Genomic DNA, 57,671 nt, shown 5'->3' with positions numbered 1-57,671 from the left:
TCTCAGCAAGCTTTTGTAGTTGGACACACCTCACCCGTCAATGGGTGCGGTGTGTCCAACCGCTGAAGCCCGACCGAACGCCTAGTCGGCGTCCAGCTCAGCCAACTCCCGTGCATCCAGCACCAGTTCGCCCGCCGCCGCCGAATCCCGTACGGTCTCCGGGCGACTGGCGCCCGGGATCGGAAGCACCGTCTCCGACCGCGCGAGCAGCCACGCGAGCGCCACCCGCTGCGGGCTCACCCCGCGCGCCCGCGCCACTCGGTGGAACCCCCCGAACTCCGGGTCCTCCGCCAGGTCCGACGCCCCGTCGAGCGAGCTCCGCGAGATCCCGCCCAGCGGGCTCCACGGCAGGAACGCGAGCCCCAGCTCCGCGCAGAGCCGCAGCTCGGCCTCGGCGGTCCGCACGGCGGGGGAGTACCGGTTCTGCACGGAGACGAGCCGCTCGCCGAGCATCTCCCGCGCGAGCAGGATCTGTTCCCCGTCCACGTTCGAGATCCCGGCCAGCCGGATCGTGCCCGCGTCCAGCAACTCCCGTAGCGCGCCCAGCGATTCCGCGTACGGCACGGCCGGGTCCGGCCTGTGGAGCTGGTAGAGCCCGATCGCCCCGACGCCGAGCCGCCGCGCCGACGCCTCGGCCGCCCGCCGCAGGTGCTCCGGCCGCCCGTCCACGGTCCAGCCGCCGTCGGCGGTCCGCCCCCGCCCGCCCTTCGTCGCCACCAGGACGCCCTCGGTCCGGCCACGACCCCCGTACGTGGCCAGCGCCCGCGCCACCAGCAGCTCGCCGGCGCCCGGCTCGCCGCCGGGCGGGTGGTAGGAGTCGGCCGTGTCGAGCAGCGTCACGCCCGCGTCGAGCGCCGCGTGGACGGTGGCCAGGGCGCGGGCCTCGTCCGGGTGCCCCTCGATGGAGAGCGGCATGGCGCCGAGTCCGATCGCCCCGACCCGTACGTCTCCGAGCATGCGGTACCGCATCAGCGCGCCCCCAGCGTCTCGGAGAGCGCCCGGCCGAGCCACTCCGCGGAATTCCGGAAGGAGAATCCGAGAGCGGTCGCGCGGGAGTTGTCCATTCCGTACGAGCGGGCGAAGGAGAACGGCGACACCTCGCCGACCTCGATCTCCCGGAACACGGTCCGTCCGCCCACCTGTCGCTCGATCTCCGCACAGATCTCGGCGGTGGTGAGCGGACCGTGGGAATGCGCGTTGACGGCGCCGGTGAAATCCTGCTCCACCACCCACGCCAGGAATTCGGCGATCTCCTCGACATACACATAGGTGGCCGGCTGGTTCACCGGCGGTACGGCGATCGGCTCGCCCGCCCGGATCCGGTCCGCGTAGTGGCCGACCCGCCCCGTGAAGTCGTCCGCGCCGCCGAGCACATGGGCGACCCGGACCGCCGTGTACGGGAACGCGGGCTCGGCCGCGAAGACCGCCTCCGCCTGCCGCTTCCCCTCTCCGTAGTGCGCGTCGAGGAACTCCGGGTCCTCCCAGGGGAGGTCGGGATCGACGGTGACGGTCCGCGGGTCGACGGCCTCCTCCCGTACGGGCGCGGTGGAGTCCTCGTACTCGTACACCTCGACCGTCGACGTCATCACATAGCGCCGTGTGCGCGATCCGAAAACCCGCCGGGCGAGGGCGGCCTGGCGCGGGGTGTAGCAGACCTGGTCGACGACGACATCGAAGGTCCGCGCGCCGAGCGCGCGTTCCAGGGCGCCTTCGTCATTCCGGTCGGCGACGATATGAGAAGCCCCCTCCACCGCACCGGAAGACCCCCGATTGAGCATGCTGACGGAATGCCCGGAATTCAGCAGACGGGCTGTCAGCCGCTTTCCGAAATAGCGGTTCCCGCCGATGATCAGAATGTCCATACGACAAGTGTTACGTTGGGCGCTCGTCAGCTGAAGGGGGAAACATGGGAGTCACGGCCGCCGCACCGAAGGAACCACGGCATCTGCGTCCCGCCGCCAACGAAACCTCGGTAGCGGCCTTCGACCCCATCGACCGGCAGATCCTGGAGCTCGTCCAGGAGGACGGCCGGATCAAGCTCAGCGAGCTGGGCCGCCGCGTCCGGCTGAGCCCGGCGGCCGTCACCGAACGGGTGCGGAGGCTGGAGGCGTGCGGGGCGATCACCGGGTACGGCGCCCACGTCTCCCCGGCCCGGCTCGGCTACGGCATCCAGGCCTTCATCAGGGTGAACCCGCACGGCGGCTACACCCTCAAACACCCCAGGACGCTGGAGCTGACCGCCCGTCCGGAGATCGTCGAGGTCCACCACGTGGTCGGCGAGGACTGCTGGATCCTCAAGGTCGCCGTCACCGACACCATCCACCTCGAAGAGATCCTGGAACAGACCTCGGCCCTCGGCCGCACGACGACGTCGATCGTCCTGTCGTCCCCGGTCGAGCGGAAGCCCCTGCTGCCGCCGGCCGGTCAGGGAGCGAGCGCGGCCACGTAGTCGTCGAGCAGCTCGACCTGGCGGTCGGGCGGGAAGGCCGGCGGGTCGAGCAGCGCCTGGACGACCAGGCCGAGGGCGAAGGACAGGGCGCCGGCGGCTACGCGGGCCGGGTCGCCGGGGGGCAGCTCGCCGAGCTCCTGGGCCGCGGCGACGGCGCCTTGGAGCCGGTCGCGGCCGCGCGCGTACTTGCCGGCGTAGTCGGCGCGCAGAGCCTCGTCGGCGAGCGCGGTGTCCCAGGAGGAGACCCAGATCCGGTTGGAGTCGGTGGCCTCGGGGGTCAGCGGCAGGATGTCGAGCAGGGCGTTCCGTACCGCCGCGAGGCCCGTCCCCGAGGTGCGCCGGGCGCGGCTGTCGGTGCGCTGTTCGAGCAGGTCGAGGGCGTGCGCGACCAGGTCGCTCTTGGCGGGGAAGTAGTGGGTCAGCAGGCCGGTCGTCGCGCCCAGCTCGGTGGCGACGGCCCGCAGGGTCAGCCCGCCGAACCCACGGGTGGCGAGTACGCGCCAGACCGCCTCCGAGACTTCGAGTCGGCGGGCCTCGTGGTCCCCCTTGGCGCGTGGCATGCTGCTACTGTACATAGCCGTAACACTTGTTATGCGAATGGGGTCGCCGCCATGTTCTCCCTCCCCCTCCGGGACAACGCCCTCCTGCGCCCGCTGGAGACATGGCACGCCGAAGAGTTCGCCGCCCACATGGACCGGGCGCGCGAGCACATCCGGCCGTGGGTCGGGGCGTCCTTCGTCACCGACAGCCTCGACGGGGCCCGGGCGACCCTGCTCCGCTACGCCGAGCGGCAGGCCGCCGACGGCGCTCGCCTCTACGGCATCTGGCTCGACGGCACGCTCGTCGGCGGCGTCATGTTCACGTCCTTCGACGTGGCCTCCGGCGCCTGCGAGGTCGGCTGCTGGCTGGAGCCGGCGGCCGAGGGCCAGGGCCTCATCACCCCCGCGTGCGCCGCCCTGCTCGACTGGGCCTTCCTCACCCGTGGCCTGCACCGCGCCGCGTGGCACTGCCGGGCCGACAACGCGCGCAGCGCGGCGGTGGCGGAACGCCTCGGCATGGTCCTCGAGGGCGTGGAGCGGGAGTCGTGGCCGTACGAAGGCGTCCGCCACGACACGCAGGTCTTGGCGGTCCTGGCCAGCGACTGGCGCAAGAGCCGCCGCGCCTGACGGGGGCGCGGGAACCGTCGCCCTTGCCTTGACGCCGACGTCAAGCCGTACGTTCGGGCCCATGCGAATCGGCGAGCTGGCCGAGCGGGCCGGAACGACCACGCGGACTCTGCGCTACTACGAGTCCCGTGGCCTCCTGGCCGCCCGGCGCACGGAGAACGGCTACCGCACGTACGACGAGGGCGACCTGCGCCTCCTCCGCCAGATCAGGACCCTGCAGGACTTCGGGTTCGAACTGGAGGAGACGAGGCCGTTCGTGGAGTGCCTGCGCGCCGGCCACCCGGCGGGGGACGCGTGTCCCGCCTCGCTCGACGTCTACCGCCGCAAACTGGCGGAGCTGGACGCCCTCGTGGACCAGCTCCAGGCGGTACGCGCGCAGGTCGCGGCGCAGTTGCTGCGGGCCGAGGCGGAACTGCCGGGCGGCCCGGAACCCACATGCGAACTCGGAGGCTGACGGAATGACCCACGTGACGGACGTGAGCGACACGGACTTCGACACCGAGGTCCTCGGCGCGGAGCTGCCGGTCCTGGTGAAGTTCACCGCGGACTGGTGCGGCCCGTGCCGCCAGCTGGGGCCGGTGCTCCAGACGATCGCGGCGGAGGAGCGGGACCGGCTGAAGATCGTCCAGATCGACGTGGACCGCAACCCGGAGACGACGGTCCGCTACGGCGTCCTCGCCACACCGACGTTGATGGTGTTCCGCGCCGGCGAACCCGTGAAGTCGTTGGTGGGTGCCCGCCCGAAGCGCCGCCTCCTCCAGGAGCTGGACGACGTACTGCCCTCGGTCAGGTCCTAGGTCTGGCAGGATCGCCCGAGGCGAGGACGGACAGAGAGGCCGGGGTGGGAGTCATGACCGACGAGAAGCCGTCGCTGCGTGCGTACATCGAGCGTTACGCGGCGGGCGAGATCCCGCGCGACGAGGCCCTGGCGGCCATCGCCGCGTGGGACTTCGACGTGGTGTGGTACTACACGGCCGAGCAGCCGATCCAGGACAACAGCATGGCCGTGATCAATCAGGCGCGGTCGCTCGGCAAGCTGTCGAACGACGACTTGGGGGAGATTCTCGCGAAGGTAGCCCGGCGGAGGGGCGGCCCCACCGACAGGAGGCCTTCGCTGCGTGCGTACATCGAGCGTTACGCGGCGGGCGAGATCCCCCGCGACGAGGCCCTGGCGACCATCGGCGCCTGGGACTTCGAAGAGGAGTGGTTCGACCCGACGCACATGGCGCCGACGCATCAGGACAACCACCTGGGCGTGGTCAATCAGGCGCGGGGGCTCGGCCGGCTGACGCCCGAGGACATCGAGGAGATCCGCGTCCTCCTTCAGCGACGTGGCTTCTGACGGCGGAAGGGCGGGCATCGGGCGGGGGAGGGAGCAGCGCGTGCGGGTGACAGGGGAGTACGAGCCGGTCTACCGGGAGCTTCAACACCGGATGGGTACCGGGGGCGACCTGGCGATGGGGGGCGAGTTCGACACGATGAACCGCCTTGCGAGTCGTGGAATGTGGACGCCCGACCGAGCACGGATGCACGACGCACTCCTGGAGCGATTCAAGGAGCAGTGCAGGGACAAGCCCCGCGACGGTCATGCCGTGCTCTTCACAGGCGGAGCGCCCGGTTCCGGCAAGGGCAGGGCGCAGCGCAACGTGGCGCAGTGGGAGAGGCAGGACTCCGAACTCGGTGACGAGCTGCGCCGTATGCACGGCGTGGACCTGAACGACTACGTCGTGCTCGATCCGGACGAGTTCAAGGTGATGCTCTTCGAGCACGGCGGCGCACCGGTGTTGCCCGCCACGCTCGATCGCCTGTCCGACGGTCGGGCCCTGGCCCCATCGGAGAAGGCCTCCCTGGTGCACCAGGAGTCGGGCTACGTCCAGAACCTGATCGAGGGGTGGGCCCGGGGCGAGGGCTACAACCTGCTCTACGACCAGTCCCTGCGGGCCTTCGACTGGACCGCGAACCTCCTCAACGACCTTCAACAGGAGGGCTACGACAAGCGCGTCGTGCTCTCGGTAGAGGTCCCCGAGGAGCAGTGTCTGGACCAGAACGCCGGCCGCTGGGAGAACGGCCGACGTGACTTCGACGCCGGGAAGGACTGGTACGGCGGCCGTATGGCGCCGGAGGGGTTCATCAGGAGCCTCTACGAGGCCAGCAGCACCGGCCGGGGCTACTCCATCGGGCGCGAGAACGCCGAGAAGCTCGCCGAACGCGGTCTTGCCACGGGGCTGATCGCCACCGACCGAGGCGATTTCGGTCCGACGCCGACGCCGACGCCGACGCCGACGCCAACGCCGTCCCCATCGGTCGCCGTCCCCGCCCCCACCCGGGCCTTCCAGCAAGGCGACACGACCGTACGTGTCCGCCCAGGGGCCGAGTTCATGCCCGGTGTGGCCATGACCCCCACCCGGCCCCCGGCCCCCCGAGGCCCCGCCGCGCCGGCGACGCCCCCACCGTCCGCGCCCGCGCCGACGCGGGGCACGGGCGTCGACCGGTGACCGGATAGACGGCGCCGGCGTCCCACAACACCGAGCTGTACGAAGCGACTTGGTCCTCGATCCGTCGCAGGACCTCGTCCGCCGGCAGTGGGTCGAGCCTGCGGCCGTCGCGCAGCCGCAGCGCCACCTGCCCGCCCAAGGCCTCCCGCGCGCCGATGACCGCCTGGCAGGGGACGAGGCGGGACTCCCGGATGCGGGCGCCCAGGGTGCCGCGGTCCGGGCCCGCCACCTCGGCGCGGAGGCCGCGTTCGATACAGCGGGCGGCCAGGTCCTCGGCGGCGGGGCGTTCGGACTCCGCGACCGGGAGGACCACGAGCTGGACGGGGGCCAGCCAGCCGGGGAACGCGCCGCCGTGCGCTTCGAGCAGGTGGGCGACGGCCCGCTCGACGCTGCCGACGACGCTCCGGTGGACCATGACCGGCCGGTGCTTCGCACCGTCGGCGCCGATGTAGCTCAGGTCGAAGCGTTCCGGCTGGTGGAAGTCGATCTGTACGGTCGACAGGGTCGACTCCCGCCCCGCGCCGTCCGTGACCTGCACGTCGATCTTCGGGCCGTAGAACGCGGCCTCGCCCTCGGCGGACTCGTACGGTAGCCCCGAGGCGTCGAGGACCTCCGACAGGAGGGCGACCGACCGCTGCCACAGCTCGGGCGCGTCCACGTACTTGCCGCCGGGCCCGGGCAGCGAGAGCCGGTACCGCGCGGGCTCGATGCCCATCGCCTCGTACGCCCGCCGGATCAGCTCAAGCGCGCCGGCGGCCTCCTCCCGGACCTGGTCCAGGGTGCAGAAGATGTGCGCGTCGTTGAGCTGGATGGCCCGGACGCGGGTCAACCCGCCCAGGACGCCCGAGAGTTCGGAGCGGTACATGGGGCCGAGTTCGGCCATGCGCAGCGGGAGTTCGCGGTAGCTGTGGGCGCGGGAGCGGTAGATGACGGCGTGGTGCGGGCAGAGGCTGGGCCGCAGGACGACCTGCTCGCCGCCGAGCTCCATGGGCGGGAACATGTCGTCGCTGTAGTGCGCCCAGTGCCCGGAGATCTCGTACAGCTCGCGCTTGCCGAGGACGGGCGAGTACACGTGCCGGTACCCGGCGCGCCGCTCGACCTCGCGGACGTACTCCTCCAACGCGTGCCGTACGGCGGCCCCGTCGGGCAGCCAGTACGGCAGACCGGCTCCGATCAGCGGGTCGGTCCCGAACAGCTCCAGCTCGCGGCCCAGCCTGCGGTGGTCGTGCTCCATCTCGCTTCTCCTCCGGTGAGGTGGGGCGAGCTGCCACCGAGGGAGGAACGACGAAGCCCCGGGGCGCTCGGCCCCGGGGCTTCGTGACGTGAGAACAGCGGTCAGCGCGCCGGGACACTCTCCGGCGTCGTCGTCATGACCGCTCCACGCTTCATGCCGTCGACGGTAGCCGAACCGTTTCCCCGCCGCACGGCTTTTTCGCTCGCCATGGCACACAAAAATACCCCGACTAGAATTGACAGTCGGGGTTATGCATCGCGTATATTTTGAAGTTCCGTGTTCACGCACAGGAAAAGCACGGAGAAGTTCACTAAAAGCACTGTATCGCGCCGGGAGTCGAATTGTCAACCGAGGAATTTCGGAAAGAGCAGCAATTCATCACACAGCTCTACGCACGACTCGACGCTCTGAGGGACCGCGCCGAGGCCGCCGTCGGCAGCGCGCTGAAGGCGCCCTGGGTCGGCAACCAGGGGCGTCTGGAGCGGGACGTGCTGGTGGCCGAGCAGACCGGGGTGCTCGCCGCGCTCGACGCGGGGGAGACCGGGCTCTGCTTCGGGCGGCTCGTGTTCCGGGACGGGCGCGACCATCACATCGGGCGCATTGGTATCCGCGAGGACGACCCGAACCGCACGCCCCTCGTCGTCGACTGGCGCGCCGAGGTCGCGCGGCCCTTCTACCTCGCCACCGGGTACGAGCCGATGGGCCTCAGCCGCCGCCGGCACATCACCACCCACGGCCGCGAGGTGACCGCCCTCCACGACGAGGTCCTCGACCTCGCCGACGCGACCCGCACCGGACACGAGAACCGGGACGCCGACGAGGTCCTCCTCGCCGCGCTCGACGCCGCTCGCACCGGACGCATGCACGACATCGTGCAGACCATCCAGGCCGAGCAGGACCGCATCATCCGCTCCCCGCACCGCGGCGTCCTCGTCGTCGAGGGCGGCCCCGGCACCGGCAAGACCGCCGTGGCCCTGCACCGCGCCGCGTACCTCCTCTACGCCCACCGCGAGCAGCTCGCCAAGCGCGCCGTCCTCATCGTCGGCCCCAACCCCGCCTTCCTCGGCTACATCGGCAACGTGCTGCCCTCCCTCGGCGAGACCGGCGTTCTGCTCGCCACCCCCGCCGAGCTGTTCCCCGGCGTCCGCGCCACCGGTACGGACACCCCGCGCGCCGCCGCCGTCAAGGGCGCCGCCACGATGGCCGACGCGCTCGCCGCCGCGGTGCGGGACCGGCAGCAGGTCCCCGAGCGCGGTGCGCCGCTGATCGTCCGGCACGACGACGGCGACCTCGTCATCGACTGGGACATGGCCCTGGAGGCCCGCCACAAGGCCCGCGAGACCGCCCTGCCGCACAACCTGGCCCGGCCGTACTTCGTCTTCAACATCCTCGACGCGCTCGCCGCCCAGCTCGCCGACCGCATCGGCGCCGACCCCTACGGCGGCCCCAACTTCCTCGGCCCCGACGACATCGCCCTCCTCGCCAAGGGCATCGCCGCCAACCCCGAGGTCCACGCCGCCATCGAGACCCTCTGGCCCGCCCTCACCCCCGAGGGCTTCCTCGCCGACTACCTCGCCGAGCCGACCCACCTCGCCGGCGACGAGGACGCGGACGCGATCCGGCGGGAGGACGGCCCCTGGACCCCCTCCGACGTTCCGCTCCTCGACGAGGCCGCCGAGCTGCTCGGCGTGGACGACTCCGCCGCCCGCGCCGCCGAGGAGGCCGAGCGGGACAAGCGGATCCAGTACGCGCAGGGCGTCCTCGACGTCAGTTACGCCTCGCGGACCTACGAGTTCGAGGACAAGGAGGAGCTGGACAAGGACGCCGCCGAGGTCCTGTCGGCGCACGACATCATCGACGCCGAGCGGTTCGCCGAGCGGCACGAGGAGGCCGACCACCGCAGCGCCGTCGAGCGCGCCGCCGCCGACCGCACCTGGGCCTTCGGCCACATCATCGTCGACGAGGCGCAGGAGCTCTCCGCGATGACCTGGCGGCTGCTCATGCGCCGCAGCCCGACCCGCTCCATGACCCTCGTCGGTGACCCGGCGCAGACCGGTGACGCGGCGGGCGTCGGCTCCTGGGAGGAGATCCTCGCGCCGTACGTGCAGGACCGCTGGGAACTCGTGCGGCTCGGCGTCAACTACCGCACCCCCGCCGAGATCATGGCGGTCGCCGCCGACGTACGGCGCGAGGCCGACCCGGGCTTCGAGCCGCCCAGCTCCGTCCGCTCCACGGGCGTCGAGCCCTGGCGGCGCGTCGTCGAGGACCCGGTGAAGGAGGCCGCCGACGCGGTCGCCGCCGAGGCGCGCGACGACGCCCGCCTCGCCGTGATCGCCCCGGCGGACCTCCACCCGGCGCTCACCGCCGCGCTCCCGGAGGCCTCCCACGGCTCTGACCCGGACCTGACCCGGCCGGTGGTCGTCCTCGACCCGCGGCAGGCAAAGGGCCTGGAGTTCGACACGGTCCTGGTCGTCGACCCGGACGGCATCCGGGCCGGCGCCACGCACGGCATCAACGACCTGTACGTGGCGCTGACCCGGGCGACTCAGCGCCTGGGGATCATCAGCCAGGCCTGAGCGTCACCCTGCCCGGGCTTCACGCGGGCCTCAGCCACACCGTCGCCAGCGGCGGCAGTGTCATCCGTACGCTCGCCGCTCGGCCGTGGGAGGGCACCGACTCGGTCTTCACCGGGTCGGTGTTCGCCACGCCACCGCCGCCGTACCGCGCGTCGTCCGTGTTCAGGACCTCCGCCCAGGCCGCGAACGCGTCCGGGACGCCGAGCCGGAAGTCGTGCCGTACGACCGGCGAGAAGTTGCAGACCGCGAGCAGCGGGGAGCCCTCGGCGTCGTAGCGGAGGAAGGCGAAGACGTTGTCCTCGGCCGCGTCGCCGACCACCCACTGGAAGCCCTCGGGGGCGGTGTCCCGCTCCCAGAGCGCCGGGGTCGCCCCGTACACCGTGTTCAGGTCGCGCACCAGATCCCGTACGCCCCGGTGGTCACCGGCCGAGTGGTACGTCTCGTCCATCAGCCACCACTCGGGACCGTGCTCGGCCGACCACTCCGCGCCCTGGGCGAACTCCTGTCCCATGAAGAGGAGTTGCTTGCCCGGGTGGGACCACATGAAGCCGAGGTAGGCGCGGTGGTTGGCGCGCCGCTGCCACCAGTCGCCGGGCATCTTCGAGACCAGCGCCTGCTTGCCGTGCACGACCTCGTCGTGGGAGATCGGCAGGATGTAGTTCTCGCTGTACGCGTACACCATCGAGAACGTCATCTCGTTGTGGTGGTACTTGCGGTGCACCGGCTCCTTCGAGACGTAGCCGAGGGAGTCGTGCATCCAGCCCATGTTCCACTTCATGCCGAAGCCGAGCCCGCCGAAGCCGCCGGGGCCGACCTGGTCGGTCGCCCGGGTCACGCCGTCCCAGGCGGTCGACTCCTCGGCGAAGGTGACGACGCCGGGGCAGCGGCGGTAGACCGTCGCGTTCATCTCCTGGAGGAAGGCGACCGCGTCCAGGTTCTCCCGGCCGCCGAACTCGTTCGGCAGCCACTCGCCGTGCTCGCGCGAGTAGTCGAGGTAGAGCATCGAGGCGACGGCGTCCACGCGCAGGCCGTCGATGTGGAACTCCTCGCACCAGTACACCGCGTTGGCGACGAGGAAGTTCCGCACCTCCTTGCGGCCGTAGTCGAACTCCAGCGTGCCCCAGTCCGGGTGGGCCGAGCGGCGCGGGTCCTCGTGCTCGTACAGCGGCCGGCCGTCGAACTCGGCGAGCGCCCAGTCGTCGCGCGGGAAGTGCGCGGGCACCCAGTCCATCAGGACCCCGATCCCGGCGCCGTGCAGGGCGTCGACGAGGTACTTGAAGTCGTCGGGGGTGCCGAGGCGGGAGGTCGGCGCGTAGTAGCCGGTGACCTGGTAGCCCCAGGAGCCGCTGAAGGGGTGCTCGGCGACGGCCATGAACTCCACGTGTGTGAAGCCGAGATCGCGGACGTAGGCGGGGAGCTGCTCGGCGAGCTGCCGGTACGTCAGGCCGGGTCGCCAGGACGGGAGATGCAGCTCGTAGACGGAGAGCGGGGCCTCGTGGTGGGGGCGGTCTCCACGGCTCGCCATCCACGCGGCGTCGTCCCACTCGTGGTACGAGTCCGTGACGACGGACGCGGTGTTCGGGGGGCACTCGGCGCGGCGGGCCATCGGGTCGGCGCGCAGCGTGTGGGAGCCGTCGGGGCGGGCGATGTCGAACTTGTAGACCGCGCCCTCGCCGATCCCGGGCACGAACAGCTCCCAGACGCCGGTGGCGCCCAGCGAGCGCATCGGCAGGGCCGTGCCGTCCCAGTGCGTGAAGTCGCCGGTGACGCGAACGCCCCGGGCGTTGGGGGCCCAGACCGTGAACCGGGTGCCGGAGACGCCCTGGTGGACCATCGGGCGCGCGCCGAGCGCCTTCCACAGCTCCTCGTGCCGGCCCTCGCCGATGAGGTGGAGGTCGAGGTCGCCGAGGGCGGGCAGGAAGCGGTACGGGTCCTCCACGGGCTGCTCGTCGCCGTCGTAGCGGACCCGGAGCTCGTACGGCGGGATCTTGCGCAGCAGGGGCAGCAGCCCGGAGAAGAAGCCGTCGCCGTCGTCGTGCAGGGTGACGCGCTTGCCCTTGGCGAGGACGGCGACCTCACGGGCGTACGGGCGCAGGACCCGGATCGCGACCCCGCCGCGGACGGCGTGCGCGCCGAGGTGGGCGTGCGGATCGTGGTGCTCCCCGGCGAGCAGTCGCGCGCGGTCCCCGGGGTCGAGCGGCGGCGCCTTCCGTACCGCCTCCTGGGCGGCCCGGGGGGCGGGCGTCTTGGCCGGGGGCGCTGCCGTCTTGCGAGCGGATCGGGCGGTCACGGGGATGCCTCCTGCAAGGGGATCGGTAGGTGTGGGGCTGAGGAAAATCGCGCCGGTTCCCACGCAACCGCAACGGCGCGAGTCCCGCACAGGACACTCCGCCGAACGGGCTCCGCGCACGCGTGCGCGCCGGGCGGACGGCCCCGGGTGGGCGGGGGTACGGGGCGGAGGCGCCCGCGAGGGCGCCGTTCCGTCGCGTAGGGGGCGGTGCTCACTCCCCGCCCGCCAGGCGTTCGATCGCGGCCATCGGGACCGGGAGCCAGTCCGGGCGGTGGCGGGCTTCGTAGAGGACCTCGTAGACCGCCTTGTCCGTCTCGTAGGCGCGCAGCAGTGCCGGGTCCTCGCGGGGGTCCGTGCCCGAGGTCTCCGCGTAGCCCGTGCAGTACGCCGCGCGGCAGCGCGCCGCCCACTCGGGCGACCAGGGGCGGTGCGTGCGGGCCGCGTAGTCGAAGGAGCGGAGCATGCCCGCGACGTCGCGGACCGCCGGCTGCGGGCGGCAGCGCTCGGCGAGCGGTTTCGCCGGCTCGCCCTCGAAGTCGATCACCGACCAGCCGCCGTCCGCCGCCCGGAGCGTCTGCCCCAGGTGGAGGTCTCCGTGGATCCGCTGGAGGTGCCCGGAGCCCTCGCCCGCCGCCGCGAAGACCGACCGGAGCCCCGGTACGTGCGGCAGCAGCGCCGGCACCGCCTGAGCGGCCGCGTGGAGGCGCTGGTCCATCTCGGCGGCCAGGTGTTCCGTCTGGGGGCGGAGCAGCGCCTCGGTGGGGAGTGCCGTCGCCAGGGCCAGGTGCACTTCTGCCGTCGCACGGCCGAGCGCGTGCGCCTCGGTCGTGAACTCGCGGCCCTCCGCCAGGGCGTCGAGCGCGAGCCGCCAGCCGTCCCGCGAGTCCCGCAGGTACGGCTGGAGGACGCCGAGCGTGCTCGCGCCCGACTCGAACCAGGCCACCGGCGCCGGTACCCGCGCGCATCCCGCGCGGGCGAGCGCGAGCGGCAGCTCCAGGTCCGGGTTCACCCCGGGGCTGACCCGGCGGAAGATCTTCAGGATGTACGTATCGCCGTACACGAGCGAGGAGTTGGACTGCTCCGCGTCCAGGACCCTGGGCGCGAGCGACGCGGGCAGTTCGGCCGTGCCCTGGAACGTGAGCGGGCCGATCCGGCCGGGCGTACGCAGCCGTTCGTAGAGCAACCCGGCGAGCCGCGGGTCCCGCAGCCCTTCGTAGACCGCCCGGCCCGCCAGCGGGCCCTGCCGGATCCGCCCGATCAGGGCGGGGGCCAGGCGCGGTGGCAGTTGGGTGCGTACCCCCAGGAGGAGTTGGTAGCAGTCCGCCGGTGTGCCGGTCGGGCGGCCGGGTTGCTCCACCCGGACGAGGAGATGCAGCAGTCCGGGTCCCGTGCCGTCCAGCGGCAGCAGCTCCGTGGCCGCCTCCAGGGTGAATCCGGTGACCCGGCGGCCCTTGCCCGCGAACCAGCGCTGCCGGGGCAGCCATTCATGGAGCAGGGGAGCGAGTGACGGAAGGAGGGCGGCCGGGGCCCGGGTGGTGGATGCGGTCTCCGGCATGGCATCGCGTCCTTTCCCCGGGGGGCGCAGATTCGAGTTCGCGTGAATCGAGTTCAAATGCGCAGAGTGTCCCGGATGGCGGCTTCGGCTGTCCGGATGTGCGGGACGTGTCGGATGGGGAAGATCCGTATGGGCCCGACAAGAAGGCCCGTATGGACCTGAATCGACTGTGTGTGGGACACAGTGCCCAGGGTGGCGCGGGGGAAACCCGTTCCACCCCGGGCAGTTGGCTGACGATGTGTCAGGGAGTTGCCAGCCGGCTCTTCTTCAGGCGGAACCAGTAGAAGCCGTGACCGGCCAGGGTCAGCAGGTACGGCCACTGCCCGATTGCCGGGAACCGCACCTGACCGATCAGCTCCACCGGGCTCATCCCGTCGAACTGCCGCAGATCCAGCTCCGTCGGCTGCGCGAACCGCGAGAAGTTGTTCACGCAGAGCACCAGGTCGTCGCCGGACTCCCGGAGGAAGGCGAGCACCGCCGGGTTGGAGGACGGCAGTTCCGTGTACGAGCCGAGCCCGAAGGCCACGTTCTGCTTACGGATCTCGATCATCCGCTTCGTCCAGTGCAGTAGCGAGGACGGCGAGGCCATCCCCGACTCCACGTTGGTCACCTGGAAGCCGTGGACCGGATCCATGATGGCCGGCAGCGTCAGCCGCCCCGGATCGCAGGACGAGAAGCCCGCGTTCCGGTCCGGCGTCCACTGCATCGGGGTCCGCACCCCGTCCCGGTCGCCGAGCCAGATGTTGTCGCCCATCCCGATCTCGTCGCCGTAGTACAGCACCGGCGAACCCGGCAGCGAGAAGAGCAGCGCGGTGAACAGCTCCATCTGCTTGCGGTCGTTGTCGAGCAGCGGGGCGAGCCGCCGCCGGATGCCGATGTTCGCCCGCATCCGGGGATCCTTGGCGTACTCCGCGTACATGTAGTCGCGCTCTTCGTCCGTGACCATCTCGAGCGTCAGCTCGTCGTGGTTGCGCAGGAAGATGCCCCACTGGCAGCCGTCCGGGATCGCCGGGGTCTTCGCCAGGATCTCCGAGACCGGTGTGCGCGACTCCCGCCGTACCGCCATGAAGATGCGCGGCATCACCGGGAAGTGGAACGCCATGTGGCACTCGTCGCCGCCCGAGGGGAAGTCCCCGAAGTAGTCGACCACGTCCTCCGGCCACTGGTTCGCCTCGGCGAGCAGCACCGTGTCCGGGTAGTGGTCGTCGATCTCCTTGCGGACCCGCTTCAGGAAGGTGTGGGTGGCCGGGAGGTTCTCGCAGTTGGTCCCCTCCTGCTGGTACAGGTACGGCACCGCGTCGAGCCGGAAGCCGTCGATCCCGAGGTCCAGCCAGAACTTCAGCGCCGAGAGGATCTCCTCCTGCACCGCCGGGTTCTCGTAGTTGAGGTCCGGCTGGTGCGAGAAGAACCGGTGCCAGTAGTACTGCTTGCGCACCGGATCGAAGGTCCAGTTCGAGGTCTCCGTGTCGACGAAGATGATCCGGGCGTCCTGGAACTGCTTGTCGTCGTCGGCCCAGACGTAGTAGTCGCCGTACGGCCCGTCGGGATGGGCGCGCGACTCCTGGAACCACGGATGCGCGTCGCTCGTGTGGTTCATGACGAAGTCGATGATCACGCGCATGCCGCGCTGGTGCGCCGCGTCGACGAACTCCACGAAGTCGGCGAGATCGCCGAACTCCGGCAGCACGGACGTGTAGTCGGCGACGTCGTAGCCACCGTCCCGCAGCGGGGACTTGAAGAACGGCGGCAGCCAGAGGCAGTCGACGCCCAGCCACTGCAGGTAGTCCAGGCGGGAGGTGATGCCCTTGAGGTCGCCTACGCCGTCCCCGTTGCTGTCCTGGAAGGACCGCACGAGTACTTCGTAGAAGACGGCCCTCTTGAACCAGTCCGGGTCACGGTCCTTGGCGGGCGTGTCCTCGAAGGTGTCGGGGACGGGTTCGTTGACAGTCATGGTGTGGGTGACCCTCCGGTCGACGGGGACGGTCGCAGAGCGAAGACGTGCGCGGGCGTGACGCCCGGCTCGAGGCGCACATAGTTGGCCCTGCCCCAGTGATAGGTCTCACCGGTGAGCTCGTCGCGCACCGGTACGGTCTCGTGCCAGTCGAGGCCGAGTTCCGGCATGTCCAACGAGACCGTGGCCTCCTGGGTGTGGTGCGGATCGAGGTTGGCGACCACCAGAACGGTGTTCGACCCCGAGCGCTTGCTGTACGCGATCACCGCCTCGTTGTCGGTCGTGTGGAAGTGCACGTTCCGCAGCCGGCGCAGGGCCGGGTGGCGACGCCTCACCCGGTTGAGCGTGGTGATCAGGGGCGCGATCGAGGCGCCCGCACGCTCCGCCGACTCCCAGTCGCGGGGCCGGAGTTGGTACTTCTCCGAATCCAGGTACTCCTCGCTGCCGGCGCGCAGCGCGGTGCCCTCGCACAGCTCGTAGCCGGCGTACACGCCCCAGGTCGGCGAGAGGGTGGCGGCGAGCACCGCCCGCACCTCGAAGGCCGGCCGGCCGCCCTCCTGGAGGTAGGCGTGCAGGATGTCCGGGGTGTTCACGAAGAAGTTCGGCCGCATGGACGCGGCCGCTTCGCCGGACAGCTCGGTCGCGTACTCGGTCAGCTCGGCCTTGGTGTTGCGCCAGGTGAAGTACGTGTACGACTGCTGGAAGCCGATCGCGCCGAGCGTGCGCATCATCGCGGGCCGGGTGAACGCCTCCGCCAGGAAGATCACGTCCGGGTCGGTGCCGTTGATCTCGCCGATCACCCGCTCCCAGAACACCACCGGCTTGGTGTGCGGGTTGTCCACCCGGAAGATCCGTACGCCGTGGTCCATCCAGTGCCGCAGTACCCGGACGGTCTCGGCGACGATCCCCTTCATGTCCTGGTCGAAGGCGATGGGGTAGATGTCCTGGTACTTCTTCGGCGGGTTCTCCGCGTACGCGATCGAGCCGTCCGCGCGGTGGTGGAACCACTCCGGGTGCTTCTCCACCCACGGGTGGTCGGGCGAGCACTGGAGCGCGAAGTCGAGCGCGATCTCCAGGCGCAGTTCGCGGGCGCGCGCCACGAAGGCGTCGAAGTCCTCGATCGTGCCCAGATCCGGGTGGACGGCGTCGTGCCCGCCCTCCGGGGAGCCGATCGCCCACGGCACGCCGACGTCGCTCGGGCTCGCCGCGAGGGCGTTGTTGGGGCCCTTGCGGTGCGTGGTGCCGATGGGGTGGATCGGCGGGAGGTAGACGACGTCGAAGCCCATCGCGGCGATCGCCGGCAGCCGCTCGGCCGCGGTACGGAACGTCCCGGCGACCGTCCTGCCCCGTACCTTCTTCACGCCCTCCGAGCGCGGGAAGAACTCGTACCAGGAGCCGTACAGCGCCCGCTCGCGCTCCACGCGGAGCGGCAACGCGGGCGAGGAGCTGACCAGTTCGCGCAGCGGGTGCCGCCTCAGCGCCTCGGTGACCTGCGGGGCGAGCGCGGCCGCGAGCCGGGCGGCGGCGGGCCGGGCGCCGTCGCGGAGCGCGTCGGCGGCCGCGAGGACGGCTTCCCGGCCGCCGCCCTTCTTCGGGACGCCCTTCGCGGCGCGCTCGTGCAGCTCCGCGCCCTCGGCGAGGACGAGCTCGGAGTCGATCCCGGCAGGGATCTTGATCTTCGCGGCGTGTCGCCAGGTCGCCAGCGGGTCGCTCCACGCCTCGACCGCGTACGTCCAGAGCCCCTCGGCGTCCGGCGTGACCTCGGCGCCCCACCGGTCGGTGCCGGGGGCCAGTTCACGCATCGGGAGCCAGGGGCCGGGACGGCCGGAGGGGCCGCGCAGCACGACATTGGCGGCGACGGCGTCGTGGCCCTCGCGGAAGACGGTGGCGGTGACCTCGAAGGTCTCCCCGGCCACCGCCTTCGCGGGCCGGCGGCCGCAGTCGACCAGGGGGCGGACGTCGAGTACGGGAATGCGTCCCATGAGCGGATTCACAGCATCACCTGAGGGGGTACGGGGGTGCGGGTGGTGGTGCGCTCTTTGTAGCTCCGTCGACGGCTGGCGGGTTGCGGGCATGGCCGCTCCTGTCCGCGTTCACTCGGATGGCGGGTCTACGGGGTGTACGTACGGGGGTTTGTACGGGGTGACACGGGGTGTACGTACGGGCTTTGTTCAGGGGTTCGTGCGGGGCTTCGTGCGAGGGTTCGTGCACGGGTGACACGGGGTTGTACCGGGGGAGCCTTCCACCCACTTCGGGTGGGCAATCCGGCGCTTTGTTAACTACTCGGGCGTAGTCGCGCGGGCAAGCGCCCCGACACGGGAAACCGGCCCCGTCCCTGAGGGACGAGGCCGGTCGTGGAGCGTGTTCCTGATCTTCAGCCCTGGGCCGAGGGCGACTGCTCCTCCGCGTCGCCGGACCACACCTGCCACGGCTGACGCGTCACCCACTCCTCCACCGGGGCCGCCCGCACCCCGAGCACCTCCGCCGAGACCCCGTCGTCGGCGGCGAGCAGCAGCGGGTCGGCGCCCGTCGCCATGTAGTGGTAGATCCCCGCGACGCCCGCCGCGGTCTCCGGGCCGAGCAGTCGGCCGAGCCCGCGCTCGAACACCTCCGGCGCCAGCTGCATGTACCGCACCGTGCGGCCGAGACCGCGGCTGAACGCGGCCGCCAGCTCGTCGCCCGTCAGCGACCGGTCCCCGCCGATGTCGAACGTACGGCCCTCCAGGCCCTCGCCGGTCAGCGCCGCGTGCACCGCCTCCGCCAGGTCCCGGTGGGAGAGCCAGGCCGTCGGCGTGGACGCGGGCAGCGGGTAGGCGAGGACGCCCTCGTCCACCAGGGCCGGTCCGTTCCACGGCGAGAACAGGTTGTCCAGATAGACCGGCGGCCGTACGACGACCAGCGGGACGCCGCTGCCGCGCAGCTCCTCCTCGGCGATCCGCCGCGTCTCGAACGCGGCCACCGACGTCGGGCCCTGCGGGACCCGGGTGTTGGCGTTCAGGACCAGGCGCACGGTGCCGGCCGCGAGGGCCGCCTGGGCCACGTTCCGGGCGTAGACGCGGATCCGCTCGGGCTCGTACACCAGCGGCAGCGTCACCACCCCGTGCGTCGTCCCCTCGAACAGCCGCCGGACGTCCGCGGGTCTGGCCAGGTCGCCCGGCACGAACAGGGCGCCCGGCAGCGGCGGCCGGTCGCCCGAGGGGCGCCGGGTGAGCGTCCGCACCCGGTGGTGCCGCTCGACGAGCAGGCGCGCGATCGCGCCGCCCTGGAAACCGGTCGCTCCCACGACCGCTACCCGCATCGGTATCTGACTGGACATGTGTCGTAGAGGCCCTTCGGTAGGGTGTGGTGGCTGCCGTGACGTCTTCTCTCAGGCTGGCGGCGGCGGCTCACACCGTTCAATTAACAAACCGGGGCGGAAGTTGAAGGATCGTCCATGGACACCGTGGCAACCGACCGTGACGACCGGCGTGAGGAAGACGAGGCCGAGGACCTCCTGAGCGAACTGCTCAAACCGCTGCGGCTGACCGGCGTCTTCGACAGCCGCTGGCACGTCCGCGCACCCTGGGCCATCGAGGGGGACGCCGAGCAGAGCTGTGCCGTGCTCCACTACATCGTCGAGGGCGGCTGCTGGATCACCGGCGACGGCCACCCGCCGCTGGAGCTGAACGCGGGCGACCTGATCCTCTTCCCCACCGGCAGCGCCCACCGGCTCTCCGACCGGCCCGACCGGCAGGGCGTGCCGCTCAGGGCCGTCCTGCCCGAACGCAAGCCGGGCACCTCGGGCGAGATCCGCATCGACGGCACAGGACCGGTGAGCCGGCTGCTGTGCGCCGGACTCCACTACGACGCCAGCGCGGCCAGCGGGCTCTACACCTCGCTGCCCTGGGCGCTCGTCCTCGACGGCGCCCAGGTCGACCGCGAGCCGTTGCTCCGGGACACCCTGCGGCTGCTCGCCGCCCCGGACCGCCCGGTCGGCCCCGGGGACCGGCTCATCACGCTGCGTGCCTTCGAGATGGCCCTCGTCCTCGCGCTCCGCCCGCTCCTGCGCGACCTCGCCGACAACCCGACCTCGCTGCCGCTGCTCCGGCACCCCGGGATCAGCCAGGCGGTGGTGATGATCGCCACCCGGTTCGCCCAGCCGTGGACCATCGACTCGCTCGCCCGCGAGGTCGGCATGTCCCGCTCGGCGTTCACGGCCGCCTTCCGCGAACTCGTCGGCGAGTCGCCGGCCCGCCACCTCACCTCCCGCCGCATGCAGGAGGCCGCCCGCCTGCTCTCCGAGACCTCCCTCCCGCAGTCCGCCGTCCCCTCCCGGGTCGGCTACCAGAGCGCGGTCGGATTCCACTTGGCGTTCAGGAAATGGTTCGGGATGACACCGGGGGAGTACCGGGCGGGCATGTGCCACGCCGCCTGATCCGTACAAATGCCGCGTGAACGTAACGAGGCTGGCCGGTTCTTAAGGACCGCTGGACGGACGTTCATTGCCTCGTGCGTGCCGGGCCGTGAAGGCTCGGGACCGGCAGTCAGCCGTGACGTACGAGGAGAGGCGATACCACCGTGACGAGGTCCGGGCAGGAGTATCTGGAGGCGCTGCGCGACGGGCGCGAGATCTGGCTCGACGGGGAGCGGATCAAGGACGTCACCGCGCACCCCGCCTTCCGGGCCACCGCGGCCTCCTTCGCCGGGCTCTTCGACCTCGCGCACGACTCGGCGCACGGTGAGACGCTCCTCTCCGGTGGGGTGCACCGCGCGTACGCCGTGCCCCGCTCCTACGAGGACCTGGTCGCCCGCCGATTGGCGTACAAGGTGTGGGCGGAGGCGAGTTACGGCTTCCTCGGACGGACCCCCGACTACATGGCCTCCGGTGCCGCCGGGTTCGCCGCCGCGCCCGAGGTGTTCACGACCGAGGGCTTCGACGGCTCCGAGAACGCGCTCGCCTACCATCGGCGGCTCGCCGAGGGCGGGTTGTACGGCGCCTTCACCATCACCGACCCCGCCAGTGAGGGCGTGCGGGTCGTCGGCGAGCGGGAGGGCGGGATCGTGGTGCGGGGGGCCAAGACCATCGGCACCGGGGCCGTCTTCGCCGACGAGATCCTGGTGGGGACCATCGAGCCGCTTCCGGCCGAGGCCGTCGAACGGGCCGTGACCTTCTCGGTGGCCGTCGACACGCCCGGTCTCAAGCTCGTCTCCCGTACCTCGTACGAAGGCAACGCCCGGTCCGTCTTCGACGCGCCGCTCTCCTCGCGGTACGACGAGAACGACGCGCTGCTCATCTGCGAGGACGTGTTCGTGCCGTGGGAGCGCGTGCTGACCTACCGGGACGTGGCCGCCACCGGCGCCATCTGGTGGCGGACGCCCGCCTATCTGCACTTCACGCACCAGTCCTCGACCCGTTTCTGGACCAAGCTGGAGTTCCTCACCGGTCTGGCCATCCTTCTCGCCCGGTCGAATGGGACCGAAGGCATTCCGCAGGTCACGCAGGCCATCGGGCGGCTGCTCGGCATGGTCGCCCAGGCCAAGGCGTTCGTCCTCGGCGCGGAGGCGTCCTGGGAGCCGGTCGCCGGCGGGCGCGGCGGGGTGCGGCCGGGGCAGGAGATCTCCTTCGCGCAGCGGATCATGGCCGGCGAGATCTATCCGCGGGCCGTGGCCGACATCAAGCTGCTCGCCGGTGGTGCCCTGCTGCAGACCCCGGCCAGTGGGCGCGAGTTGCTCCATCCCGAGCTCGGGCCGCTGATCCAGCGGTACGTCCGCACCCCCGGCGACCCTGCCGAGGACCGGATCAAGCTCCTCAAGCTGGCCTGGGACGCGCTCGGTTCGGAGTTCGCGGGCCGCCACGAGCAGTACGAGCGCTTCTACCAGGGCGCCCCGCACGTCTACCTCACCATGCAGACCTGGGCGGGCGCCGCCGACGCCTGCGAGAGCCTGGCACGCACCTGCCTGGACGGGTACGACCTGGGCACGAAGAAGTGAGCCCGGTGAAGGGCGCCCCTCTCGACCTCGCCGACCGCGTCCCCCGGGGCGCCCTCCCGCTGCTCGCCGCCACCCAGCTGCTGCTGATCCTCGACACCGCGATCGTCAACGTCGCGCTGCCCTCCATAGGCGAGGACCTCGGGGCGGGCTCCGCCGACCTGTCCTGGGTGGCCAACGCGTATCTGATCGCCTTCGGCGGCCTGTTGCTGCTCGGCGGCCGCGCCGCCGATCTGCTCGGCCACCGCAGGGTCTTCCTCGCCGGGCTCGGCCTGCTCGCCGCCGCCTCGGCGCTCGGCGGCCTCGCGCCGCACGCGGGTGTCCTGGTCGCCGCCCGGGCCGCGCAGGGCGTCGGGGCCGCGTTCGCCGCGGCCGCCGCCTTCGCCCTGCTGCTCGTCCTCTTCCCCGACGGGCCCGCGCGGCACAAGGCGCTCGCCGCCTTCGCCGCGATGGGCGGCCTGGGCGGTGTCCTCGGCACCGTGCTCGGCGGTGTCCTCACCGACCTCCTCGGCTGGCGCTCCACCCTCTGGCTCAACGTCCTCGCCGCGCTGCTCCTCGGCGCCCTCGTGCTGCGGCTCCTTGAAGGCCGTACGACACCGCCCGAGGACGGCGACCGCTTCGACCTCGCCGGCGCGCTCACCGTCACCGCAGGGCTCGCCCTCGTCGCGTACGCCCTCGTCGGCGCCGCCGGGCAGGGCTGGGTCTCCGCGCAGACCCTCGGCTCGGGCGGCGCCGGACTGCTGCTCCTCGCCGTGTTCGCGGTCGTCGAGACCCGGACCCGCCGGCCCCTCGTGCCGCCCGCGGTCCTCGCCCGCCCCGCGCTCCGGCTCGCCAACGTCCTCAGCGCCCTCGCCCAGATGACGCTCTTCCCGATGTTCTTCCTGGTGAGCCTCTATCTGCAGAGCGTCCTCGGGTACGCGCCCCTCGGCGGCGGCCTCGGTCTGCTGCCGCTCTCCCTGGTCGTCGTCGCGGTCGCCCCGCAGGCCGGCCGGCTCATCTTCCGGCTCGGCCTGACCCGGACCATGACCCTCGGATTCGTGTTGCTCAGCGCCGGAACCGGGTGGCTCGCCCTCGCGCTCCGCGCCGACGGCACGTTCCTCACCACCGTCCTCGCGCCCAGCCTGCTCCTCGGCGCGGCCCTGCCGCTGGTCATGGTGACCACCAACGTGGCCGCCACCGCCGACGCGGCCCCCGAGGAGACCGGGCTCGCCTCCGGACTCGTCAACACCGCCCAGCAGTTCGGTTCGGTGCTCGGCCTCGCCGTCCTCGTGGCCGTCGCCACCACCCGTACCGAATCAGCCACCGCGGCCGCCCAGACCGACGGCTTCCGGGCCGCTCTGCTCGTCGGCGGGGCCTTCGCCGCCGTCGCCGCGGTGATCTCCCTACGCTTGCGCCTGCCCACGCCGACCCCGGCGCCGCCACGCCAGGGACGCGTGACCGAACCACGGTGAGCACGGTGACCACGTAGACCCGGCGAGTGAGCCGAAGGGCGCCGCGGCCGTCGCACCGGAAGACCGCGCGCAGGTCCCGAGGAACGAGGGGCCCGCGCGCGAGCGACCGACGACGTCCGCGCGAGGCGCCCGGAGGCGAACGAGCCCCGAAACAGAGGGGGCATTCCGTTGGCCCTGTACGACCTTGTCGCGCCACGGCTCGAGGAACGCGGCGATCCGCGTTACCGCATAGCCGACATACGCGCCGCCGACCCGCTCGGCGCCGACGCACTGCTGGCGGCGGTGCCGGGGATGAACGAGCGCGGCGACGCGGCCGCGCTGACCGTCGCCCTGCGGGCCCTCGTCCCGGAGCGCGAACTGGCCGCCCAGTGGAGCGTGATCGACGCCCTCGCGGCCATGCGCGACCTCGGCCTCCTGCTCGGCTCCCTGAAACGCCACGGCATACAGCCCGTGGACGCCGTGCCCGAGGTCCTCCCGGTCCTCGAACTCCTCGGCCGGCGCACGGACATGGTGCCGCGCGACACCGTCCACCACTACACGACGTGGAACCCGCTCGGCCCCCGCCAGCGCATGTACACCGGCGACCCCATGGAGGCCCGGCTCCAGGACGCGGTCCGGATGGCGTTCCCCGGCCTCGTCTCCGCCCTCGACAGCTGCGCGCGGCTCGCCGAGCTCGAACCGTACGACCCCGGCTTCGCGGTCGCGCTCGACCGCACCGCCCACCACGTCCAGTCGATCGTCGACGCCATCGACTTCACCGTCGCCCACGTCAGCCCCGAGTACTTCGCGCTGACCCTGCGGCCGTACTTCGAGGAGGTCGAGATCGACGGGCGTGCCTACCTCGGCCCCGCCGCCGCCCAGGTCCCGCTCTGGCTGGTCGACCTGACGCTCTGGCAGTGCGACCGCTCCGACCCGGCCTACGACGCGTTCCTCGCCGAGTCCGTCCCGTACAGCCTGCCGTCCTGGCGCGCCTTCCACGCCCGGCACGCCGGCGGGGTGTCCGCCGTCAGCAAGCTCTCGGCCGCCGTCAGCTGGGAGAGCGGCCACCGGCTGCCCCCGCACCTGGCCGCCTCCGCCCTCGCGCTCGGCCGGGTCCTGAAGATCCTCAAGACCTTCCGCGCCCGCCACATCGGCATCGCCCGCAAGGCCTACGCGGAGGACGTCCGGCTGTACGAGGAGGGCAGCGGCGGCGCGCCCGTCGCCCTGCTGCGCTCGATACTCGACCTGACCCGGGACAACGACACGCTGGTGCGGCGCGCGGCGCAGGGCGCGTTGGGGACGCCAGGACACGGCGCGCACGCCGCCGCGCAGCGAGGGGGAGTCCGATGACCCTCCCGCCCCCGCTGCTCCACGTCGTCGTCGCGGGCGGCGGCATCGCCGGGCTCACCGCGGCCCTCGCCCTGCACGCCGCCGGATTCGACCGGGTCACCGTCGTGGAGTCCGTCCGCGAGAGCCGTCCCGTCGGCGCGGGCCTCAACCTGATGCCGCCCGCCGTCCGCGAGCTGGACGCCCTCGGTCTGCTGCCCCGTCTCGAAGCCGGCGCGCTGCGCACCCGCGAACTGCGCTACTACCACCGCTCGGGCGGCCTGATCTCCCGCGAGCCCCGCGGCCTCGGCGCCGGCTACCGCTGGCCCCAGCTCTCCGTCCACCGCGCCCACCTCCAGCAGGTCCTGGCCGAGGCGGTACGGGAACGGCTCGGCGCCGCCGCCCTGGTGACCGGCGTCCGGGTGACCGGCGTGGAGCCGCTGCCCGACGGCCGCCCCCGCATCCAGCTGGTCCACCGCGACGGCGCCGTCCGGGGCCGGGCCTCCCTCGAACCGGACGTCCTCGTCGGCGCCGACGGCATCCGCTCCGCGGTCCGGGCGGCGCTCAACCCCGGCGAGGGCGCCCCGCCGTGGAACGGGACGCTGATCTGGCGGGGCGTCTCCCGGATGCCCGCCCGGTCCGTCGGCACCTTCATGCTCATCGCGGGCGACGACCGGCAGAAGGCCGTCGTCTACCCGATGAGCGGGCCCTCGGGCCCCTTCCGCGAGGTCCTCGTCAACTGGGCGCTCGCCCGGCCCGCGGACCAGGCGGACGACCGGTACCTCGGCGACTGGAACCGACCGGTCCCTGTCGAAACGTTCCTGCACCATTACGAGGGCTGGGAGTTCGGCGGCGTCAGCGTCCCCGAGGTGCTCCGGGCCGCCACCGCCGCCCACGAGTACCCCATGGTCGACCGCGAGCCGCTGGCCGGGTGGACCCACGGCCGGACCACCCTCATCGGCGACGCGGCGCACGCCATGTACCCGATCGGCTCCAACGGTGCCTCGCAGTCCATCCTCGACGCGCGCGCCCTCGCGCACGCCCTCGCGCTCCACCGCGACCCCGCCGAGGCCCTCGCCGCCTACGAGGCGGCCCGCAGGCCCGTCACCACCGAGCTCCAGCGCGCGGGCCGGCGGCTCGGCCCCGAGGTCGTCATCGACCTGGCGCACCAGCGGGCCCCGCACGGCTTCACCGACATCCACCAGGTGATCCCCGCCGCCGAACTGGCCGACATCGCCGAGCGCTACGCCGCCACCGGCGCCGCCGAGCCGACCGTCGTCAACCTGGGCTCGCCCTACGAGGTGAAGCCCGGCGGACCGGTCCTTCCGGTGGGCGCGCCGCGCTGACGCCCCTCCCGGGCCACGGCACCACCCCCGCGCGCCGTGGCCCGGGAGGCCGGGGTGGCCTACCTTCGGTGGATGCACAGACCGGCTGCACAGCGTGGTGCGTCGGCTCCGCTCCGTACTCGCCTGCGAAGGTGGAACGCGTGAAGGCAATCCGTCGATTCACCGTGCGTCCCGTCCTCCCCGACTCCCTTCGACCCCTCACCGACCTGGCGCGGAACCTGCGCTGGTCGTGGCACGACTCCACCAGGGAACTCTTCCGCTCCGTCGACCCCGACCACGCCGACCAGGCCGGCCGCGCGGGCGAACGCAGCGCCGACGACCTCGACCCGGTCCGGCTGCTCGGCTCCGTCTCCGCCGCCCGGCTCGCCGCGCTCGCCGACGACCAGGAGTTCCTGGCCCGGCTGCGCGCCGCGGCCGAGGACCTCGACCACTATCTGCGCGCCCCCCGCTGGTACCAGGAGCAGCAGGGGCAGGGTGCGCGGCTGCCCGCGAGCGTCGCGTACTTCTCGCCCGAGTTCGGGGTCGCGGCCGCCCTGCCCCAGTACTCCGGCGGTCTCGGCATCCTCGCCGGCGACCACCTCAAGGCCGCGAGCGACCTCGGCGTCCCGCTCGTCGGCGTCGGTCTGCTCTACCGGCACGGCTACTTCCGCCAGTCGCTCTCGCGTGAGGGCTGGCAGCAGGAGCACTACCCCGTCCTCGACCCCGGCGAGCTGCCCGTCACCCTGCTCCGCGAGAGCGACGGCACCCCCGCCCGGGTCACCCTCGCGCTGCCCGGCGGCCGGGGCCTGCACGCCCACATCTGGACCGCGCAGGTCGGCCGCGTACCGCTGCTGATGCTCGACTCCGACGTCGAGGGGAACGCGCCCGCCGAACGCGAGGTCACCGACCGGCTGTACGGCGGCGGCAGCGAGCACCGGCTGCTCCAGGAGATGCTGCTCGGCATCGGCGGCGTCCGCGCCGTGCGCACCTACTGCCGGCTCACCGGCACCCCGGCGCCCGAGGTCTTCCACTCCAACGAGGGCCACGCGGGCTTCCTCGGACTCGAACGCATCCGCGAACTCGCCGGGGCCGGCCTGGACTTCGACGCGGCCCTGGAGACCGTCCGCGCCGGGACGGTGTTCACCACCCACACCCCCGTACCCGCCGGCATCGACCGCTTCGAGCGGAGCCTCGTCGCCCGCCACCTCGGCGAGGACGGCGAGCTGCCGGGTGTCGACGTCGGGCGGATCCTCGCGCTCGGGGACGAGACCCCGCTCGGCGGCGAACCCGGGCTCTTCAACATGGCCGCCATGGGCCTGCGGCTCGCCCAGCGGGCCAACGGTGTCTCCACCCTCCACGGCTCCGTCAGCCGGGCGATGTTCGGCGGCCTGTGGCCGGGCTTCGACCCGGAGGAGGTGCCGATCGGCTCCATCACCAACGGCGTCCACGCCCCGACCTGGACCGCGCCCGAGGTCGGCCGGCGCGCCGAGGGGGCGGACGACCGGGAGCTGTGGGAGCTGCGCAGGACCCTGCGCGAACAGCTCGTGACCGAGGTACGGGAACGGGTGCGAGGCTCCTGGCGGCAGCGCGGGGCCGGCGCCGCCGAACTCGGCTGGACCGACTCCGTCCTCGACCCGGACGTGCTCACCATCGGCTTCGCCCGCCGGGTCCCCTCGTACAAGCGGCTCACGCTGATGCTGCGCGACCCCGACCGGCTGCGGGCGCTGCTGCTCCACCCCGAGCGGCCGGTGCAGCTCGTGGTGGCGGGCAAGGCGCACCCGGCCGACCACGGCGGGAAGCGGCTCGTGCAGGAGCTGGTGCGGTTCGCCGACGACCCCCGGGTGCGGCACCGGATCGTCTTCCTGCCCGACTACGGCATGGCCATGGCCCGCAAGCTCTACCCCGGCTGCGACGTCTGGCTCAACAACCCGCTGCGCCCGCTGGAGGCCTGCGGCACCAGCGGGATGAAGGCCGCCCTCAACGGCTGCCTCAACCTCTCGGTCCTGGACGGCTGGTGGGACGAGTGGTTCGAGCCCGACTTCGGCTGGGCGATCCCCACGGCCGACGGGGCCGCGGCGACGGACGAGGAGCGCCGCGACGACCTGGAGGCGGCCGCGCTCTACGAGCTGATCGAGCGCCGGGTCGCGCCCCGCTTCTACGACCGGGGCCCGGACGGGGTGCCGGTCCGCTGGACGGAGATGGTCCGCAGGACGCTGCGGGACCTCGGCCCGAAGGTGCTCGCCGACCGCATGGTGCGCGAGTACGTCGAGAAGCTGTACGCCCCGGCTGCCCTGGCCCACCGCGCGCTCGCCCCGGCGGCCGCGCGGGAGCTCGCGGCGTGGAAGTCCCGGGCGCGGGGCGGCTGGCCGAAGGTCGCCCTCGACCACATCGAGGTCGGCGAGCTCGACGAGGACCTGGCCGACGCGGAGCTGGGCGCGACGACGGCGGTACGGGTCCGGGTGGCGCTCGGTGAACTGGGCCCCGACGACGTGGAGGTGCAGGCGGTGGCCGGCCGGGTCACCCCGGACGACGCGCTGGTGGAGACCCGGATCTGCGTCCTGAAGCCGGTGGGCGGCCCCGACCTGGAGGGCAGGCAGCTCTACGAGGGCTCGCTGGTCCTGGACCGTACGGGCTGCTTCGGCTGCACGGTCCGGGTGCTTCCGGCCCACCCGCTGCTCGCGTCCGCGGCGGAGCTGGGCCTGGTGACCCTGCCGACGGAGTGCACGGGGGAGGGGGCGGGCGTGCTCCTGAGGTGAGCTGTCGGCCTGTGGTCTGAACCAAGGTCTTGACGTGTCCATGGGGTGCCCTTAAGTTCCACGCTCGACGCGGAGTTCAATCCTCCGCCCGGCATTCACATACAGGAACGAAAGGCACCCCCCACATGCGCCTCAGAGCCCTGGTCCTCGCCCTCACGGCGGCCGTCGCCGTCACGGTCACGTCGACGGCCGTCGCCGGCCCGCCCCAGGCGGAAGAAGCCGTGCCCGCGCCCGCTCCGGTGAAGGCCGCCGCCCCGGCGGCCTTCACCCACCCCGGCGTCGTCGTCTCCCGCCCCCAACTCGACTTCGTCCGCGCGAAGGTGCAGGCGGGCGCGCAGCCCTGGAAGGGCGCGTACGACCAGATGATGGCGAGCCCGTACGCCTCCCTGAGCCGGGCGCCCAAGCCCCGCGCGATCGTCGAGTGCGGCTCGTCCTCCAACCCGAACCACGGCTGCACGGACGAGCGGCAGGACGCGGTCGCCGCGTACACGCAGGCGCTGGCCTGGTACATCACCCGGGACGACCGGCACGCCCAGAAGGCGATCGCGATCATGGACGCCTGGTCGGCCGTGATCACCGACCACACCAACTCCAACGCCCCGCTCCAGACCGGCTGGGCGGGCTCCTCCTGGCCCCGGGCCGCCGAGATCATCAAGCACACGTACACCGGCAGCTGGGCCAACTCCGGCCGCTTCGCGACGATGCTGCGGAACGTCTACCTGCCCGAGGTCATCAACGGCGCCGCGACCAAGAACGGCAACTGGGAACTCATCATGACCGAGGCCGCGATCGGCATCGCGGTCCACCTGGAGGACCGCGCGGCCTACGACAAGGCCGTCAAGACCTACCTCGGCCGGGTCCCCGCCTACATCTACCTGGCCTCGGACGGCTCCACGCCGAAGCCGCCGCCGAACAGCTCCATCGACACCCGCGACGAGATCGTGAAGTACTGGCAGGGCCAGTCCACCTTCGCCGACGGCATCTCCCAGGAGACCTGCAGGGACTTCGGCCACACCGGCTGGGGCCTCGCCGCTGCCGTCCACACCGCCGAGACCAGCCGGATCCAGGGCGCCGACCTCTACCCCCAGGTCTCCGAGCGGCTGCGGCACGCGCTGGGCTTCCACACCAAGTACGAGAACGGCACGGCCGTCCCGTCCTGGCTCTGCGGCGGCACGGTGAAGCCGGGCCTCGGTCGGGTGACGGAGATGGGGTACAACGCGCTGAACGGCCGCATGGGGATCGGGATGACCAACACCAAGACCTACACCGAGTCCCACCGGCCCTCCGGCACCGACAACTACTTCGTCTCCTGGGAGACCCTGACCCACGCGGGGAACCCGAGCTGACGCGGGCTCACCCCACGATCGCCTTGTCGGCGAGGCGCCCGTCGACCAGACAGAGCCGGTAGACGGGCACCGAGGCCGTCATCGTCGCCCGGTAGTACAGGCAGGCGTCCATCCCGGGCGGCTCGGGCGGGGCGTCGGCGGGCGGCCCGTCCAGGGGGTGCGGCGGGAGTTCCTCGGAGTCGGCGGCGAGCGGTGCGCCGACGCGGAGGCCGGCGTAGTCGTCCCGGTCCAGGAAGGACCGGGACTGCGTCCACAGGCCGAAGGCCAGCATGACGACACCGAGCGCGGCGACAAGGGCGAGCGGGATCCAGATCGCCCGCGCCAGCCCGCGCCGCACCTCCCGCCGCGCCTGTTCCCGTTCCCGTACGGACGTGGGCGCGGCGACGGGTACGGGCGTGGCCTTCCCCGGCTCCAGGGGCAGCACCGCCCGTACGACGAACCCGCCGTCCGCCCGCGCCCCATGGCTCAACCGCCCCCCGGCGAGCCGCACCCGCTCGTCGAGCCCGACGAGCCCGGTGCCGCCCGAGGCGGCGGGGCCGCCGTCGGCCGCCCCGTTCGAGACGGCGACCGTGACGGTGTCCGCCGTGCGCTCCAGGACGACCCGGACCGGGGCTCCGGGCGCGTGCTTGGCCGCGTTCGTGAGGGACTCCACCACCAGGCGGTGGACCGCGCGGTCGACCATCGGCGGGGTCGCGCCGTCCGGCCCGCGCCGCGTCAGCTCCACCCCGAGACCGGACGCGCGGGCCCGCTCCACGACCTCCTCGACCGTCTCCCCGACGGGGGTGGTCGGCGCGCCCGGCTCGCGCAGCACCCCGATGATGTCCCGCAGCCGGGCCGTCGCGTCGGCGGCGGCCACCCGCAACTCCCCGGCCGCCGCCTGCTGCCGCGCGCCGAGCGCCGGATCGACCTCCAGAGCGGCGGCGCGCAGCGCGATCAGCGCGAGGTCGTGACCGAGCGAGTCGTGCATGTCGCCCGCGATCCGCGACCGTTCGCGCAGCCGCTCCCGGTCCGCGACGGCCTCCTGCTCGCGCTCCATGCGGGCGGCCAGCTGCCAGCCGGCCCGGACGAGCCGGGTGTACTGGCGCACGTACCGGCCCGTCAGCCAGGGCGCGACGATCGCGAGCGCGAGGACGAGAACGACGGTGAAGCCCTGGGAGACGTTCCCGTCCGAGAGCGGCACGAGCGCGAAGCCGAGCGCGGCGACCGTCGCGAACAGGGCCGGCGCGGCCCAGGTGGGCCGCTGCTGCCGCCGGCCCGCGAGGTAGCCGAAGACGACGAGCGCGAGCGCGTACGCCGGGGTGAACAGCTCCGGTGACGTGGCCAGGCTCAGACCGACCGCGAGGCCCAGCGAAACCAGTGGCAGGCCCCGGCAGCACGCCACGGCCACGCCGAGCACGAAGATCCCCACGACGACCTGCCCCCAGGAGCCGCCGTCGTTCGGGTCGAGCCGCAGCAGCACGGGGGTGGCGAGCAGCCCCCAGAGGCCCAGATCGAGCAACAGGTCCCGGAGTCGTTCACCGCGCATCGGCCCAGCTTGCCGGACGACGACGCCCGGGCGCCCCCGACGAAAGTGAGGGCGCCCCTCAGCCCTCGACAAGCCCCGCCTCGTACGCCAGGATCGCCAGCTGGACCCGGTTCTTCAGGCCGAGGCGGGACAGGACCGCGCTCACGTGGGCCTTCACGGTGCCCTCGACGACGTACAGGCGGGCCGCGATCTCGGCGTTCGAGAGGCCCGCGCCGACCAGGGCCACCACCTCGCGCTCCCGGGCCGTCAGCGGGTCGAGGCGCTCGCGCGCCTCCGCCGCCCGCGAGAGCCGGCCGGTCGGCAGGTGGGCGATGACCCGCCGGGTGACCTCGGGGGAGAGGAACGCGGCCCCGGCGGCCACCGCCCGTACCCCCGTGAGCAGCTCCCTCGGGTCACCGGACTTGAGCAGGAAGCCGGCGGCGCCCGAGCCGAGGGCCTGGGCGATGTACTCGTCCTCCGAGAACGTCGTGAGCATCACGACCGCCGCGTCCGGCACCGCCCGCCGCAGCTCCTCCGCCGCCCCGAGCCCGTCGAGCCGGGGCATCCGGATGTCGAGCAGGACCACGTCCGGCAGATGGCGCCGCGCCAGCTCGACGGCCTCCCGGCCGTCACCCGCCTCCGCGACCACCTCGATCCCCGGGTCGGCGGCGAGGATCGCCCTGACCCCGGCCCGGATCATCGTCTCGTCGTCCGCGAGCAGCACCCTGATCATGCGTGCCACCCTACGCAGACGCGGGGAAGCCCCGGGGGCACGGCCCCCGGGGCTTCCCTCACTCACTTCGCGCTGCGCGAGCCGCTGCGGCGGCCCTTACGGGAAGGTGAGCTTGACGCTGTTGATGTAGCCGGTGTCGATCGCGGCCCGGTCCTGGACGCGGAGCTTCCAGGCGCCGTTGGCGACCTCCGAGGAGGCGTTCACGGTGTAGGACTGCACGATGTTGTCGGCGCTGCCGCCGGTCCGGTTGTGCAGGTTGTAGACCGAGCCGTCGGGGGCGACGAGGTCCACGATCAGGTCACCGCGGTAGGTGTGGACGATGTCCACGTCCACCTTGAGCGCGGCCGGCGCGTTGCCGGTGACGCCCGTGACGTTGACCGTGGAGGTCACCGCGGCGCCGTTGTCCGGGATGGACACGTCGGCCGCGTTCTCGAAGACCTTGCCGCCGGGGTTGCCGCCGCCGGGGCGCGAGCCCACGTTGATGCCGGCCCAGGCGTGCTCGACGGCCAGGACCTCGGGGCTGCCGGCGCCGTACAGCTCGGTGGCGACCGCGACCGTACCCGTACGGGCACCCGCGTAGTTCGTGTTGGAGCTGAACTTCGTGGTGAGGGCCTTGAACCAGATCAGCGAGGCCTTGTCCCGGCCGATGCCGGTGACGGGCAGGCCGTCCGAGGTCGGCGAGTCGTAGTTGACGCCGTTGATGGTCTTCGCGCCGCTGCCCTCGGAGAGCAGGTAGTACCAGTGGTTCGCCGGGCCCGAGGAGTAGTGGACGTCGATGCCGCCGATGCCCGAGTACCAGGCGTCCTTGGACGAGCCGTCCTTGCTCGGCTTGTCCATGTACCGCAGCGGGGTGCCGTTGCCGCGGATGTCGATCTTCTCGCCGACGAGGTAGTCGCCCTTGTCCGAGGCGTTGTTGGCGTAGAACTCGACCGCCGCCGCGAAGATGTCGGAGGTGGCCTCGTTCAGACCGCCGGACTCACCGCTGTAGACCAGGCCGGCGGTGTTCGAGGTGACACCGTGCGACATCTCGTGCGCGGCCACGTCGATCGAGGTGAGCGGCTTGGTGTTGCCCGCGCCGTCGCCGTACGTCATGCAGAAGCAGGAGTCCTGCCAGAAGGCGTTGACGTACGCGTTGCCGTAGTGGACGCGGGAGTACGCGCCGACGCCGTCACCGCGGATGCCGGAGCGGCCGTGCACGTTCTTGAAGTAGTCCCAGGTGACCCCGGCGCCGAAGTGCGCGTCCGCGCCCGCGGTCTCCGCGTTCTGCGGGGTGCCGTCGCCCCAGATGTCGTCGGCGCCCGAGAACAGCGTCCCGGTGCCGGACGTGCCGCGGTTGAGGTTGTACGTCTTGTGGTTGCCGCGCCCGGTGTCGGTCAGCGTGTACGACGGCGCGGTGCCGAGGGTCACCTGGCCGCTGTACTGGGTGTTGCCGGTACCGGTGTGGACGGCCTGCCACTCGTACAGCTTCTTGCCGGTGGTGGCGTCGGTGACGACGTGCAGCTCGTTCGGCGTGCCGTCGTGCTGGAGGCCGCCGACGACGGTCTCGTACGCGAGGACGGGCGAACCCTGCGCCATCCAGACGACCTTGCGCGGGGCGCGGTCGGCGGCGGTCTCCTTGGAGCCCTCCGCCTTGGCCTCGGCGACGGCCTGCTTCTCGGCGGCGGCCGGGGCGACGTCGGCGGTCGTGTCGACGTTCTTCAGCTCGGCGCGGGAGGCCTTGGTGACGCCCTGCGTGACGCCGGCCCTGGTCTCCTGGACGACCAGGTCGCCACCGAGGACCGGGAGTCCGGCGTACGTGCGCTCGTAGCGCGTGTGGGTCGTGCCGTCGCGGTCCTGGACCACGTCACGGACGACGAGCTTCTCCTGGGCGCCGAGCCCGAGGGACTTGGCGGTGGCCGCCTTGTCCGCGTCGGCCGCGCGTATCAGCGCGGTGCGCTGGGCCGGGGAGAGGTCCGCCGGCAGCTTGCCGGGGTTGGCCTGTCCGGCGGCCTGTGCCTTGGGGGCGACGGGCAGGCCGGGGTCGGCGGCGGTCGCGGAACCGGACTGGACGCCGACCGCGATCATGGCGGCGGCGGCGATCAGAGCGCCGGTCGCGGTGGCGCGACGGCTGGGCGTGGATCTCACGCAGACTCCTTTTGCGAGGGGGGTACCGGACGGCTGGGTGGGTCGTCCGGGCGGTGCAAACAGAGCTGTGGAGCACGAACTCTCATACGAGTCGGGGAGAGAGTGGCAGTCGTGACGGCAATCTGTCAGGAGCGCGTCAACAACTTGGCCGGAAATCGTCCGGAGCCCGAAACCCGGCGTTCGTTAACCGGACGTTTCATCGATCATGGGGGCGTCGTCGTGCGGTGTTCGTCGCGGCCCGAATTCGCAAGGCGTCCACGGGTTGAGAACGGACCCGCACCCTCGCCCGGACCGCCCGACGGACGATTCGCGCCACACCCGGAGATCCCGTAGCGGCGTGGCTCGTTCCGCCCCCTTGCCCCGGCAGGTCAAGGTGACGGTCAGTCAGTCGTCCTGGGCGTCTCACCCCACCAGGCTGTCCCGCCATGCCCGGTGCAGCCCCGCGAACCGGCCCTCGCCGTCGCTGAGTTCGTCCGGTGTGCCGTCCTCCACGATCCGGCCCGCCTCCATCACCAGGACGCGGTCCGCGATCTCGACCGTCGAGAGGCGGTGGGCGATCACGACGGCCGTGCGGCCCGCGAGCACCGTGTCCATGGCGCGCTGCACCGCCCGTTCCCCCGGCACGTCGAGCGAGCTGGTCGCCTCGTCCAGGATCAGCACCGCCGGGTCCGCGAGCAGGGCGCGGGCGAAGGCCACCAACTGCCGCTGGCCCGCCGAGATCCGGCCGCCCCGCTTCCGTACGTCCGTGTCGTAGCCGTCCGGGAGGCCCGCGATGAAGTCGTGCGCGCCGATCGCCTTCGCCGCCCGCTCGATCTCCTCGCGGCTCGCGTCCGGCCGCCCGATCGCGATGTTCTCGGCGACCGTCCCGGAGAACAGGAACGCCTCCTGGGTCACCATCACCACGCCCCGCCGCAGTTCGGGCGTCGACAGCTCGCGGACGTCGACGCCGTCGAGCAGCACCCGGCCTTGCGTCGGGTCGTAGAACCGGGCGAGCAGCTTGGCGAGCGTCGACTTGCCCGCGCCCGTGGAACCCACCACCGCGACCGTCTGCCCCGCCGGAATCGTCAGGTCGAAGCGGGGGAGTACCTCGCCACCGGTCCGGTACGCGAAGCTCACCCCGTCGAAGACGACCTCGCGGCCGGGGCGCCCGCCCCCGCTCGCCGGCAGCTCCTTCGGCGCGACGGCCTCCGGGACACCGGGCTCCTGCGCGAGCAGCCCCGCGATCTTGCCGAGGGAAGCGGCCGCCGACTGGTACGAGTTGAGGAACATGCCGAGGCGGTCGATCGGGTCGTAGAGGCGTCGCATGAACAGCACCGCCGCCGCGAGCACACCCAGCTCCAGCGTTCCGCCCGCGACCCGGTACGCACCCCACAGGCACATGCCCGCCACGGCCGTGTTCGCGATGAGCCGGGAACCGACGACATAGCGGGCCATCTCCAGGAGCGCGTCGCCGTTGGAGCGCTCGTGCCGCTGGTTGAGCCCGGCGAACTCGGCGTCGTTGGCCCGCTCCCGGCGGAACGCCCGCACCGGACGGATCCCGTTCATCGTCTCCGCGAACTTCACGATGACGCCCGCGATGGCGGTCGACCGCTCGGCGAAGACGACAGCCGCCCGCCGCTGGTAGAGCCGTACCAGCAGATACAGCGGCACGAAGGAGGCGACCGCGACCGCGCCGATGCCCAGGTCCAGCCAGAGCAGCATCACCGAGATGTACACGAACGCGAGGACGACCCCGATCAGCTCCTGGAGCCCCTCGGCGAGCAGCTCGCGCAGCGACTCCACATCGGTGGTGGACCGGGAGATGAGCCGGCCCGAGGTGTACCGCTCGTGGAAGTCGACGCTCAGCACCTGCGCGTGCCGGAAGATCCGCCCACGCAGATCGAGCAGCACGTCCTGGTTGACGCGCGCGGCGCGGCGCAGGAAGGCGTACTGGAGGAGCCCGCCGGCCAGGGCACAGATCACGTACCCGACGGCGACGGCCACGACCGGCCCGTAGTCGCCGTCCCGGAAGGCCGGCACGCCCCGGTCGATGGCGTACGCGACGAGCAACGGCCCCGCCTGCAGCGCCGCCTGCTGGAGCAGCAGCAGGAGCGCGGCGACCGTCACCCGCGCCCGGTGCGCCGAGAGCAGCGACCGCAGCAGGGCCCCGGTGGCACCGGGGGCGGTCGGCAGGTCGTCCCGGTCGAAGGGGTCGCCGCCGGCGGCGGGCGCGTCCGTGCCCGGCGCCTTCTTCGCGTCCGTCATCGTGTCTCAGCCCCCTCGCCCGACATCAGCCAGGCGTACTCGGCGTTGCTCCGGAGCAGTTCGTGGTGGGTGCCCACCGCCGCGACCCGGCCCTCCGACAGGAGCGCCACCCGGTCAGCGAGCAGGACCGTCGACGGCCGGTGGGCCACGACCAGAGCCGTCGTGTCGCGCAGGACCTCGCGGAGGGCGGCCTCCACCAGGGCCTCCGTGTGGACGTCGAGCGCGGAGAGCGGGTCGTCGAGGACCAGGAAGCGGGGCCGTCCGACGACCGCGCGGGCCAGGGCGAGGCGCTGGCGCTGGCCGCCGGAGAGGCTCAGCCCCTGCTCGCCGACCTGGGTGTCCGTGCCCTCGGGCAGCGCCGTGACGAAGCCGTCCGCCTGGGCCACGGCGAGCGCCCGCCACAGGTCTGGTTCGCCGGCCTCTCCCGTATCGGAGGCCTCACCGGAGTCCGTACCGGAAGCCGTCCCGCCCATCAGCACGTTCGTGCCGACGCTCGCCGAGAAGAGGGTCGGCTCCTCGAAGGCCACCGCGACGAGCCCGCGCAGCCGTTCGCGCTCCATGAGCGCGATGTCCTCGCCGTCCAGCAGGATCCGCCCGCCGGTCGCCTCGTGCAGGCGCGGCACGAGCGCGGTGAGCGTCGTCTTGCCGGAACCGGTCGCGCCGACGAGCGCGAGGGTCTCGCCCGGCCGGATGTGGAGGTCGACGCGGTCGAGCACGGGAGGGGCGTCCGGCGGCGCGTCCGGGTAGCGGAAGGTGACGTTCTCGAACCGGACCCCGTCCAGGGCCCCCGGCACGGCGGTGCCCGGCCCCGGCGTCTCCTCCGGCGCGTCCATCACCTCGAAGTACCGTTCCGTCGCCGTCGCCGCCTCCTGGCTCATCGCGAGCAGGAAGCCGATCGACTCCACCGGCCAGCGCAGCGCGAGCGCGGTCGACAGGAAGGCGACGAGCGTGCCCGCCGACAGCTGCCCGTCGGCCACCTGGACGGTGCCGAGCACCAGCGCGGCGCCGATCGCCAGCTCGGGGATGATCGTGATGAGCGCCCAGATCCCGGCGAGCAGCCGCGCCTTGACCAGCTCCGTGCCGCGCAGCCGCTCGGCGAGCGCGCCGAACGCGAGCGCCTGGCTGCGGTGGCGCCCGAACCCCTTGACGATCCGGATGCCGAGGACGCTCTCCTCGACCACCGTCGTCAGGTCGCCGACCTGGTCCTGGGCGCGGCGCGCGACGAGCGAGTACTTCGTCTCGAAGAGCGAGCAGAGGACCACCAGCGGGATCACGGGGGTCAGCAGCAGGAGCCCGAGCGACCAGTCCTGGGCGAGCAGCAGCACGAAACCGGCCAGGATCGTCACGCCGTTGACGACGAGGAAGGTCAGCGGGAAGGCCAGGAACATCCGGAGCAGCATCAGATCGGTCGTGCCGCGCGAGAGCAGCTGGCCCGAGGCCCACCGGTCGTGGAAGGCGATCGGCAGCCGCTGCAGCCGTCCGTACAGATCCTCCCGCATCCGCGCCTCGACCCCGGCGAGCGGCCGCGCCACCAGCCACCGCCGGAACCCGAAGAGCACGGCCTCCAGGATTCCGAGCAGCAGCAGATACAGCGCGCCGAGCCACACCCCGCCGGGATCCCCCGCGGCGACGGGCCCGTCCACCATCCACTTCAGGACGAGCGGAAACACGAGCGACAGACACGAGGCGACGATCGCGACCACGGCGGCCGTGACCAACCGCCCCTGGACCGGACGTACGTACGGCCACAGGCGCAGCAGGTTCCGTACGGCGGACTTCTTGGTGACTGCATCTTCTCCGGGCATCACGAGCGAGCCTACGGTTCACCACTGACACCGCTCATGTGGTTTTCCGGCCACCCGGCGGTCGCACCGGACGCCCGCCGGTCGTACCGCCGGTCAACCGATCGATTGACCGCGGGTCGAGCGCGATGGCCGATGTCGCCGCGAGGCCGCTCGCGCCAGCCTTGAGCCATGCCAATGATCGAAGTACAGGGCCTGCGCAAGGCCTACGGCGACAAGGTCGTCGTCGACGGAGTCTCCTTCGCGGTCGAGGAGGGGGAGATCTTCGGGATCCTCGGCCCCAACGGCGCCGGCAAGACCACGACCGTGGAGTGCGTCGAGGGGCTGCGGACCCCGGACGCCGGGACCGTGCGGGTCGGCGGGCTCGACCCCGTCGCCCACCACGCCGACGTCACGCGCATCCTCGGCGTCCAGCTCCAGGAGAGCGAACTCCAGGCGAAGATCACCGTCCGCGAGGCCCTGGAGCTGTACGCCTCCTTCTACGAACGGCCCGCCGACTGGCGCGGGCTCGTCGAGCGCCTGGGGCTCGAAGGGCAGCTGGGCAGCCGGTTCGGGAAGCTGTCCGGCGGGCAGAAGCAGCGGCTCTTCATCGCGCTCGCCCTGATCGGCGACCCGCGCGCCGTCGTCCTCGACGAGCTCACCACCGGGCTCGACCCGCGCGCCCGGCGCGACACCTGGGCGCTCATCGAGGACGTCCGGGCCTCCGGCGTGACCGTCCTGCTCGTCACCCACTCCATGGAGGAGGCCCAGCGCCTCTGCGACCGGATCGCCGTCATCGACAAGGGCCGGCTCGCCGCGCTCGACACCCCCGACGGGCTGATCGGCCGCTCCACCGCCGCCAAGGTCATCTCCTTCGCGGCCGGCACCCCGCTGGACCCGGCCGAGCTGCGCGCCCTGCCGGCGGCGGCCGCCGTGGAGACCCGGGACGGGCGGACCGTCGTCGAGGGCACCGAGGCGACCGTCGACGCCTTCGTCGCCCTCCTCGCCCGCCGGGGCGTCACCGCCCGCCAACTCCGGGTCGCCGACGCCACCCTCGACGACGCCTTCCTCGACCTGACGGGAGCCGACCAGCGATGAGCACCGCCACCACCATGGTCCTGAAGACCGAGGTCCGTCTCTTCACCCGGGAACCCGGCGCCCTGTTCTGGGTGATGGCCTCGCCGACCGTCCTCCTCGTGATCCTCGGTCTGATCCCGTCCTTCCGCGAGGTCTCCGCCGACCTCGGCGGTCGCCGCGTCATCGACCTCTACGTCCCCGTCTGTGTCCTGTTCGCCGTGATCATGGCCGGCATCCAGGCCATGCCGCCCGTCCTCGCAGGACACCGCGAACGCGGCATCCTGCGCCGGATGTCGACCACTCCCGTCCGCCCGGCCGCGCTCCTCACCGCCCAGATCGTGCTGCACGGGGTCGCGTCGCTCGTCTCCGCCGTCCTCGTCATCGTCGTCGGCCGCCTCGCCTTCGCCGTCCGGCTGCCGCAGGACCTCGCCCCGTACGCCCTCGCGCTCGTGCTCGCCGTCGCCGGCGGCCTGGCCCTCGGAGCCGCCATCTGTGCCGTCTCCCGTACGCAGAACATCGCCTACGCCGTCGGTTCGGCCGTGTTCTTCCCGACGATGTTCACGGCCGGCGTCTGGGTTCCTGTGCAGGTGCTGCCCGATATGCTCCGGACCGTCGTGCAGTTCACGCCGTCCGGCGCCGCCTCGCAGGCCCTCGACACCGCGACGACGGGCGGGGGGACCGCGTGGGTCGCGCTGGGGGTGATGGCGCTGTGGACGGCCGTCCTCACCGTGACGGCGGCGCGCTGGTTCCGCTGGGAATGACGGAGGGGACGCAAGGGTGATGGCCACGACGGTCGAGGAGCGGTGGCGCCAGTTCTTCCGCTGGGGTCCGTACGGTCTGCTCGCCATCGCGGTGGTCCTCGCCGCGACGGCGGCCGACGCGATCGACATGAGCCGTACGGAGGCGTTCGCCGCCGCGGCCCTGGCCGCCGCCGCGCTCGTCCTCCAGATCGGCTGGGACCTCCACCGCCGCCGCGCCGCCCCCGCTCCCCCCGAGTCGGAGGCGGACCCGGCGGACGGACCCCCCGTCGTCCTGGACGCCCCAGGACCGGCGTCCACCGCCTACTACACCGTCCGCACCGCCCTCGCCTTCGCGCTCACCTGGCTCAACCCCTTCTTCGCCGTCCACGCCTCCATCGGCTACTTCGACGGCCCCCACCTGCTGCCCCGCAGGCTCGTCCGGGCCGGGCTCCTCGTCACCGCCGTCATCATGGCCGGAGCCCAGGCCGGCGGACTCCCGCCGACCTCGCTCGTCGTCTGGGTCGCCTTCGGCGGACTGTTCGCGCTCAACGCCTTCCTCGCCCTGGTCTTCTCCCACCTCGGTACGAAGGAGGCCGAGAAGGCCGTCGAGCGGGCCGCCACCATCACCGAACTCGCCCGTACCAACGCCCGCCTGGAACAGGCCCTCGCCGAGAACGCCGCCCTCCAGGCCCAGCTCCTCCTCCAGGCCCGCGAGGCCGGGGTCGCCGACGAACGGCGCCGGCTCGCCGCCGAGATCCACGACACCATCGCCCAGGGTCTTACCGGCATCATCGCCCAGCTCCAGGTCGTCACGGCCACCCCCGACGCCGAGCTCGCCCGGGTCCACGTCCAGCGCGCCGCCGACCTCGCCCGGCACAGCCTCGGCGAGGCCCGCCGCTCCGTGCAGAACCTGAGCCCGGCCGCCCTGGAGCACGACCCGCTCCCCGAGGCGCTCAGGAAATCGGTCGCCGCCTGGTCCGAACGGACGGGCATCACCACCCGGTTCACCGTCACGGGCACCGAGGAACCGACCCACGACGAGGTCGCCGCCACCCTCCTGCGGATCGCCCAGGAGGCCCTCGCCAACGCCGAACGGCACTCCGGCGCCACCCGGGCCGGCGTCACCCTCTCGTACATGGGCGACGAGATCACCCTCGACGTACGGGACGACGGGCGCGGCTTCGACCCGGCGGCCGTCCCGACCCGGACCACCCGCACCACCTCCGGCAGCGGCGGCGGCTTCGGCCTCGACGGCATGCGCGCCCGGGCCGAACGCCTCGCCGGCCGCGTCACCCTGGAGACCGCCCCCGGCGAGGGCACGGCGATCTCCGCCCGCGTACCGTTGGTGCACCATGGCTGACCGCACCCCCACCACGCTGCTGATCGTCGACGACCACCCGGTCGTACGGGACGGGCTGCGCGGCATGTTCACCGCCGACCCCGGCTTCCGCGTCCTCGGCGAGGCCGCCGACGGCGTCCAGGGCGTCGAACTCGCCCTGAGCCTCGACCCGGACGTCGTCCTCATGGACCTGCGGATGCCCGGCGGCAACGGAGTCGACGCCATCGCCGAGCTGACCCGGCGCGGCGCCCGCTCCCGGGTCCTCGTCCTCACCACGTACGACACCGACACGGACACCCTCCCCGCGATCGAGGCGGGCGCCACCGGCTACCTCCTCAAGGACGCCCCGCGCGAGGAGCTGTTCGCGGCCGTCCGGGCCGCCGCCGAGGGCCGTACGGTCCTGTCACCCGCCGTCGCCAGCCGCCTCGTCTCCCGCGTCCGCACCCCGGCCGCCCCGGTCGACGACTCGCTCTCCGCCCGCGAACGCGAGGTCCTCGAACTCGTCGCCAAGGGCACCTCCAACCGCGCCATCGCCGCCGAGCTGTTCATCAGCGAGGCGACGGTGAAGACCCATCTGACGCACATCTTCGGCAAGCTCGGCGCCAAGGACCGCGCGGCGGCGGTGGCGGTCGGATACGAACGCGGCATCCTCGGCCGCACCTGACGAGGCCCCCGGTCCCTCACCCCCCGACCCGCAGCAGCCACACCGAGCGCGCCCCCACCGTCACCGTCGCCCCGCCCGCGTACACGGTCTCCGGGGCGTGCGTCTGGTCCTCCAGGGCGGTGTCCAGGACCAGTTCGTACGACTCCGCCCACGGCGGCCCCGGCAGCCGGTACTCCGCCGGGCGCGGGCCCGCGTGCAGGATCGCCAGGAAGCTGTCGTCGGTGACCTGCTTCCCCCGCTCGTCCCGCCCCGGGATGTCCCGGCCCGAGAGATAGAGGCCCAGCGTGGCCGCCGGCGCGTACCAGTCGGCCTCCGTCATCTCCGTGCCGTCCGCCGTGAACCAGGCCAGGTCCCGCAGCCCGTCCGCGCCCTGCGGACGCCCGGAGAAGAACGCACGGCGGCGCAGCACCGGATGCCGGTGCCGCAGCGCGAGCAGCCGCCGGGTCAGGGCGAGCAGCTCGCGCCGCCCCGGGTCCTCGGGCAGGGCCCAGTCGAGCCAGCTCGTCTCGTTGTCCTGGCAGTACGCGTTGTTGTTGCCGCCCTGCGTGCGCCCCATCTCGTCGCCCGCGACCAGCATCGGCACCCCGGTCGACAGAAGCAGCGTCGTCAGCAGGTTCCGCAGCTGCCGCAGCCGCAGCTCCTGCACGGCGGGGTCGTCGGTCTCGCCCTCCGCCCCGCAGTTCCAGGCCCGGTTGTCGTTCGTGCCGTCCCGGTTGCCCTCCCCGTTGGCCTCGTTGTGCTTGCGCTCGTACGTGACGAGGTCCCGCAGCGTGAAGCCGTCGTGCGCGGTGACGAAGTTGACCGAGGCGTACGGCCGCCGCCCGCCCCACGCGTACAGGTCGCTCGATCCGGAGAGGCGGTAGCCGAGGTCGCGTACATCGGGCAGGGCCCCGCGCCAGAAGTCCCGTACCGCGTCGCGGTAGCGGTCGTTCCACTCCGTCCACAGCGGCGGGAACGCGCCCACCTGGTAGCCGCCGTTGCCGACGTCCCAGGGTTCGGCGATCAGCTTCACCCGTCGAAGCACCGGGTCCTGGGCGATGACCGCGAGGAACGGGGAGAGCATGTCGACGTCGTGCATCGAGCGGGCGAGCGCCGCCGCCAGGTCGAAGCGGAAGCCGTCGACGCCCATCTCCGTCACCCAGTACCGCAGCGAGTCGGTGATGAGCCGCAGCACCTGCGGCTGGACCACGTGCAGGGTGTTGCCGCAGCCGGTGTAGTCGGCGTACCGGCGGGCGTCCGACTGGAGCCGGTAGTAGCCGCGGTTGTCGATGCCCTTCAGGGAGAGCGTCGGCCCCAGCTCGCCCGCCTCGGCGGTGTGGTTGTAGACCACGTCGAGGATGACCTCGATCCCGGCCGCGTGCAGCGCCCGCACCATCCGCTTGAACTCGCCGACCTGCTGCCCGGTGGTCCCCGAGGAGGAGTAGCCGGCGTGCGGGGCGAAGTAGCCGATGGAGTTGTACCCCCAGTAGTTGCGCAGCCCCCGCCGCAGCAGATGGTCCTCGTGCGCGAACTGGTGCACCGGCAGCAGCTCCACCGCCGTCACCCCGAGCCGTACGAGATGCTCGACGGCCGCCGGGTGCGCGAGCCCCGCGTAGGTGCCGCGCAGCTCCTCGGGGATGCCCGGGTGGAGCTTGGTGAACCCCTTCACGTGCAGCTCGTAGATGACCGAGTCCGGCCACGGGGTCTTCGGCCTGCGGTCGTCGGCCCAGTCGTCGTCGTCCAGGACGACGACCCCCTTCGGCACGTACGGGGCGGAGTCCCGGTCGTCCCGGACGGTGTCGGCCACATGCTGCTGCGGCCAGTCCCGGACGTGCCCGTACACCTCCGGCGGCAGCGTGAAGTCGCCGTCGACCGCCCGCGCGTACGGGTCGAGGAGCAGCTTGGCCGGGTTCCAGCGGGCGCCCGTCCACGGGTCCCAGCGGCCGTGCACCCGGAATCCGTACCGCTGCCCTGCCCCGACACCGGGCACGAAGCCGTGCCAGATCTCGTGGGTCAGCTCGGTCAGCGGCAGCCGCCGTTCGGTCCCGTCCGCGTCGAAGAGGCAGAGCTCGACGGCCTCCGCCCCGCCGGCCCACAGCGCGAAGTTGGTGCCGGTGACCCCGTCGGGACCGCTCCGGCAGCGCGCTCCCAACGGTGTGGGCGCGCCCGGCCACACCGGGCCCTGCCAGACCGCGCCCGACCTCCCTGTGGGCGGCCGGGCCCGTTCCGGGGCAGGGGTGGGTCCCCCTCCGTCCGGTACCGCCTCCGCCTTCTGCTCGGCTGCGCTCGACACCTGTCGGCCTCCCGCGGCTCGTCGGGCTCCGCGCGGCGCGGACCCGCGGCGTCCCGGCCGCGGCTCCCCGTGCGGGGTCCTCCCACCTGTTCTGCCCGTACGGCCGTACTCCCAACATGACCCGCACGCACGTTTCCCCTGGAGGGTGGCTGTCGTTGGGCCGGTCGTGAGACACGTATGGAAGCGGGCGGGCCGCGCGCTCGCGGTGGCGGCACTGGTGGCGGGTGTGGCGGGCTGCACCGGCACGGGCGAGGGCGGCGGTGGGATCGACCTCCCCCTGCCCGGGAAGGCGCGGGCTCCGGGCGATGTCATCCGGGTCAGCCCGGAGGACGGCAGCAAGGGCGTACCGGCCGAGGGACCGATCGAGATCAGGGTCGACAGCGGACGGCTCGAACGGGTCACCGTCGTCCGGGTCGAGGACGCCCAGCGCACCGCGGTGGCGGGCGCGATCAGCGAGGACGGGCTGCGCTGGCGGCCGAAGCCGGACTCCCGGCTCGCCCTCGCGGCCAAGTACAGCGTCGACGCGGTGGCGCTCGACGCGCACGGCCGGCGCTCCGCCCGGCACACCACGTTCACCACCGTCGTCCCCGAGAGCCGGTTCATCGGCTACTTCAAGCCGGAGAACCGTTCCACTGTCGGCACCGGAATGATCGTCTCCTTCTCCTTCAACCGCGCCGTCGAGAACCGCGAGGCCGTCGAGCGGGCCATCACGGTCACCTCCGACCCGCCGGTCGACGTGGTCGGCCACTGGTTCGGCAAGGAGCGGCTCGACTTCCGCCCGGCGGAGTACTGGCGGCCCGGCACCAAGGTGACCGTCGACCTCGCCCTGCGCGACGTCGAGGGCGCCCCGGGGGTGTACGGCATCCAGAGCAAGCGCGTCGGGTTCACGGTCGGCCGCTCCCAGGTCTCCCTCGTCGACGCGGCCGAGCACACCATGGAGGTCCGCAAGGACGGCGAGCTGCTCGCGACCATCCCCATCACGGCCGGGGCGCCGAAGACCACGACGTACAACGGGAAGATGGTGGTCACGGAGCTCTACGACGTGACCCGGATGGACGGCCGGACGGTCGGCTTCGGCGGGGAGTACGACATCAAGGACGTGCCGCACGCGATGCGGCTGACCGAGTCCGGGACCTTCCTGCACGGCAACTACTGGGCCACGCCCTCCACCTTCGGCTCGGCCAACGTCAGCCACGGCTGCGTGGGCCTGCGGGACGAGAAGGGCGGCAGCGCGGACTCCCCGGCGGGCTGGTTCTTCGACCGTACGCTCATCGGCGATGTCGTCGAGGTGGTCAACTCCCGTGACCGAAAGGTCGCTCCCGACAACGGCCTCGGAGGCTGGAACATGGACTGGGAGGAGTGGAAGACGGGTTCCGCCCTGCGCTGACCCGGGTGGCTGCCCGAACCCCACGCGAACTGGGACTGAACGGTGACATTCGCGTGGAACTTTCGTGTCTTCCAGTGTGATTGTCTAACGCCGTGTGCGCGAGAGGATGTGCACGGGGGTGGGGCCCAGGCATTAGCCGGGTCGTGCGAGGGGAGAACACCATAGTGAACGGGCAGCCGATATCCGGAGCGACCACCGGACGGAGGCGCCGCGGCACCCGCCTGGGGGCGCTGGCGACGGGAGCGCTGCTCCTCGTCCTGACCGCGTGCGGTGGCGGGGACACCGGCGGCGCCAAGGGGGGCGGGCAGGAGCCGGGCAAGGACGGCGGCGGCAAGCAGGAGATCGCGGCCTCGCAGGCGGTCGTCACGATCGCCCCGAAGGACGGCGCCGTCTCGGTCGCGACCAGCGGCGTACTGAAGGTCACGGCCGAGCAGGGCAAGCTGACGACGGTCACGGTCGCGGACACCAAGGGTGCCGAGATCGAGGGCAAGATAGCGGCGGACGGCGCGAGCTGGCAGCCCGTCGGACACCTCTCCGCCGGTACGCAGTACAAGGTCCACGCGATCGCGAAGGACTCCGAGGGCCGTGAGTCGGCCAAGGACACCACCTTCACCACGCTGACCCCGAAGAACACCTTCATCGGCCACTACACGCCCGAGGACGGTTCGACCGTCGGCGTCGGCATGCCGGTCTCCATCCGCTTCACCCGGGGCATCACCGACCCCGAGGCCGTGGAGAAGGCCATCAAGGTCACCGCGACGCCCGCCGTCGACATCCAGGGCCACTGGTTCGGCAACGACCGCCTCGACTTCCGCCCGGAGAACTACTGGGCCGCCGGCACCAAGGTGAAGGTCGAGCTGAACCTGGACGGCGTCGAGGGCCGCCCGGGTGTCTACGGCAAGCAGAAGAAGACGCTCTCCTTCACCATCGGCCGCCGCCAGGTCTCCACGGTCGACGCCAGCGCCAAGACCATGAAGGTCGAGCGCGACGGCAAGATCATCAAGACCATCCCGATCACCGCGGGCGCGCCGTCCACGACCACGTACAACGGTCAGATGGTCATCAGCGAGAAGTACAAGGTGACCCGGATGAACGGCGCCACCGTCGGCTTCGGCGGCGAGTACGACATCAAGGACGTGCCGCACGCGATGCGCCTGTCCACCTCGGGCACCTTCGTCCACGGCAACTACTGGGCCTCGTCCGGGACGTTCGGCTCCGCCAACGTCAGCCACGGCTGCGTCGGTCTGCGCGACGCGCGGGGCGCGGGCGACAGCTCCACCCCGGCGGCCTGGTTCTACGACCGCTCGCTCATCGGTGACGTGGTCGTCGTGAAGAACTCGAAGGACAAGCAGATCCAGCCGGACAACGGCCTCAACGGCTGGAACATGTCCTGGTCGGAGTGGATCAAGTAGCTCCCTCTTCAAGGGGCCCGGTGCTGTGACCAACGGCACCGGGCCCCTTCGCGTTAACGCGGACTAACCTGCCCCCATGACTGTGAACCTCGAAGTCGCGGACGGCGTCGGCACGATCCGCCTCGACCGCCCCCCGATGAACGCCCTCGACATCGCCGTACAGGACCGGCTGCGCGAGCTGGCCCAGGAGGCGACCGATCGGGACGACGTGCGCGCGGTGATCCTCTACGGCGGCGAGAAGGTGTTCGCGGCCGGCGCGGACATCAAAGAGATGCAGAACATGGACCACGCGGCCATGGTGAAGCGGTCGCGCGCGCTCCAGGACTCCTTCACCGCGATCGCCCGCATCCCCAAGCCCGTCGTCGCCGCGGTCACCGGCTACGCCCTGGGCGGCGGCTGCGAGCTGGCGCTCTGCGCCGACTACCGGATCGCCGCCGACAACGCCAAGCTCGGCCAGCCCGAGATCCTGCTCGGCCTCATCCCCGGCGCCGGCGGCACCCAGCGGCTCTCCCGGCTCATCGGGCCGTCCAAGGCGAAGGACCTCATCTTCACCGGCCGTATGGTCAAGGCGGAGGAGGCCCTGACACTCGGTCTGGTGGACCGTGTCGTCCCCGCGGCCGAGGTGTACGAGCAGGCGCACGCCTGGGCCGCGAAGCTCGCGCAGGGCCCCGCCATCGCGCTGCGCGCCGCCAAGGAGGCGATCGACCAGGGTCTGGAGGCCGACATCGACACCGGCCTCGCGATCGAACGCACCTGGTTCGCGGGCCTGTTCGCGACCGAGGACCGGGAGACCGGGATGCGGAGCTTCGTCGAGGAGGGCCCGGGCAAGGCCAAGTTCGCCTGACGCCCGCCGAACCCGCAAGCCGCTGGCATATGCCGGAGGAATCTCCCGGAATTGTCGATTCCGGGGTACCGATTCCTCCGGAACGGCCACGCGGCCCCGTCCGTGCGGCCATGATGGGGGCATGGCGGGCCTGGAGGGTGTGGAACAACCGCGGCAGCACGGCGGTGCGACCGCCGCACGGTGGGTACCGACAGCCGAGGACGAACAGGCCCTCAAGGCACTGGAGTTGTACGGGAATCCGGCCGAGGACGACGTCCGGTTGTCGTCCCGCCCCGAGTCCGCCGCCGTCGCCCGCCGGCTCACGCAGTGCGTGGTGCTCCGTCAGTGGGCCCTGACGCCACAGATCGCGGAGCACGCGGTCTTACTCGTCTCGGAACTCGTCGGGAACGCCGTCCGGCACACCGGGGCGCGCGTCTTCGCCCTGAGGCTGCTGCGCCGGCGGGGCTGGATCCGGATCGAGGTCCGCGACCCCTCGCGCGGGCTGCCCTGTCTGATGCCGGTGCAGGAGCTGGACATAAGCGGCCGCGGCCTCTTCCTCGTCGACAAGCTCTCCGACCGCTGGGGCGTGGACCTGCAGCCGCGCGGGAAGACGACCTGGTTCGAGATGCGGGTGTCGGACCGCTGAGGGTCTCCGGCCCTGCTTCGACCGCGGATACGCCGCGGATACACAAAAGCCCCCGCGAGGGGGCTTCCATGCATGGAGCGCCGCGGATCGGGGGGGGTGTAACCCACGGTGCTCGACGACCTGGCCCGGGTCAATGGGGGTCGTGGCTTCGACTATGGCAGACAGGTGGCTCTGCCGCCAAAAGTCCCTATCGGTTCAAAATCGGTCAAACCGGTACGGTTCGCCAATGAATCATTGGTGACCTGGAGCACGAACCTTGTAAATGGTGAATAAGTATGGTGTTCACCGGGTGTTTCCTCGACTTGTCCGCATGCCGGACACCGGACGCGGGGCGGCAAACGTCCTGAATTGGCTCAATCGTAATTTTCCAGACAGATCGCCTCTTTAATGGGCGCGTGACCCTCACCGACCGTCGTGGCGCGCTCCGGGCAGGTGCGGCGGCCGCCTTCGCGGGAGCCGCCGCCGGGTTCCTCACGAACGCTTGCAGCGGCACGGAACCGGACGCCGCGCGCGGAGGCTCCGAGCACCGGGACCCTGCGTCCCGGGATCCCGCGCCTCGGGAGCCCGCGCCCGCCCCCAGGCCGCCGGATGCGCCGGCCCCGCGCCGCTTCCCCGGGCTGCCGGTCGAGATCGCGAGCGGCCCGCGCGACCGCCCCCGGGTCGCCCTCACCTTCCACGGCGCGGGCGACCCCGCCCTCGCCCGCGCCGTGCTCGCCGAGGCCGAGAAGGGCGGGGCCCGGGTCACCGTCCTCGCCGTGGGGGAGTGGCTCGACGCCCACCCCGACCTGGCTCGCCGCGTCCTCGACGGCGGCCACGACCTCGGCAACCACACCCAGCGCCACCTCGACGTGAACGCGATGACCGAGGACGAGGCGCACGCCGAGATCGCCGCCTGCGCCACCCGGCTGCGCCGCCTCACCGGCTCCATCGGCACCTGGTTCCGGCCGTCGAGGACCCAGCACGCCGGTGCGGTCGTCCAGCGGGCCGCCCGTCGGGCCGGCTATCCGCACGTTCTCTCGTACGACGTCGACTCCCTCGACCACACGTCGCCCGGCGCCCAGGCCGTCGTCCGCAACGTCGCGGCACGGATCCACCCGGGGTCGGTGGTGAGCCTGCACCTCGGCTACGCGGACACCCTCGCCGCGCTGCCGCCCCTCCTCGCCGACCTCGACCGCCGCGGCCTGCGCGCGGTGACGACCACGGAGCTGCTGACCTGATGCCGCCTCTCACCACGCGCACGATGACCACGCGCACGATGACCACGCGCACGAAGAGCCTCCTCGCCGCCGCGCTGCTCGCCGCGCTCGCCGGGTGCGGGACCGCCGACCGGGCCCCCGAGCCCCGGGGCGGCGCCGGCAAGGAGGAGGCCGCCGCGCTCCCCGCCGTACCGAAGAAGGCCACCCCCGCGGGCCTGCCGGGGATGCCGCCGGTCCTCGACCCGAACGACATCTACGCGGCCGACCGCCCCGGCAAGCTCTCGCCCGTGGTGAAGGGCTTCCCCAGCCGGGTCTACGTCCCGAACACCAACTCCAACACGGTCTCGGTCATCGACCCGGCGACGTACAAGGTCGTCGAGACGATCCCGGTCGGCATCCAGCCGCAGCACGTCGTGCCGTCCTGGGACCTGAAGACCCTCTGGGTCAACAACAACCGGGGCCACACGCTCACCCCGATCGACCCGGCCACCGGTGTCGCGGGCAAGCCGGTCGAGGTCCACGACCCGTACAACCTGTACTTCACGCCCAACGGGAAGTACGCCGTCGTCATGGCCTCGCTCGACCGGGAGCTGGTCTTCCGCGACCCGCACACGATGGAGCGGAAGAAGACCGTCCCGGTCTCCTGCTACGGCGTCAACCACGCGGACTTCTCGGCCGACGGCCGGTACTTCGTGGTCTCCTGCGAGTTCTCCGGCGAGCTCCTGAAGGTCGACACGGAGAAGATGAAGGTCGTCGGCCAGCAGAGGCTGCCGTTCGAGGGCGCCATGCCGCAGGACGTGAAGCTCTCCCCGGACGGCAAGACCTTCTACATCGCCGACATGATGGCCCACGGCATGTGGGTCCTCGACGGCGAGAAGTTCACCACGCCGCAGCTGATGCCGACCGGCAAGGGAGCCCACGGCCTCTACATCTCCCGCGACTCCAAGGAGATGTACGTCCCCAACCGCGGCGAGGGCTCCATCTCGGTCTTCGACTTCGCCCAGAACCGGCTGACGAAGAAGTGGCGGCTGCCGGACGGCGGCTCCCCGGACATGGGCGGCGTCTCGGCCGACGGCAAGGTGCTGTGGCTGTCGGGCCGTTACGACGCCGAGGTGTACGCGATCGACACGAAGACCGGAAAGCAACTGGCCCGCATCCCGGTGGGCGGCGGCCCGCACGGCCTGGCGGTCTACCCCCAACCGGGCCGCTACTCCCTGGGCCACACGGGCGTGTTCAGATGACTCGTCACCCGGCGCTCAACAGGGCCTCGGAGGCGACGGGCCGATAGCCGGCGGCCTGGAACACCCGGACGCTGCGGGCGTTTCCGGGGGACTGCTGGGACCAGACGACGTCGCCCGGTGTCAGGTGCCGGGCGGCGAGCGCGAGGGCTCGGCCGATCCCGCGGTGCCTGACGTCCTCGTCCACCTCGATCGCGGCCTCCCAGCGCCCGGCGACACCCCGCCCGAGAACGAGCAGACCACCCTCGGCGCCCCAGACGCGTACGTCGTCGCGGTACTTCATCGCCCGCGCGACCCGGGGATGCTCGGGATCCTCGATCTCACGCAGCGGCAGCTCGGGGGCGCCGGGCAGGGCGGGGGCGACGGTGAGCAGGTCGACGGTGTTCATCCGCCGGCCGGTACGCCGCATGAGGGCGAGCAGGAAGCCCGGATTCATGGACGCGGCGAGCGGATCACTGGCGGTGGCGGCCAGCTCGGCCCGTACCCAGTCCGGATCCGCGTCGGTGAACACGACGGAGTGCGCGGTGAAGGCGAGGACTCCGGCATCGCGGGGGCTGGGCTGCGGCACGATCGTCGTACCCCCGTCGGGCGGCGGAAACAGTCCGCCGGCGGCCGCCGCAAGAATCCGTCCCACGTCATCGCTCATACCCCCATCATCTGACATGGTCGCGCCCGCTAATCTGACCCCGTCAGAGAAGCACCAAGAAGGGGCGGAAACAGTGGCGGACATCGAGTCGGCACGCACGGCGTTCGATCGGTTCGACGTGGACAAGGACGGCTTCATCACCGCCTCCGAGTACAAGAGCGTCATGGCCCAGCTGGGCGACTTCAACGTGACCGAGACGGTCGCCGAGGCGCTCATCAAGCAGCGGGACAGCAACAGCGACGGCAAGCTGTCGTGGGACGAGTTCTGGTCCCACCTCAACAAGGCCTGACCCCTGCGGGGCGTGGCGGGCGGCGCGCACTCCGTGCGTAGACGCACGTGAGGTGCCGCCCGCCCGGGCACCGGCGCCGACCGAGCGCCGACGCGCCCGGCTGAGCCGCCGGGAGGGACGACGCGCGCGGGTGTGAACCTGATGGGAAAATAGGGGTGTTCCCCAATCCCTCCTTCCTATGGTCACTGCCGCGCGGCTGGTGCGTCGATTGCTGATGGCTGTGCTTCTGAGCGTAGCGATCAGCGTGGGACCGGTCGCCATTCAGGCGTCGGCCGAACCGACGCCCCCGCCGACGACCTCGGAACCGCCGGCGGACACGACGGAACCCCCGCCGCCGACGACGGAGCCGCCACCCGGCACGTCGGAGCCGCCGCCCACGACATCGGAACCGGCGCCGACGACGGAACCACCGGATGCCGAGGCCTCCCTCACGCTCGACCCGGACCACGGCTCCGTCGGGGACGTGATCGACGTCCGGGGCACGGGCTTCCAGGAGTGCCCCGCCGGCACCGTGTATCTCCACGTGGTCGACGGGCCCGCGATCGCGTCCGGCATCCCCGTGGCGGAGAACGGCGACTTCTCATACACGGAGACCGTCCCGGATTCGGACCCGGACACCTACACCTTGCGGGCCGAGTGCACCGATGAGCCGTCCCTCTATGCGGACGCGGACTATGTCGTCGAAACCCCGGGGGACCCGCTCCTCACCCTCGCCGAGGAGGAGGGCGCGAAAGGGAGCACCGTACAGGCGGAGGGCACGGGCTTCAGGTGCTCGAACGTCGACCTGCGGTGGGACGGCGAAGGGCCGCCGCTGGCCACCGCCCCCGTCACGGAGCAGGCCACCTTCGCCACCGAGATCCCGGTACCGAGCGACGCGGAGTCGGGCGAGCACACAGTGGTGGCGGTCTGCCAGGACTATCCGGAGCAGTACGACGAGGCTTCGTACGAGGTCACTGACGAGCCGAACCCGACGGATCCCAACTCGACGGATCCGAACCCGACCGACCCCAACCAGACGGATCCGAACTCGACGGATCCGAACCCGACCGACTCGAACCCGAACGTCCCGCCCGGAGGCAACGGCGATGGCTCCACCCCCGTCGGGTGGGTCGTCGGCCCCGCATCCCTCGGCGGCGCGCTCGCCCTCGCCGCCGCCGCGGCCGTCTACTTCGGGCGCCTGCACCGCGGCCCCCGCTGGGTGCGCAACCACGTACGGGCGACCCTGCGGCCCGCCATCGGCGACACGGCGCTGACCGAGTACCGGCCGCCCGGCGAGCCGCCCACCCACTCCACCCGGCTCGACCCGCACCCGGACCCCGGCCGGCAGACCCTCGACGAGGAGGACCGATGACCACGACCGCGCCCGCGAGGGCCACGACCCCGACGACCGTCCGCTCGTTCCTGCTCGGCGACGGTGAGGGCCTTGACGGCCCGCTGCGTGCCCATGGCACGGCCGAGCCGCTGCTCGCGCCCGTACGGGGCCGGACGCCCGCTGCCGACCGGGCGGTCGAGCACGAGCTGGCCACCGTCGTGGACGACTTCCTCGGCCTCGACGTGCTCGACCTGGCCGCAGCCGGCTGGCGCGGCCACTCCGCGCTCCAGTCCGCCGCGCGCCGTACCCGGGATCTGCCGGGCAGCGAGGAGGTCGTCGCGCTCGCGACCCACCGGGTGACCTCCACGCACCGGCCCTACGTCGACGTCTACGTGGACGGCGCCAAGATCGGCACACTGGACGTGCAGCTGAGCGTGGTCTTCTGGATCTCCGGGCTCGTCTGCGTGGTCCGCGACACCTGTCTGACCGGCGTGCGGTCAGGGGAGTGCGCGGTCGACGTGAGCCTGGGGGCGCAGGGGGCGGTGATCGCCGAGCGCCGGGGCGGCCGGCTGGACCTCCCCGGCGGATTCGCGTTGCGGGGCCCGGTGCCGCTGCTGCGCGACGAGCCGAACCCGCACGAGGCCCGGACCGCCCCGGGAATCAGCAGGCGGTGATCAGCCCGTGCTGATCAGCACTCGATGATGTTCACCGCGAGACCGCCCCGCGCCGTCTCCTTGTACTTGACCGACATGTCCGCGCCGGTCTCCTTCATCGTCTTGATGACCTTGTCCAGGGAGACCAGGTGGCTGCCGTCGCCGCGGAGGGCCATCTTGGCCGCCGTGACCGCCTTGACGGCCGCCATGCCGTTGCGCTCGATGCACGGGATCTGGACCAGGCCGCCGACCGGGTCGCAGGTCAGGCCCAGGTTGTGTTCCATGCCGATCTCGGCCGCGTTCTCGACCTGCTCCGGGGAGCCGCCCATGACCTCCGCGAGGGCGCCGGCCGCCATCGAGCAGGCCGAGCCGACCTCGCCCTGGCAGCCGACCTCGGCGCCCGAGATCGAGGCGTTCTCCTTGAAGAGCATGCCGACCGCGCCCGCCGCCAGCATGAAGCGGACCACGCCGTCGTCGTCGGCGCCCGGCACGAAGTTCATGTAGTAGTGCAGGACCGCCGGGATGATGCCCGCCGCGCCGTTCGTCGGGGCGGTGACCACGCGGCCGCCCGCCGCGTTCTCCTCGTTCACGGCCATCGCGTAGAGCGTGATCCACTCCATCGCCAGCGCCGCCGGCTCGCCCTCGGAGCGCAGCTTGCGGGCCGTGTTCGCGGCGCGGCGGCGGACCTTCAGGCCGCCGGGCAGGATGCCCTCGCGGGACATGCCGCGCGAGACGCAGGCCTGCATGACCCGCCAGATCTCCAGGAGGCCCGCGCGGATCTCCTCCTCCGTGCGCCAGGCCTTCTCGTTCTCCATCATCATCGCGGAGATCGACAGGCCGGTCTCCTTCGCGAGACGCAGCAGCTCGTCGCCCGTACGGAACGGGTACTTCAGGACCGTGTCGTCCGGGATGATCGGGTCCGAGCCCTCGACCGCGTCCTCGTCCACGACGAAGCCGCCGCCGACCGAGTAGTACGTCTTCTCCAGGACCAGCGCGCCCTCCGCGTCGTACGCGAAGACCGTCATGCCGTTGGCGTGGTACGGCAGCGCCTTCCGGCGGTGCAGGATCAGGTCCTCGTCGAAGTCGAAGGGGATCTCGTGCGCGCCGAGCAGGTTGATCCGGCCGCTCGCCTTGATCCGCTCGAACTCCTCGTCCGCCGTCTCCACGTTCACCGTGCGCGGAGAGTTGCCCTCCAGGCCGAGCAGGACCGCCTTCGGCGTGCCGTGGCCGTGGCCGGTCGCGCCGAGCGAGCCGTACAGCTCGGCCCGTATCGACGCCGTGTGCGCCAGGAGGCCCTCGTTCTTCAGCCGGCGCGCGAACATCCGGGCGGCCCGCATCGGGCCCACCGTGTGCGAGCTGGACGGGCCGATGCCGATCGAGAACAGGTCGAAGACCGAGATGGCCACGGGGAACTCCTTGTGGGGGGCTGACGCCGTTGTCTGCCGGGGTGGTGCAGAACGGAGGACGAAACAGGCGGAACAAAGGGGTGGGGCACCGCTCACTACCAGTGTGCGCGGTGCCCCGGAGCTTCGTACGAACAAAAGGGTACGAAATTACTTCAGGCCGGGGTACAGCGGGTGCTTCTCGGCCAGAGCGGTCACGCGGGCCTTGAGGGCGTCCGCGTCGAAGCCGGGCTTCAGGGTCTCCGCGATGATGTCGGCGACCTCGGCGAAGTCCTCGGTGCCGAAACCGCGGGTCGCGAGCGCCGGCGTACCGATGCGCAGACCCGAGGTGACCATCGGCGGACGCGGGTCGTTCGGGATCGCGTTCCGGTTGACCGTGATGCCGACCTCGTGGAGACGGTCCTCGGCCTGCTGGCCGTCCAGCTCGGAGTTGCGCAGGTCCACCAGGACCAGGTGCACGTCCGTGCCGCCGGACAGGACCGAGACGCCGTGCGCGGTGACGTCGTCCTGGACCAGGCGCTCGGCCAGGATCCGGGCGCCGTCGAGCGTGCGCTGCTGGCGCTCCTTGAACTCCTCCGAGGCCGCGATCTTGAACGAGACGGCCTTGGCCGCGATCACGTGCTCCAGCGGGCCACCCTGGAATCCGGGGAAGACCGAGGAGTTCAGCTTCTTCGCGAACTCCTTCTTCGCGAGGATGATGCCGCCGCGCGGGCCGCCGAGCGTCTTGTGCGTGGTCGAGGTGACCACGTCCGCGTACGCGACCGGGTTCGGGTGCAGACCGGCCGCGACCAGACCCGCGAAGTGGGCCATGTCGACCCACAGGTACGCCTCGACCTCGTCGGCGATCCGGCGGAACTCGGCGAAGTCCAGCTGACGCGGGTAGGCGGACCAGCCCGCGATGATCACCTTCGGGCGGTGCTCCTTGGCGAGGCGCTCGACCTCGGCCATGTCGACCAGGCCGGCCTCGTCCACGTGGTACGCGACCACGTTGAACTGCTTGCCCGAGAAGTTCAGGCGCATGCCGTGGGTCAGGTGACCGCCGTGCGCCAGGTCCAGGCCCAGGATCGTGTCGCCGGGCTGGGCGATCGCGAAGAGCGCGGCCTGGTTCGCGGAGGCGCCGGAGTGCGGCTGGACGTTGGCGTACTCGGCGCCGAACAGGTCCTTGATCCGGTCGATGGCGATCTGCTCGGCCACGTCGACGTGCTCGCAGCCGCCGTAGTAGCGGCGGCCCGGGTAGCCCTCGGCGTACTTGTTGGTGAGGACCGAGCCCTGGGCCTCCATGACCGAGACCGGAGCGAAGTTCTCCGAGGCGATCATCTCGAGGGTGGACTGCTGGCGGTGGAGCTCGGCGTCGACGGCGGCGGCGACGTCGGGGTCCAGCTCGTGGAGAGGGGTGTTCAGAAGCGACATGAATCGATCCCTACGGGGTCTCGGTTAGCCGGCGGTGAAGGCGGTGTACTCGTCGGCGGTGAGCAGGTCGTCCGGCTCGCCCGCGAGGCGCACCTTGAACAGCCAGCCACCCTCGAACGGGGCGGTGTTCACCAGGGAGGGGTCGTCCACGACGTCCTGGTTGGCCTCGACGATCTCGCCGGTCACCGGGGCGTACAGGTCGCTGACGGACTTGGTGGACTCCAGCTCGCCACAGGACTCGCCCGCGGTCACCGTGTCCCCGACCTCCGGGAGCTGCACGTAGACGACGTCACCGAGGGCGTTCGCCGCGTGCTCGGTGATGCCGACCGTCGCGACGCCGTCGACGACGTCCGACAGCCACTCGTGCTCCTTGCTGTAGCGGAGCTGCTGGGGGTTGCTCATGTCGTGATTCTCCTGGATCGGGGGAGTACTGATGAACGCGGGTCTTACGGGATGAGACGGGAGGTGAGACGTGACGGGGTGGGAAACGTCACTTCTGGCGCTTGTAGAAGGGCAGCGCCACGACCTCGTACGGCTCGTGGGTGCCGCGGATGTCCACACCTACACCCTGGGTGCCGGGCGCGGCGTGCGCCGCGTCCACGTAGGCCATCGCGATCGGCTTTCCGAGCGTCGGCGACGGGGCGCCCGAGGTGACCTCGCCGATGACCTGGCCGTCCGCGACGACCGCCATCCCGGCGCGCGGGACCCGGCGGCCCACGGCGATCAGGCCGACGAGCTTGCGCGGCGGGGCGGTCTCGGCGCGCTCGGCGGCCTTCTCGAGCGCCTCGCGGCCCACGAAGCGGCCCTCGTTCGTCGTCTTCTCGAACTTCACGACCCGGCCCAGGCCCGCGTCGAACGGGGTGAGCGAGGTCGTCAGCTCGTGCCCGTACAGCGGCATGCCCGCCTCCAGGC

At 72.1% G+C, this 57,671-nt stretch carries 48 protein-coding genes (1 of these 48 only partly in view); 27 read left to right on the top strand and 21 right to left on the bottom strand.

From position 1 onward, the window contains the following. Positions 1 to 81: 81 nt before the first annotated feature. Together AB0F56_RS04175 and AB0F56_RS04170 are read right to left on the bottom strand one after the other, a co-directional pair. Positions 82 to 969, bottom strand: a complete 888-nt coding sequence (locus tag AB0F56_RS04175; protein WP_362003700.1) for an aldo/keto reductase — start codon at positions 967 to 969, stop codon at positions 82 to 84. Beyond that, positions 969 to 1,862 (bottom strand): NAD-dependent epimerase/dehydratase family protein, encoded by an 894-nt coding sequence (locus tag AB0F56_RS04170; protein WP_362003698.1) that lies wholly within the window; start codon positions 1,860 to 1,862, stop codon positions 969 to 971. The genes AB0F56_RS04175 and AB0F56_RS04170 overlap by 1 nt, the downstream gene beginning before the upstream one ends. Positions 1,863 to 1,906: 44 nt before the next feature. On the opposite strand from AB0F56_RS04170, the gene AB0F56_RS04165 reads away from it, so the two are divergent. Next, complete coding sequence (locus AB0F56_RS04165; protein ID WP_362003697.1) at positions 1,907 to 2,449, top strand: Lrp/AsnC family transcriptional regulator; 543 nt, start codon at positions 1,907 to 1,909, stop codon at positions 2,447 to 2,449. Here AB0F56_RS04165 and AB0F56_RS04160 read toward each other — a convergent pair. Next, a complete protein-coding gene (locus AB0F56_RS04160) occupies positions 2,425 to 3,009 on the bottom strand; it encodes a TetR/AcrR family transcriptional regulator (protein ID WP_362003695.1) in 585 nt (194 codons plus the stop codon). The two genes, AB0F56_RS04165 and AB0F56_RS04160, sit on opposite strands and share 25 nt — an antisense overlap. A 51-nt stretch (positions 3,010 to 3,060) precedes the next feature. Here AB0F56_RS04160 and AB0F56_RS04155 point away from each other — a divergent pair, with 51 nt between their 5' ends. The 5 genes from AB0F56_RS04155 to AB0F56_RS04135 all read left to right on the top strand — a co-directional run bounded on the left by AB0F56_RS04155 (position 3,061) and on the right by AB0F56_RS04135 (position 6,110). Beyond that, positions 3,061 to 3,615, top strand: coding sequence for a GNAT family protein (locus tag AB0F56_RS04155; RefSeq protein WP_362003694.1), 555 nt, complete (start codon positions 3,061 to 3,063; stop codon positions 3,613 to 3,615). A gap of 61 nt (positions 3,616 to 3,676) precedes the next feature. Continuing rightward, the gene (locus tag AB0F56_RS04150) at positions 3,677 to 4,069 is read left to right on the top strand and encodes a MerR family transcriptional regulator (protein WP_362003692.1); all 393 of its coding nucleotides are present in this window, start codon (positions 3,677 to 3,679) and stop codon (positions 4,067 to 4,069) included. Positions 4,070 to 4,073: 4 nt separating this feature from the next. After that, positions 4,074 to 4,412, top strand: a complete 339-nt coding sequence (gene trxA, locus AB0F56_RS04145; protein ID WP_362003690.1) for a thioredoxin — start codon at positions 4,074 to 4,076, stop codon at positions 4,410 to 4,412. Positions 4,413 to 4,465: 53 nt separating this feature from the next. Next, positions 4,466 to 4,957: a hypothetical protein gene (locus AB0F56_RS04140; protein WP_362003688.1), complete on the top strand. Its 492-nt coding sequence runs from the start codon at positions 4,466 to 4,468 to the stop codon at positions 4,955 to 4,957. A gap of 40 nt (positions 4,958 to 4,997) precedes the next feature. Further along, a complete protein-coding gene (locus AB0F56_RS04135) occupies positions 4,998 to 6,110 on the top strand; it encodes a zeta toxin family protein (RefSeq protein WP_362003686.1) in 1,113 nt (370 codons plus the stop codon). On the opposite strand, the gene thrS is transcribed toward AB0F56_RS04135, so the two are convergent. After that, positions 5,992 to 7,560 (bottom strand): threonine--tRNA ligase, encoded by a 1,569-nt coding sequence (gene thrS / locus AB0F56_RS04130; RefSeq protein WP_362003685.1) that lies wholly within the window; start codon positions 7,558 to 7,560, stop codon positions 5,992 to 5,994. The genes AB0F56_RS04135 and thrS overlap by 119 nt on opposite strands. 125 nt (positions 7,561 to 7,685) lie before the next feature. Here thrS and AB0F56_RS04125 point away from each other — a divergent pair, with 125 nt between their 5' ends. Beyond that, complete coding sequence (locus AB0F56_RS04125) at positions 7,686 to 9,920, top strand: UvrD-helicase domain-containing protein (RefSeq protein WP_362003683.1); 2,235 nt, start codon at positions 7,686 to 7,688, stop codon at positions 9,918 to 9,920. A 19-nt stretch (positions 9,921 to 9,939) separates the two neighbouring features. On the opposite strand, the gene glgB is transcribed toward AB0F56_RS04125, so the two are convergent. The 5 genes from glgB to AB0F56_RS04100 all read right to left on the bottom strand — a co-directional run bounded on the left by glgB (position 9,940) and on the right by AB0F56_RS04100 (position 19,032). After that, positions 9,940 to 12,210, bottom strand: a complete 2,271-nt coding sequence (gene glgB, locus AB0F56_RS04120; RefSeq protein WP_362003682.1) for a 1,4-alpha-glucan branching enzyme — start codon at positions 12,208 to 12,210, stop codon at positions 9,940 to 9,942. Between the two features lie 211 nt (positions 12,211 to 12,421). Next, a complete protein-coding gene (locus AB0F56_RS04115) occupies positions 12,422 to 13,765 on the bottom strand; it encodes a maltokinase (RefSeq protein WP_362003680.1) in 1,344 nt (447 codons plus the stop codon). Positions 13,766 to 14,006: 241 nt separating this feature from the next. Then, positions 14,007 to 15,716 carry a maltose alpha-D-glucosyltransferase gene (gene treS / locus AB0F56_RS04110; RefSeq protein ID WP_362003678.1) on the bottom strand — a complete coding sequence of 570 codons (1,710 nt, stop codon included), beginning with the start codon at positions 15,714 to 15,716 and terminating at the stop codon, positions 14,007 to 14,009. After that, a complete protein-coding gene (locus tag AB0F56_RS04105) occupies positions 15,713 to 17,698 on the bottom strand; it encodes an alpha-1,4-glucan--maltose-1-phosphate maltosyltransferase (RefSeq protein WP_362003676.1) in 1,986 nt (661 codons plus the stop codon). Before AB0F56_RS04105 ends, treS begins: the two co-directional genes overlap by 4 nt. Before the next feature lie 392 nt (positions 17,699 to 18,090). After that, the gene (locus AB0F56_RS04100) at positions 18,091 to 19,032 is read right to left on the bottom strand and encodes an NmrA family NAD(P)-binding protein (protein ID WP_362003674.1); all 942 of its coding nucleotides are present in this window, start codon (positions 19,030 to 19,032) and stop codon (positions 18,091 to 18,093) included. A gap of 117 nt (positions 19,033 to 19,149) precedes the next feature. Between AB0F56_RS04100 and AB0F56_RS04095 the strand changes: the two genes are divergently transcribed. From AB0F56_RS04095 to AB0F56_RS04065, 7 genes are all read left to right on the top strand, one after another. Continuing rightward, complete coding sequence (locus AB0F56_RS04095; protein ID WP_362003673.1) at positions 19,150 to 20,130, top strand: AraC family transcriptional regulator; 981 nt, start codon at positions 19,150 to 19,152, stop codon at positions 20,128 to 20,130. A gap of 143 nt (positions 20,131 to 20,273) precedes the next feature. Further along, complete coding sequence (locus AB0F56_RS04090) at positions 20,274 to 21,686, top strand: 4-hydroxyphenylacetate 3-hydroxylase N-terminal domain-containing protein (protein ID WP_362003671.1); 1,413 nt, start codon at positions 20,274 to 20,276, stop codon at positions 21,684 to 21,686. 5 nt (positions 21,687 to 21,691) lie between these two features. Beyond that, positions 21,692 to 23,134 (top strand): MFS transporter, encoded by a 1,443-nt coding sequence (locus AB0F56_RS04085; RefSeq protein ID WP_362003669.1) that lies wholly within the window; start codon positions 21,692 to 21,694, stop codon positions 23,132 to 23,134. 168 nt (positions 23,135 to 23,302) lie between these two features. Next, on the top strand, positions 23,303 to 24,463 hold the full coding sequence (locus tag AB0F56_RS04080) for a monodechloroaminopyrrolnitrin synthase PrnB family protein (protein ID WP_362003667.1): 1,161 nt from the start codon (positions 23,303 to 23,305) through the stop codon (positions 24,461 to 24,463). After that, positions 24,460 to 25,785 carry an FAD-dependent monooxygenase gene (locus AB0F56_RS04075; RefSeq protein WP_362003666.1) on the top strand — a complete coding sequence of 442 codons (1,326 nt, stop codon included), beginning with the start codon at positions 24,460 to 24,462 and terminating at the stop codon, positions 25,783 to 25,785. The genes AB0F56_RS04080 and AB0F56_RS04075 overlap by 4 nt, the downstream gene beginning before the upstream one ends. A 140-nt stretch (positions 25,786 to 25,925) precedes the next feature. After that, the gene (glgP, locus tag AB0F56_RS04070; RefSeq protein ID WP_362003665.1) at positions 25,926 to 28,520 is read left to right on the top strand and encodes an alpha-glucan family phosphorylase; all 2,595 of its coding nucleotides are present in this window, start codon (positions 25,926 to 25,928) and stop codon (positions 28,518 to 28,520) included. Between the two features lie 125 nt (positions 28,521 to 28,645). Then, positions 28,646 to 29,866: an alginate lyase family protein gene (locus AB0F56_RS04065; protein WP_362003663.1), complete on the top strand. Its 1,221-nt coding sequence runs from the start codon at positions 28,646 to 28,648 to the stop codon at positions 29,864 to 29,866. Positions 29,867 to 29,873: 7 nt separating this feature from the next. Here AB0F56_RS04065 and AB0F56_RS04060 read toward each other — a convergent pair whose 3' ends face one another. From AB0F56_RS04060 to AB0F56_RS04040, 5 genes are all read right to left on the bottom strand, one after another. After that, positions 29,874 to 31,391 carry a histidine kinase gene (locus AB0F56_RS04060; protein ID WP_362003661.1) on the bottom strand — a complete coding sequence of 506 codons (1,518 nt, stop codon included), beginning with the start codon at positions 31,389 to 31,391 and terminating at the stop codon, positions 29,874 to 29,876. A gap of 58 nt (positions 31,392 to 31,449) precedes the next feature. Then, on the bottom strand, positions 31,450 to 32,103 hold the full coding sequence (locus AB0F56_RS04055; protein WP_362003659.1) for a response regulator transcription factor: 654 nt from the start codon (positions 32,101 to 32,103) through the stop codon (positions 31,450 to 31,452). 96 nt (positions 32,104 to 32,199) lie between these two features. Then, entirely contained in the window at positions 32,200 to 34,227 is a 2,028-nt protein-coding gene (locus AB0F56_RS04050; RefSeq protein WP_362003657.1) for a M4 family metallopeptidase, read from the bottom strand. Between the two features lie 402 nt (positions 34,228 to 34,629). Continuing rightward, positions 34,630 to 36,471 carry an ABC transporter ATP-binding protein gene (locus AB0F56_RS04045; protein WP_362003655.1) on the bottom strand — a complete coding sequence of 614 codons (1,842 nt, stop codon included), beginning with the start codon at positions 36,469 to 36,471 and terminating at the stop codon, positions 34,630 to 34,632. After that, positions 36,468 to 38,276 carry an ABC transporter ATP-binding protein gene (locus AB0F56_RS04040; RefSeq protein ID WP_362003653.1) on the bottom strand — a complete coding sequence of 603 codons (1,809 nt, stop codon included), beginning with the start codon at positions 38,274 to 38,276 and terminating at the stop codon, positions 36,468 to 36,470. The genes AB0F56_RS04045 and AB0F56_RS04040 overlap by 4 nt, the downstream gene beginning before the upstream one ends. 168 nt (positions 38,277 to 38,444) lie before the next feature. On the opposite strand from AB0F56_RS04040, the gene AB0F56_RS04035 reads away from it, so the two are divergent. The 4 genes from AB0F56_RS04035 to AB0F56_RS04020 are packed head-to-tail and all read left to right on the top strand — an operon-like array spanning position 38,445 to position 42,072. Further along, positions 38,445 to 39,350, top strand: coding sequence for an ABC transporter ATP-binding protein (locus AB0F56_RS04035; protein WP_362003651.1), 906 nt, complete (start codon positions 38,445 to 38,447; stop codon positions 39,348 to 39,350). Then, complete coding sequence (locus AB0F56_RS04030; RefSeq protein WP_362003649.1) at positions 39,347 to 40,090, top strand: ABC transporter permease; 744 nt, start codon at positions 39,347 to 39,349, stop codon at positions 40,088 to 40,090. Before AB0F56_RS04035 ends, AB0F56_RS04030 begins: the two co-directional genes overlap by 4 nt. 19 nt (positions 40,091 to 40,109) lie before the next feature. Then, on the top strand, positions 40,110 to 41,429 hold the full coding sequence (locus AB0F56_RS04025) for a sensor histidine kinase (protein ID WP_362003647.1): 1,320 nt from the start codon (positions 40,110 to 40,112) through the stop codon (positions 41,427 to 41,429). After that, positions 41,422 to 42,072, top strand: coding sequence for a response regulator transcription factor (locus AB0F56_RS04020; RefSeq protein WP_362003645.1), 651 nt, complete (start codon positions 41,422 to 41,424; stop codon positions 42,070 to 42,072). The genes AB0F56_RS04025 and AB0F56_RS04020 overlap by 8 nt, the downstream gene beginning before the upstream one ends. 16 nt (positions 42,073 to 42,088) lie before the next feature. Here AB0F56_RS04020 and glgX read toward each other — a convergent pair whose 3' ends face one another. After that, positions 42,089 to 44,227: a glycogen debranching protein GlgX gene (gene glgX, locus AB0F56_RS04015; protein ID WP_362004036.1), complete on the bottom strand. Its 2,139-nt coding sequence runs from the start codon at positions 44,225 to 44,227 to the stop codon at positions 42,089 to 42,091. Between the two features lie 283 nt (positions 44,228 to 44,510). On the opposite strand from glgX, the gene AB0F56_RS04010 reads away from it, so the two are divergent. The 6 genes from AB0F56_RS04010 (at position 44,511) to AB0F56_RS03985 (ending at position 51,049) form a co-directional block, all read left to right on the top strand. Continuing rightward, positions 44,511 to 45,731, top strand: coding sequence for an Ig-like domain-containing protein (locus AB0F56_RS04010; RefSeq protein ID WP_362003643.1), 1,221 nt, complete (start codon positions 44,511 to 44,513; stop codon positions 45,729 to 45,731). A gap of 164 nt (positions 45,732 to 45,895) precedes the next feature. Beyond that, a complete protein-coding gene (locus tag AB0F56_RS04005; protein WP_362003641.1) occupies positions 45,896 to 47,143 on the top strand; it encodes an Ig-like domain-containing protein in 1,248 nt (415 codons plus the stop codon). A gap of 76 nt (positions 47,144 to 47,219) precedes the next feature. Further along, positions 47,220 to 47,987, top strand: coding sequence for an enoyl-CoA hydratase-related protein (locus AB0F56_RS04000; RefSeq protein ID WP_362003639.1), 768 nt, complete (start codon positions 47,220 to 47,222; stop codon positions 47,985 to 47,987). Positions 47,988 to 48,009: 22 nt separating this feature from the next. Continuing rightward, positions 48,010 to 48,612 (top strand): ATP-binding protein, encoded by a 603-nt coding sequence (locus tag AB0F56_RS03995; protein WP_362004034.1) that lies wholly within the window; start codon positions 48,010 to 48,012, stop codon positions 48,610 to 48,612. Between the two features lie 395 nt (positions 48,613 to 49,007). Continuing rightward, positions 49,008 to 49,829 carry a polysaccharide deacetylase family protein gene (locus AB0F56_RS03990; RefSeq protein WP_362003637.1) on the top strand — a complete coding sequence of 274 codons (822 nt, stop codon included), beginning with the start codon at positions 49,008 to 49,010 and terminating at the stop codon, positions 49,827 to 49,829. Positions 49,830 to 49,852: 23 nt separating this feature from the next. Then, the gene (locus tag AB0F56_RS03985; protein ID WP_362003635.1) at positions 49,853 to 51,049 is read left to right on the top strand and encodes a YncE family protein; all 1,197 of its coding nucleotides are present in this window, start codon (positions 49,853 to 49,855) and stop codon (positions 51,047 to 51,049) included. A gap of 4 nt (positions 51,050 to 51,053) precedes the next feature. Here the strand turns inward: AB0F56_RS03985 and AB0F56_RS03980 are convergent, their stop codons facing one another. Next, complete coding sequence (locus AB0F56_RS03980; protein WP_362003633.1) at positions 51,054 to 51,692, bottom strand: GNAT family N-acetyltransferase; 639 nt, start codon at positions 51,690 to 51,692, stop codon at positions 51,054 to 51,056. Positions 51,693 to 51,765: 73 nt separating this feature from the next. Between AB0F56_RS03980 and AB0F56_RS03975 the strand changes: the two genes are divergently transcribed. After that, positions 51,766 to 51,981: an EF-hand domain-containing protein gene (locus AB0F56_RS03975; RefSeq protein ID WP_362003631.1), complete on the top strand. Its 216-nt coding sequence runs from the start codon at positions 51,766 to 51,768 to the stop codon at positions 51,979 to 51,981. 261 nt (positions 51,982 to 52,242) lie between these two features. Here AB0F56_RS03975 and AB0F56_RS03970 read toward each other — a convergent pair whose 3' ends face one another. Beyond that, entirely contained in the window at positions 52,243 to 52,413 is a 171-nt protein-coding gene (locus AB0F56_RS03970; protein WP_362003629.1) for a hypothetical protein, read from the bottom strand. Positions 52,414 to 52,444: 31 nt separating this feature from the next. Between AB0F56_RS03970 and AB0F56_RS03965 the strand changes: the two genes are divergently transcribed. Both AB0F56_RS03965 and AB0F56_RS03960 read left to right on the top strand, forming a co-directional pair. Continuing rightward, positions 52,445 to 53,332 (top strand): hypothetical protein, encoded by an 888-nt coding sequence (locus AB0F56_RS03965; protein WP_362003627.1) that lies wholly within the window; start codon positions 52,445 to 52,447, stop codon positions 53,330 to 53,332. Beyond that, on the top strand, positions 53,329 to 53,967 hold the full coding sequence (locus tag AB0F56_RS03960; protein WP_362003625.1) for a hypothetical protein: 639 nt from the start codon (positions 53,329 to 53,331) through the stop codon (positions 53,965 to 53,967). Before AB0F56_RS03965 ends, AB0F56_RS03960 begins: the two co-directional genes overlap by 4 nt. A 14-nt stretch (positions 53,968 to 53,981) precedes the next feature. Here the strand turns inward: AB0F56_RS03960 and AB0F56_RS03955 are convergent, their stop codons facing one another. The 4 genes from AB0F56_RS03955 to gcvT form a co-directional block, all read right to left on the bottom strand. Further along, positions 53,982 to 55,352, bottom strand: a complete 1,371-nt coding sequence (locus AB0F56_RS03955) for an L-serine ammonia-lyase (protein WP_362003623.1) — start codon at positions 55,350 to 55,352, stop codon at positions 53,982 to 53,984. A gap of 147 nt (positions 55,353 to 55,499) precedes the next feature. After that, positions 55,500 to 56,759, bottom strand: a complete 1,260-nt coding sequence (gene glyA, locus AB0F56_RS03950) for a serine hydroxymethyltransferase (RefSeq protein ID WP_362003621.1) — start codon at positions 56,757 to 56,759, stop codon at positions 55,500 to 55,502. A gap of 24 nt (positions 56,760 to 56,783) precedes the next feature. Then, positions 56,784 to 57,161 carry a glycine cleavage system protein GcvH gene (gene gcvH / locus AB0F56_RS03945; RefSeq protein WP_362003619.1) on the bottom strand — a complete coding sequence of 126 codons (378 nt, stop codon included), beginning with the start codon at positions 57,159 to 57,161 and terminating at the stop codon, positions 56,784 to 56,786. 88 nt (positions 57,162 to 57,249) lie between these two features. After that, on the bottom strand, positions 57,250 to 57,671 hold the final stretch of the coding sequence (gcvT, locus tag AB0F56_RS03940) for a glycine cleavage system aminomethyltransferase GcvT (RefSeq protein ID WP_362003617.1). 706 nt of this gene lie beyond the right edge of the window; only the last 422 of its 1,128 coding nucleotides appear in the window; its start codon lies beyond the right edge, outside the window; the stop codon is at positions 57,250 to 57,252.

Source organism: Streptomyces sp. NPDC026092 (assembly GCF_040638605.1).
Classification (GTDB): domain Bacteria; phylum Actinomycetota; class Actinomycetes; order Streptomycetales; family Streptomycetaceae; genus Streptomyces.
Note: the sequence above shows the minus strand (reverse complement) of the source record. Positions and strands in the feature narration are given on the sequence as shown.

Coding starts and splice junctions, on each gene's coding strand:
- AB0F56_RS04040 (WP_362003653.1), bottom strand. CDS start 38,276: ATGCCCGGAGAAGATGCAGTCACCAAGAAGTCCGCCGTACGGAACCTG.
- glyA (WP_362003621.1), bottom strand. CDS start 56,759: ATGTCGCTTCTGAACACCCCTCTCCACGAGCTGGACCCCGACGTCGCC.
- AB0F56_RS03985 (WP_362003635.1), top strand. CDS start 49,853: ATGACCACGCGCACGATGACCACGCGCACGAAGAGCCTCCTCGCCGCC.
- AB0F56_RS04060 (WP_362003661.1), bottom strand. CDS start 31,391: ATGCGCGGTGAACGACTCCGGGACCTGTTGCTCGATCTGGGCCTCTGG.
- AB0F56_RS04150 (WP_362003692.1), top strand. CDS start 3,677: ATGCGAATCGGCGAGCTGGCCGAGCGGGCCGGAACGACCACGCGGACT.
- treS (WP_362003678.1), bottom strand. CDS start 15,716: ATGACTGTCAACGAACCCGTCCCCGACACCTTCGAGGACACGCCCGCC.
- AB0F56_RS04020 (WP_362003645.1), top strand. CDS start 41,422: ATGGCTGACCGCACCCCCACCACGCTGCTGATCGTCGACGACCACCCG.
- AB0F56_RS04065 (WP_362003663.1), top strand. CDS start 28,646: ATGCGCCTCAGAGCCCTGGTCCTCGCCCTCACGGCGGCCGTCGCCGTC.
- trxA (WP_362003690.1), top strand. CDS start 4,074: ATGACCCACGTGACGGACGTGAGCGACACGGACTTCGACACCGAGGTC.
- AB0F56_RS04100 (WP_362003674.1), bottom strand. CDS start 19,032: ATGTCCAGTCAGATACCGATGCGGGTAGCGGTCGTGGGAGCGACCGGT.
- AB0F56_RS04045 (WP_362003655.1), bottom strand. CDS start 36,471: ATGACGGACGCGAAGAAGGCGCCGGGCACGGACGCGCCCGCCGCCGGC.
- AB0F56_RS04170 (WP_362003698.1), bottom strand. CDS start 1,862: ATGGACATTCTGATCATCGGCGGGAACCGCTATTTCGGAAAGCGGCTG.
- AB0F56_RS04030 (WP_362003649.1), top strand. CDS start 39,347: ATGAGCACCGCCACCACCATGGTCCTGAAGACCGAGGTCCGTCTCTTC.
- AB0F56_RS04115 (WP_362003680.1), bottom strand. CDS start 13,765: ATGCCGGAGACCGCATCCACCACCCGGGCCCCGGCCGCCCTCCTTCCG.
- AB0F56_RS04025 (WP_362003647.1), top strand. CDS start 40,110: ATGGCCACGACGGTCGAGGAGCGGTGGCGCCAGTTCTTCCGCTGGGGT.
- AB0F56_RS04160 (WP_362003695.1), bottom strand. CDS start 3,009: ATGCCACGCGCCAAGGGGGACCACGAGGCCCGCCGACTCGAAGTCTCG.
- AB0F56_RS04055 (WP_362003659.1), bottom strand. CDS start 32,103: ATGATCAGGGTGCTGCTCGCGGACGACGAGACGATGATCCGGGCCGGG.
- AB0F56_RS04175 (WP_362003700.1), bottom strand. CDS start 969: ATGCGGTACCGCATGCTCGGAGACGTACGGGTCGGGGCGATCGGACTC.
- AB0F56_RS04155 (WP_362003694.1), top strand. CDS start 3,061: ATGTTCTCCCTCCCCCTCCGGGACAACGCCCTCCTGCGCCCGCTGGAG.
- AB0F56_RS04000 (WP_362003639.1), top strand. CDS start 47,220: ATGACTGTGAACCTCGAAGTCGCGGACGGCGTCGGCACGATCCGCCTC.
- AB0F56_RS04105 (WP_362003676.1), bottom strand. CDS start 17,698: ATGGGACGCATTCCCGTACTCGACGTCCGCCCCCTGGTCGACTGCGGC.
- AB0F56_RS04035 (WP_362003651.1), top strand. CDS start 38,445: ATGCCAATGATCGAAGTACAGGGCCTGCGCAAGGCCTACGGCGACAAG.
- AB0F56_RS04075 (WP_362003666.1), top strand. CDS start 24,460: ATGACCCTCCCGCCCCCGCTGCTCCACGTCGTCGTCGCGGGCGGCGGC.
- AB0F56_RS04095 (WP_362003673.1), top strand. CDS start 19,150: ATGGACACCGTGGCAACCGACCGTGACGACCGGCGTGAGGAAGACGAG.
- gcvH (WP_362003619.1), bottom strand. CDS start 57,161: ATGAGCAACCCCCAGCAGCTCCGCTACAGCAAGGAGCACGAGTGGCTG.
- AB0F56_RS03980 (WP_362003633.1), bottom strand. CDS start 51,692: ATGAGCGATGACGTGGGACGGATTCTTGCGGCGGCCGCCGGCGGACTG.
- AB0F56_RS04165 (WP_362003697.1), top strand. CDS start 1,907: ATGGGAGTCACGGCCGCCGCACCGAAGGAACCACGGCATCTGCGTCCC.
- AB0F56_RS04140 (WP_362003688.1), top strand. CDS start 4,466: ATGACCGACGAGAAGCCGTCGCTGCGTGCGTACATCGAGCGTTACGCG.
- AB0F56_RS03960 (WP_362003625.1), top strand. CDS start 53,329: ATGACCACGACCGCGCCCGCGAGGGCCACGACCCCGACGACCGTCCGC.